Source organism: Sphingomonas sp. Leaf343 (assembly GCF_001423765.1).
GTDB lineage: Bacteria > Pseudomonadota > Alphaproteobacteria > Sphingomonadales > Sphingomonadaceae > Sphingomonas.
In genome coordinates this window covers 282,114-339,784 of record NZ_LMPG01000012.1, presented here as the reverse complement: position 1 = coordinate 339,784, position 57,671 = coordinate 282,114, and the positions used below count along the sequence as shown (strand labels likewise).

The 57,671-nt window shown below is 66.9% G+C and carries 44 protein-coding genes, 2 tRNA genes, 2 pseudogenes and 1 other annotated feature (2 of these 49 cut by a window edge); of the genes and pseudogenes, 26 read left to right on the top strand and 22 right to left on the bottom strand.

Going from position 1 to position 57,671, the window contains the following annotated elements; translation table 11 throughout:
* From ASG07_RS11085 to ASG07_RS17250, 5 genes are all read right to left on the bottom strand, one after another.
* Positions 1 to 613, bottom strand: partial view of an HpcH/HpaI aldolase family protein gene (locus tag ASG07_RS11085; protein ID WP_055846002.1) — the 5' portion only. Its footprint begins 161 nt before the window's first position; 613 of the gene's 774 nt are visible here — the first part of the coding sequence; the start codon lies at positions 611 to 613; its stop codon lies beyond the left edge, outside the window.
* The gene (locus tag ASG07_RS11080; protein WP_055845997.1) at positions 610 to 1,761 is read right to left on the bottom strand and encodes a cobalamin-independent methionine synthase II family protein; all 1,152 of its coding nucleotides are present in this window, start codon (positions 1,759 to 1,761) and stop codon (positions 610 to 612) included. Before ASG07_RS11080 ends, ASG07_RS11085 begins: the two co-directional genes overlap by 4 nt.
* A 17-nt stretch (positions 1,762 to 1,778) precedes the next feature.
* The gene (locus tag ASG07_RS11075; RefSeq protein WP_055845994.1) at positions 1,779 to 2,546 is read right to left on the bottom strand and encodes an SDR family NAD(P)-dependent oxidoreductase; all 768 of its coding nucleotides are present in this window, start codon (positions 2,544 to 2,546) and stop codon (positions 1,779 to 1,781) included.
* On the bottom strand, positions 2,543 to 3,871 hold the full coding sequence (gene hisD / locus ASG07_RS11070; protein ID WP_055845989.1) for a histidinol dehydrogenase: 1,329 nt from the start codon (positions 3,869 to 3,871) through the stop codon (positions 2,543 to 2,545). The genes ASG07_RS11075 and hisD overlap by 4 nt, the downstream gene beginning before the upstream one ends.
* Positions 3,872 to 4,484: 613 nt before the next feature.
* On the bottom strand, positions 4,485 to 4,913 hold the full coding sequence (locus ASG07_RS17250; RefSeq protein ID WP_156361833.1) for a hypothetical protein: 429 nt from the start codon (positions 4,911 to 4,913) through the stop codon (positions 4,485 to 4,487).
* 82 nt (positions 4,914 to 4,995) lie between these two features.
* On the opposite strand from ASG07_RS17250, the gene ASG07_RS11060 reads away from it, so the two are divergent.
* The 3 genes from ASG07_RS11060 to ASG07_RS11055 all read left to right on the top strand — a co-directional run bounded on the left by ASG07_RS11060 (position 4,996) and on the right by ASG07_RS11055 (position 8,319).
* The gene (locus tag ASG07_RS11060; protein ID WP_236694641.1) at positions 4,996 to 5,166 is read left to right on the top strand and encodes a S26 family signal peptidase; all 171 of its coding nucleotides are present in this window, start codon (positions 4,996 to 4,998) and stop codon (positions 5,164 to 5,166) included.
* 32 nt (positions 5,167 to 5,198) lie between these two features.
* Positions 5,199 to 5,852 carry a S26 family signal peptidase gene (locus ASG07_RS17245; RefSeq protein WP_156361832.1) on the top strand — a complete coding sequence of 218 codons (654 nt, stop codon included), beginning with the start codon at positions 5,199 to 5,201 and terminating at the stop codon, positions 5,850 to 5,852.
* A gap of 151 nt (positions 5,853 to 6,003) precedes the next feature.
* Complete coding sequence (locus tag ASG07_RS11055; RefSeq protein ID WP_055845979.1) at positions 6,004 to 8,319, top strand: S9 family peptidase; 2,316 nt, start codon at positions 6,004 to 6,006, stop codon at positions 8,317 to 8,319.
* Between the two features lie 776 nt (positions 8,320 to 9,095).
* On the opposite strand, the gene ASG07_RS11050 is transcribed toward ASG07_RS11055, so the two are convergent.
* The 4 genes and pseudogenes from ASG07_RS11050 to ASG07_RS11035 form a co-directional block, all read right to left on the bottom strand.
* Complete coding sequence (locus ASG07_RS11050) at positions 9,096 to 12,206, bottom strand: TonB-dependent receptor (protein WP_168377341.1); 3,111 nt, start codon at positions 12,204 to 12,206, stop codon at positions 9,096 to 9,098.
* 449 nt (positions 12,207 to 12,655) lie between these two features.
* Positions 12,656 to 13,880 (bottom strand): annotated as a pseudogene (locus tag ASG07_RS11045) (IS3 family transposase).
* Positions 13,487 to 13,603 (bottom strand) — a sequence feature (AL1L pseudoknot). Its footprint overlaps the pseudogene before it by 117 nt.
* 109 nt (positions 13,881 to 13,989) lie before the next feature.
* Entirely contained in the window at positions 13,990 to 14,565 is a 576-nt protein-coding gene (locus tag ASG07_RS17240; protein ID WP_156361831.1) for a hypothetical protein, read from the bottom strand.
* Positions 14,566 to 14,714: 149 nt separating this feature from the next.
* Positions 14,715 to 14,790 (bottom strand) — tRNA-Thr (locus tag ASG07_RS11035).
* A 159-nt stretch (positions 14,791 to 14,949) separates the two neighbouring features.
* On the opposite strand from ASG07_RS11035, the gene ASG07_RS11030 reads away from it, so the two are divergent.
* Both ASG07_RS11030 and ASG07_RS11025 read left to right on the top strand, forming a co-directional pair.
* Entirely contained in the window at positions 14,950 to 16,314 is a 1,365-nt protein-coding gene (locus ASG07_RS11030) for a hypothetical protein (RefSeq protein ID WP_443024607.1), read from the top strand.
* Positions 16,315 to 16,370: 56 nt separating this feature from the next.
* Positions 16,371 to 20,954: an NAD-glutamate dehydrogenase gene (locus tag ASG07_RS11025; RefSeq protein WP_055846179.1), complete on the top strand. Its 4,584-nt coding sequence runs from the start codon at positions 16,371 to 16,373 to the stop codon at positions 20,952 to 20,954.
* A 22-nt stretch (positions 20,955 to 20,976) separates the two neighbouring features.
* Here ASG07_RS11025 and ASG07_RS11020 read toward each other — a convergent pair whose 3' ends face one another.
* The 4 genes from ASG07_RS11020 to ASG07_RS11005 form a co-directional block, all read right to left on the bottom strand.
* On the bottom strand, positions 20,977 to 21,537 hold the full coding sequence (locus tag ASG07_RS11020) for a hypothetical protein (protein ID WP_055845968.1): 561 nt from the start codon (positions 21,535 to 21,537) through the stop codon (positions 20,977 to 20,979).
* 37 nt (positions 21,538 to 21,574) lie between these two features.
* Positions 21,575 to 22,258 (bottom strand): Fe2+-dependent dioxygenase, encoded by a 684-nt coding sequence (locus ASG07_RS11015; RefSeq protein ID WP_055845966.1) that lies wholly within the window; start codon positions 22,256 to 22,258, stop codon positions 21,575 to 21,577.
* Positions 22,259 to 22,313: 55 nt separating this feature from the next.
* Complete coding sequence (locus tag ASG07_RS11010) at positions 22,314 to 24,761, bottom strand: TonB-dependent receptor (RefSeq protein WP_055845962.1); 2,448 nt, start codon at positions 24,759 to 24,761, stop codon at positions 22,314 to 22,316.
* Between the two features lie 87 nt (positions 24,762 to 24,848).
* Positions 24,849 to 25,115, bottom strand: coding sequence for a ribbon-helix-helix domain-containing protein (locus ASG07_RS11005; RefSeq protein WP_055845959.1), 267 nt, complete (start codon positions 25,113 to 25,115; stop codon positions 24,849 to 24,851).
* A 126-nt stretch (positions 25,116 to 25,241) separates the two neighbouring features.
* Between ASG07_RS11005 and ASG07_RS11000 the strand changes: the two genes are divergently transcribed.
* Complete coding sequence (locus tag ASG07_RS11000; protein WP_082474728.1) at positions 25,242 to 25,778, top strand: CinA family protein; 537 nt, start codon at positions 25,242 to 25,244, stop codon at positions 25,776 to 25,778.
* Positions 25,779 to 25,843: 65 nt separating this feature from the next.
* On the opposite strand, the gene ASG07_RS10995 is transcribed toward ASG07_RS11000, so the two are convergent.
* Complete coding sequence (locus ASG07_RS10995; protein WP_055845952.1) at positions 25,844 to 26,407, bottom strand: hypothetical protein; 564 nt, start codon at positions 26,405 to 26,407, stop codon at positions 25,844 to 25,846.
* Between the two features lie 80 nt (positions 26,408 to 26,487).
* Positions 26,488 to 28,314, bottom strand: a complete 1,827-nt coding sequence (gene cobT / locus ASG07_RS10990) for a cobaltochelatase subunit CobT (RefSeq protein ID WP_055845949.1) — start codon at positions 28,312 to 28,314, stop codon at positions 26,488 to 26,490.
* 1,226 nt (positions 28,315 to 29,540) lie between these two features.
* Between cobT and ASG07_RS18140 the strand changes: the two are divergent.
* Positions 29,541 to 29,648: pseudogene (locus ASG07_RS18140) on the top strand (PEPxxWA-CTERM sorting domain-containing protein); the annotation flags it as partial.
* Positions 29,649 to 29,705: 57 nt separating this feature from the next.
* On the opposite strand, the gene cobS reads toward ASG07_RS18140, so the two are convergent.
* Both cobS and ASG07_RS10975 read right to left on the bottom strand, forming a co-directional pair.
* The gene (cobS, locus tag ASG07_RS10980; RefSeq protein ID WP_055845941.1) at positions 29,706 to 30,710 is read right to left on the bottom strand and encodes a cobaltochelatase subunit CobS; all 1,005 of its coding nucleotides are present in this window, start codon (positions 30,708 to 30,710) and stop codon (positions 29,706 to 29,708) included.
* 43 nt (positions 30,711 to 30,753) lie between these two features.
* Positions 30,754 to 31,425 carry a winged helix-turn-helix transcriptional regulator gene (locus ASG07_RS10975; RefSeq protein ID WP_055845938.1) on the bottom strand — a complete coding sequence of 224 codons (672 nt, stop codon included), beginning with the start codon at positions 31,423 to 31,425 and terminating at the stop codon, positions 30,754 to 30,756.
* Positions 31,426 to 31,490: 65 nt separating this feature from the next.
* On the opposite strand from ASG07_RS10975, the gene ASG07_RS10970 reads away from it, so the two are divergent.
* Positions 31,491 to 31,928, top strand: coding sequence for a VOC family protein (locus ASG07_RS10970; protein WP_055845935.1), 438 nt, complete (start codon positions 31,491 to 31,493; stop codon positions 31,926 to 31,928).
* A 116-nt stretch (positions 31,929 to 32,044) separates the two neighbouring features.
* Positions 32,045 to 32,761, top strand: coding sequence for a DUF1428 domain-containing protein (locus ASG07_RS18135; RefSeq protein ID WP_055845931.1), 717 nt, complete (start codon positions 32,045 to 32,047; stop codon positions 32,759 to 32,761).
* Between the two features lie 36 nt (positions 32,762 to 32,797).
* Here ASG07_RS18135 and ASG07_RS10960 read toward each other — a convergent pair whose 3' ends face one another.
* The gene (locus ASG07_RS10960) at positions 32,798 to 33,754 is read right to left on the bottom strand and encodes a DUF808 domain-containing protein (protein ID WP_055845927.1); all 957 of its coding nucleotides are present in this window, start codon (positions 33,752 to 33,754) and stop codon (positions 32,798 to 32,800) included.
* Positions 33,755 to 33,924: 170 nt separating this feature from the next.
* Here ASG07_RS10960 and ASG07_RS10955 point away from each other — a divergent pair, with 170 nt between their 5' ends.
* The 9 genes from ASG07_RS10955 (at position 33,925) to ASG07_RS10915 (ending at position 45,302) form a co-directional block, all read left to right on the top strand.
* Complete coding sequence (locus ASG07_RS10955; RefSeq protein ID WP_201781002.1) at positions 33,925 to 35,808, top strand: CocE/NonD family hydrolase; 1,884 nt, start codon at positions 33,925 to 33,927, stop codon at positions 35,806 to 35,808.
* Between the two features lie 99 nt (positions 35,809 to 35,907).
* A complete protein-coding gene (locus ASG07_RS10950; RefSeq protein ID WP_055845920.1) occupies positions 35,908 to 36,825 on the top strand; it encodes an ATP-grasp domain-containing protein in 918 nt (305 codons plus the stop codon).
* Positions 36,822 to 37,835, top strand: a complete 1,014-nt coding sequence (locus ASG07_RS10945) for an LLM class flavin-dependent oxidoreductase (RefSeq protein WP_055845917.1) — start codon at positions 36,822 to 36,824, stop codon at positions 37,833 to 37,835. The genes ASG07_RS10950 and ASG07_RS10945 overlap by 4 nt, the downstream gene beginning before the upstream one ends.
* Positions 37,832 to 38,800: a methionine ABC transporter ATP-binding protein gene (locus tag ASG07_RS10940; protein ID WP_055845912.1), complete on the top strand. Its 969-nt coding sequence runs from the start codon at positions 37,832 to 37,834 to the stop codon at positions 38,798 to 38,800. Before ASG07_RS10945 ends, ASG07_RS10940 begins: the two co-directional genes overlap by 4 nt.
* Complete coding sequence (locus ASG07_RS10935) at positions 38,797 to 39,462, top strand: methionine ABC transporter permease (protein WP_055845909.1); 666 nt, start codon at positions 38,797 to 38,799, stop codon at positions 39,460 to 39,462. The genes ASG07_RS10940 and ASG07_RS10935 overlap by 4 nt, the downstream gene beginning before the upstream one ends.
* A 37-nt stretch (positions 39,463 to 39,499) precedes the next feature.
* On the top strand, positions 39,500 to 40,297 hold the full coding sequence (locus ASG07_RS10930; RefSeq protein ID WP_055845908.1) for a MetQ/NlpA family ABC transporter substrate-binding protein: 798 nt from the start codon (positions 39,500 to 39,502) through the stop codon (positions 40,295 to 40,297).
* 110 nt (positions 40,298 to 40,407) lie between these two features.
* Entirely contained in the window at positions 40,408 to 42,822 is a 2,415-nt protein-coding gene (locus ASG07_RS10925; protein ID WP_236694640.1) for a TonB-dependent receptor, read from the top strand.
* Between the two features lie 2 nt (positions 42,823 to 42,824).
* Entirely contained in the window at positions 42,825 to 43,919 is a 1,095-nt protein-coding gene (locus ASG07_RS10920; RefSeq protein ID WP_055845904.1) for a glycerophosphodiester phosphodiesterase, read from the top strand.
* 63 nt (positions 43,920 to 43,982) lie between these two features.
* Positions 43,983 to 45,302, top strand: a complete 1,320-nt coding sequence (locus tag ASG07_RS10915) for an ABC1 kinase family protein (protein WP_055845900.1) — start codon at positions 43,983 to 43,985, stop codon at positions 45,300 to 45,302.
* A 33-nt stretch (positions 45,303 to 45,335) separates the two neighbouring features.
* On the opposite strand, the gene ASG07_RS10910 is transcribed toward ASG07_RS10915, so the two are convergent.
* Positions 45,336 to 46,193 carry a methyltransferase domain-containing protein gene (locus tag ASG07_RS10910; protein ID WP_055845896.1) on the bottom strand — a complete coding sequence of 286 codons (858 nt, stop codon included), beginning with the start codon at positions 46,191 to 46,193 and terminating at the stop codon, positions 45,336 to 45,338.
* A 44-nt stretch (positions 46,194 to 46,237) separates the two neighbouring features.
* Between ASG07_RS10910 and ASG07_RS10905 the strand changes: the two genes are divergently transcribed.
* From ASG07_RS10905 to ASG07_RS10885, 5 genes are all read left to right on the top strand, one after another.
* Positions 46,238 to 46,969 carry a ComF family protein gene (locus ASG07_RS10905; RefSeq protein ID WP_055845892.1) on the top strand — a complete coding sequence of 244 codons (732 nt, stop codon included), beginning with the start codon at positions 46,238 to 46,240 and terminating at the stop codon, positions 46,967 to 46,969.
* 45 nt (positions 46,970 to 47,014) lie between these two features.
* Positions 47,015 to 47,272, top strand: a complete 258-nt coding sequence (grxC, locus tag ASG07_RS10900; protein ID WP_055845889.1) for a glutaredoxin 3 — start codon at positions 47,015 to 47,017, stop codon at positions 47,270 to 47,272.
* Positions 47,269 to 48,093: a carbon-nitrogen hydrolase family protein gene (locus ASG07_RS10895; RefSeq protein ID WP_055845884.1), complete on the top strand. Its 825-nt coding sequence runs from the start codon at positions 47,269 to 47,271 to the stop codon at positions 48,091 to 48,093. Before grxC ends, ASG07_RS10895 begins: the two co-directional genes overlap by 4 nt.
* A complete protein-coding gene (locus tag ASG07_RS10890; RefSeq protein WP_055845880.1) occupies positions 48,090 to 48,518 on the top strand; it encodes a DUF1178 family protein in 429 nt (142 codons plus the stop codon). The genes ASG07_RS10895 and ASG07_RS10890 overlap by 4 nt, the downstream gene beginning before the upstream one ends.
* Before the next feature lie 44 nt (positions 48,519 to 48,562).
* Positions 48,563 to 48,639, top strand: a tRNA-Arg gene (locus tag ASG07_RS10885).
* A 13-nt stretch (positions 48,640 to 48,652) separates the two neighbouring features.
* Here ASG07_RS10885 and ASG07_RS10880 read toward each other — a convergent pair.
* Together ASG07_RS10880 and ASG07_RS10875 are read right to left on the bottom strand one after the other, a co-directional pair.
* Positions 48,653 to 49,945, bottom strand: a complete 1,293-nt coding sequence (locus ASG07_RS10880; protein ID WP_055845877.1) for a sigma-54-dependent transcriptional regulator — start codon at positions 49,943 to 49,945, stop codon at positions 48,653 to 48,655.
* Positions 49,942 to 51,624, bottom strand: a complete 1,683-nt coding sequence (locus tag ASG07_RS10875) for a sensor histidine kinase (RefSeq protein WP_055845874.1) — start codon at positions 51,622 to 51,624, stop codon at positions 49,942 to 49,944. The genes ASG07_RS10880 and ASG07_RS10875 overlap by 4 nt, the downstream gene beginning before the upstream one ends.
* Before the next feature lie 232 nt (positions 51,625 to 51,856).
* On the opposite strand from ASG07_RS10875, the gene ASG07_RS10870 reads away from it, so the two are divergent.
* The 3 genes from ASG07_RS10870 to ASG07_RS10860 all read left to right on the top strand — a co-directional run bounded on the left by ASG07_RS10870 (position 51,857) and on the right by ASG07_RS10860 (position 56,415).
* Positions 51,857 to 53,185, top strand: a complete 1,329-nt coding sequence (locus ASG07_RS10870) for a dicarboxylate/amino acid:cation symporter (RefSeq protein WP_055845870.1) — start codon at positions 51,857 to 51,859, stop codon at positions 53,183 to 53,185.
* A gap of 66 nt (positions 53,186 to 53,251) precedes the next feature.
* Complete coding sequence (locus ASG07_RS17860; protein ID WP_055845865.1) at positions 53,252 to 54,766, top strand: alginate export family protein; 1,515 nt, start codon at positions 53,252 to 53,254, stop codon at positions 54,764 to 54,766.
* Positions 54,763 to 56,415: an NAD-dependent malic enzyme gene (locus ASG07_RS10860; RefSeq protein WP_443024606.1), complete on the top strand. Its 1,653-nt coding sequence runs from the start codon at positions 54,763 to 54,765 to the stop codon at positions 56,413 to 56,415. The genes ASG07_RS17860 and ASG07_RS10860 overlap by 4 nt, the downstream gene beginning before the upstream one ends.
* Before the next feature lie 4 nt (positions 56,416 to 56,419).
* On the opposite strand, the gene ASG07_RS10855 is transcribed toward ASG07_RS10860, so the two are convergent.
* Positions 56,420 to 57,671, bottom strand: the 3' portion of a protein-coding gene (locus ASG07_RS10855; RefSeq protein WP_082474726.1) for a sensor histidine kinase. 89 nt of this gene lie beyond the right edge of the window; the window shows 1,252 of its 1,341 coding nt (coding positions 90-1,341); its start codon lies off the right edge, out of view; the stop codon is at positions 56,420 to 56,422.

Sequence of the window (57,671 nt, the reverse complement as noted above, 5' to 3'; positions counted from 1 at the left end):
CGCAGATCCGCTCCACCGCCTTCAGGACCTGCGGTTCGTCCTGCGTCGCCGCGCCGTAGGCCACGGTCAGGTCCGCGCGGCCGACGAACAGCGCGTCGATACCCTCCACTGTCGCGATGGCGTCGATGTCCTCTACGGCCTCGGGGTCCTCGATCTGCGCGATCACGACCGTGCGCGCGGCCGTGGCGGCGAGATGGTCGGGCATCGCCCGCGTCGTATAACCCGCCGCGCGCGACGACCCGGCATAGCCGCGCCCGCCGGCCCCGTACTGCGCCATCCGCACCAGCGCGCGCGCTTCGTCGGCGGAGCGGACATGCGGTGCGACGATCCCGGTCGCGCCGCAGTCGAGCGCGTTCAGAACATGTTCCGGCGTCGTGCTGGCCACGCGGACCAGTACGTCCTTGCCCGCCACGCGCGCCGCCATCACGCAGCCGTCGATCGCCAGCCGGTCGAACGGCGCATGCTCCGCGTCAAGACACAGGCAGTCGAGCGGGCTCAGCGACAGCACCTCTACCACGATCGGCGACGGCGTCTTCACGAACGTGCCGACGATCCGCTCGCCCGCCGCAAGCCGCGCCTTCAGCGTGGTGCCTGCCTGTGTCGCCGCCGTCATGCCGCGCGTGCCCAGAGACGCTCGCTGGCACGGGCAGCCCCCTCGGCCAGTGCCGCAAGCTTGGCGTAGACGATGTCGGGATCGACCGCGCCGAAGCCGGCGAAAGTCGAGAAGCCGCAGTCGGTGCCGGCGATCACCCGCTCGCGCCCGACAATCTGCGCGAACTGGTCAATGCGCTGGGCGACGACCTCGGGATGTTCGACGAAGTTGGTCGTCGAATCGATCACGCCCGGGATCAGCACGCGGTCGTCCGGCACCAGCGCGGCGAGGTCGCGGAACGCCTGCCAGTCGTGCTGGTGGCGCGGATTGGCGGTTTCAAACAACAGCCCTTGCGGCCTGGCCTGCATCAGCACGGGCAGAATGGTCCGCATTTCCACGTCGTGCGTGTGCGGCCCCTCGTAATTGCCCCAACAGACATGCATGCGCACGCGTTCGGCGGGGACTTTGCGCAGGGCGTGGTTCAGGACCTCGACATGCTGCGCGATCAGGACGAGGTAGTCGGCTTCGCTGCGATCCTTGTACATCATGTGCCGGCCAAGCCCCAGATCAGGACTGTCGAGTTGCAGCACGAAGCCAGCCGCGACGATCGCCTCGTATTCCGGGCGCATCGCCTCCGCCAGCGCCTCCAGATACGCGTCCTGCGTCGCATAATGGCGGTTGGGCTGAAACAGGGCGATGACGCCGGGGGAAGCTGCGTTCATGAATGCGCCCGTCGGACGGTGCGCGCTGGTCGCGGCGGTCAGGTGAGCGAGGTCCGCCTCCAGCGGAGTCAGCGTCCGCGGCGCGACCGGCCCGATGCAGCAGGGCCGGCGATAGGTCGGGGTGCCACCGCCCGAGGCCTGTCGTTGCAGGAATGCCGGGAAGTCCTCCAGATCGGCGGGCGGCGTGCGCGGGGAGTCCCCGTCGAACCCGGTGATGCGATCCTTGATATAGGTCGCGTAGCTGATCTTGGACATCTCGCCGTCCGACACGAGGTCGACCCCGCTCGCGACCTGCCGCGCGACGCAGGCGTCGACCGCCTCGCCGATCACCGCGTCGAACTCCGCCTGATCGACCGTTTCTCCGCGTTCCTGCGCGAAGACGAGGTCGGTGACGGCGCCGCTGCGGGGCAGGGAGCCGACATGGGTGGTGAGGATGCGGTTCGTCATGACACTCCGGAGCGGTTTCAGTCGGCGGTCCAGCCGCCGTCGACGACGAGGCTGGTACCCGTGACCAGGGCGGATGCGGGGGATGCGAGGTAGACGATCGCCCCCATCAGGTCCTCGACCGTGCCGAGCCGCCCGAGCTTGATCTTGGCGAGGACGGAGGCGCGAAATGTCGTGTCCTCGAAGAACGGGCGGGTCATCGGCGTGTCGATAAAGGTCGGCGCGATCGTGTTGGATCGAATACCATGGGCGGCCAGATCCAGCGCCATCGCCTTCGACAGGCCCTCCAGCGCCCATTTGGAGGCGCAATACAGGCTGCGGCGTTCACCGCCGACATGGCCCATCTGCGAACCCATGTGGATGATCGATCCACCGCTCGCGGCCGCGATCATGCCCTGCGCCACGGCCTGTGCCACGAAGAACGCCGCTTTCAGGTTCAGGTCCAGCACCGCGTCATAATCCTCGTCCGTCACCTCCGTGAACGGTTTCGGGCGATTGGTGCCCGCATTGTTGACGAGGATCGCGAACGGCCCCGCCGCGACGATCGCGGCACGGGCGGCGGCGATATCCTGCACGTCCAGTACGAGCGGCGCGGCGGTTCCACCCGCCGCGACGATCGCCGCGGCGGCGGTCTCCACTTCCGATGCGGTTCGAGCGGCCAGCGTGACGTGCGCGCCCGCCTCCGCCAGTGCCGCTGCGGCCGCCAGCCCGATGCCGCGCCCCGCGCCGGTGACGAGCGCGCTGCGTCCGTCGAGGCGAAATCCGGGCGAGCGCGGCAGGGCGATCATTCGGCGGGGACCAGCGCTTCCGCGACGCCGGCATAGGGGATGTTGCGACCGCCATAGCGCCGGACGCGCACGTTCGCCTGCTCGCCGTGGCCCGCAAAGCCTTCCAGCGCGCAGAGCCGGCTGCAATATTCCCCGATCATCGCCGATGCCGCATCGCTGGTGACGCGCTGATAGGTGCAGGTTTTCAGGAACTTGCCCACCCAAAGGCCCCCCGTATAGCGCGCCGCCCCACGCGTCGGCAGCGTATGGTTGGTGCCGATCACCTTATCCCCATACGCGACATTGGTCCGCGCCCCCAGGAACAGCGCGCCATAGTTGGTCATGTGGTCGAGGAAGTAGTCGGGGTCGCGCGTCATCACCTGCACATGCTCGGACGCGATGTCGTCGGCGATACGGACCATCTCGGCGTCGTCCCCGGCGACGATCACTTCGCCGAAGCTCTCCCAGGCGCGGCGGGCATAATCGGCGGTCGGCAGCACGGTCAGCAGCCGCTCCACCTCCGCCATCGTGGCACGGGCCAACGCCTCCGACGTGGTCAGCAGGATCGCCGGGCTGTCCGGACCGTGCTCCGCCTGACCGAGCAGATCGGTCGCGCACAGTTCGGCGTCCGCGCCGATCTCGTCGGCGATCACCAGCGTCTCGGTAGGGCCGGCGAACAGGTCGATGCCGACGCGGCCGAACAACTGGCGCTTGGCCTCCGCGACGAAGGCGTTGCCGGGGCCGACGAGCATGTCGACCGGCGCGATCGACTGGGTCCCGAGGCCCATCGCCGCGACCGCCTGAATACCGCCGAGGCAGTAGATTTCGTCTGCGCCCGCCATCGCCTGCGCCGCGACGATCGCGGGAGCCGGCTTGCCCTTGAAAGGCGGCGCGCAGGTGACCACGCGGGGCACGCCCGCAACCTTGGCGGTGATGACGCTCATGTGGGCCGATGCCAGCAGCGGGTATTTGCCGCCTGGCACGTAGCAGCCTGCCGCGTTCATCGGCACGTTACGGTGACCCAGCACGACGCCCGGCAGCGTCTCGACCTCCACGTCGGTCATCGAAGCGCGCTGGATCTGTGCGAAATTACGCACCTGCGTCTGCGCGAACTCGATATCCTTCAGGTCCTGCGCCGACATCTGGTCGAGGCAGTCCTGAATCTCGCGATCGTCGAGACGATAAGAATCGCGGTCCCAACCGTCGAAACGGTTCGAGAGTTCGCGAACCGCCGCGTCTCCACGAGCGGCTACGTCGGCGAGGATCGCTTCCACAGTGTCACGCACCTGCCGGTCGTTTGCCGCCGTCGTCTCAGCGTTACGACCACGCTTCAGCCAAACCGCCACATGCCTCTCCTTGCATTCGAATGCAAGTTTAGTAGCGCCGCAGTTGGAGTTCTGCAAGCTGCTGCCAACTCGATGGCGGCGCGGATCAGGGCTTACACTCGGTCAGCGGGTTGGGGTGTATCTGCCGCGGAATTCACCGGGCGCGCGGCGCAGGAAGGGATGCAAGCCCGCCACAGGCCATCGGGCGCCCGCGCAGGGGGCGTCCAGTGGCATGACATCGCACCGGGAAGGCCGACGCAGAACAGGTTCGTCGAGAGCTTGAGGCGCTGTTCTTCACGGTCCGTCAGGCGCGCTCGATCCTCGCGCGCTGGATCGCTGATTATAATACCGGGCCGCCGCCCTCGTCGCTGGGCTAAGTTCCCTGGCCGCTTCCGCTGCCGGTGCGCCACCCGCACTCCTGCCCGACAACACCGGTCGGTCCCTGGTTGCCGCTGGATGAAGGACTGGGTCACGTCAATCCGCGCAATGTGGCGGACCGGATGCTGCGCACCTTGCCGGACCGGAACAGCGAAAGCTGTGTCTCGTTGAGGTCCGGGACTGCGTCCGCTGCTTTCCCGTCAACCAGGACAGTGTCCGGCGTGACCCGGATCGGCATTAGAGAATCCCGTCCAGTTCACGCCGAATCTCCACCGTCCGGGAAAACAGGCGCGACAGGATCACCGGAAAAAGGCCAGAAATCGATGGTGATCGCCGAGGGGGCGAAAGCGGCATAGGCGCCGTGACGATACCGTGACCGCAAATTGAGGATGGCGCGATGAAACCGGCGAAGAAGAACGTGTCGATCGAAGTCCGGCTGTCGGATGAGATCAAGTCGGCCTTCATGGATCGTTGTCGGGATCAGGTACGGTCCGCGAGCGAAGCAATCCGCCAGTTCATCGACGAACAGGTTGAGGCACGTTCGCCGCCGTCCCATTCGTGGGGTCGCTATGGTCGCATTGGCGTTGCCGGACTGCTCGGGATGGTCGCCGGTTTCGGTGTAGCGGCACCGTCGATCGCTCGTTCGACCCCGACGCTGGCTTTCGAGCAGGTCGACCGAAATCATGACGGCGTCATCGACCGTCGCGAGTTCGACGCACGGTAATCCGATAGCCTTGTCTTGCAACGACTGGTCCTACGTGTCGCCGATGTTCCACCTGCTGCCATTCGTGGCGGGCAGGCTTTTCGGTCGTTACCCGGCACGCGGAGACGTGGTCATCCTGACCCCGCCCGACGCCGCACGGCGAGGCGAAGATCTGATCAAGCGTGTCGTCGGCCTGCCCGGCGACACGGTTCAGATGGTCCACGACCGGATGTGACTGTCGCGGCGCAGGACAGGGGATACCGGCTGATGCCGGTGGACGGCAACTTCCGCTGCGACCCGAACGACCCGGACGATGAACGGCGACTTGCAGGCTATGTCCGCGTGACGGTGGCTGGCCGACTATTCTGTCGCCTACATGTTATCCACGAAACGCTGCCGGGCGGTGCGTCCTACGACACGCTCGACTTTGGCCCGGGGCCGGAGGATGACATGCCGCCGTACCGCGTCGCTCCGGGGCATGTCTTCGTGCTGGGCGACAATCGGGACAACAGCGCGGACAGCCGCGTCCCGACAGCCTTCGGAGGACTGGGTGGGGCGATCCCGATCGAGAACATCGGCGGCAGGGCGGAATTCATTACCTTCTCGCTGACCGGCAATGCCAGCTGGAACCCGATGACCTGGGGCGCCGTGTTCCGCAAGGATCGCGCCTTCGATCTGCTGCGTCGTGATGCGCTCCTCCGGCTTACTGCCGGGCGAAGATCGACGGTAGCGTTGAATAGTCGGAAGACAGCGGCAGGAGTGATCGTCTCCCCGCCAACCCGGTCCGTTCGATGCGGACTGGTCACCGCGCTTGCCTCTCGGTACCCCGGAGATCGACGAGCGTCCGATGCCGGGAAACAGCCAGCACGCGCTGAATGTCGGACCGTAGACCTTAACGTCAGGCCGGTCCCAGCGTGGTAGACCCAAAGCCATTGTGATCGCCACAGCACATCTGCATAGCGGCGTCCGGCAGCCCGAGCTGGTACAGGTCGCGTTTAAGGAGGAGGCGGGAGTGATGGGCCTTTGTTCTTCCTTTCTGCAGCTCGGCAAATCTCCGTCAGAAGGCTCTTCAATGCGCGCAATCGCCTGCTTCCTCTGGATCTCCATGATCGCCGGCCCGACTGCCGCGCAAGAGCGGCAAGAGTTGACGGCCGCAGATTATACTCGCGCCGTGCACCAGCTGGGTCCCTGGACGGCTCCGCTGGTCGATCATGCCGTGCGAAGTGCGCATTGGATAGATGCTCGACGCTTCTGGTATCAAGACACCAGCCACGGCGTCCCCACGATCATGCTGGGCGACGCGGGCACCGGCACGAAGGCGCCAGCGTTCGAGACAGTGGCTTTCCTTGCATCGTTGAATGCGGCCGGGCTGAAAGAACGGGACGCTACGAGGCTCGCCGTCGAAACCTTGGAGCCGGACGCCGCGACGGACAGGGCGATCGTCGGTATTGGTGGCGAACGGTATGACTGCGCACTGGGTCAGCCTTATGCCTGTAAGAAGCTTCCGGCGCTGAACGCTGGTCGGGCAGAAGCGGTGCTTTCCCCGGATGGCAAGCAAGCGGTCTTCCTGCGCGACTGGAACCTGTGGGTCCGGGACGTCAACAGCGGCGCTGAGCGGCAGCTGACACGGGATGGCGTGAAGGACTTCGGCTACGCGACGGACAATGCGGGCTGGAAGCATTCGGATCAGGCAATCGTGATCTGGTCACCTGACTCGAGGAAGGTGGCGACGTTCCAGCAGGATCAGCGCGCCGTAGCCGACTTCACCACGACAACGACGCAGGTTGGCCACTCCGCCACGGAAACATGGAAGTACCCGTTCGTGGGCGACAAGGAGATCGTTCACATCCAGCGCGTCATCGTCGACGTCGACGATGGCCACGTGGTGCGTTTGAATATGCCGCCCGACCTGCACCGGTCGTCGTTGTGCGACGACGTGGTGTGCGGCGAGGGTCCGCAGGACATACAGTGGGCAAAGGACGGCCGGACGCTCGCATTCGTGTCGACGTCGCGCGACCACAAGGTTGAGACGATGCGCATCGCCGATGCGACGACCGGTGCGGTGCGCGACGTGTTCGCCGAGACCGTGCCGACCTGGTTCGACAGCGGGTACAATGACGAGGGGATCAACTGGCGCTATTTGTCAGAACGCGGCGAGATCCTGTGGTGGTCCCAGCGTGACGACTGGGGTCATTACTATCTTTACAGCGCCACAACCGGCAAGCTCCTGCGACAGGTGACGCGTGGGCGGTGGAACGTCGACCACCCGATCCATATCGACGAGCGCAGCGGAAAGATGCTCATCGCCGGGGTCGGGCGGGAGCCGGGCGTCGATCCCTACTACCGGAGCATCTACGCAATCGATCTGAAGGGCGGCACGCCCATGCTGCTCACGCCCGAGCGGCAGGACCATATCGCGCTGCCGTCGAGCGACGGGCGCTACTTCGTCGACATCTACTCAACACCGCAGGAGGCGCAGACCGCGGTGCTGCGGCGCGCGGACGGCTCGCTTATCCAGAAGCTTGCGAGGGGCGACGTGACGCGCTTACGGGCGGCGGGCTGGCAGGCACCGGAGAGCATCGCCGTCCGATGCAGCGATGGCAAGACGCTGTGTCATGGGCTGCTCTTCAAGCCGGCGGGGCTTGATCCGACGCGAAAATATCCGGTCGTCGACTACATATATCCGGGTCCGTTCACGGGCACGATCCCGTCACGGCAGTTCTCCCCGGCGGCCGGCGATGCGGGCGCGTTGGCACAGCTGGGCTTTGCCGTCGTCGAAATCGACGGGATGGGAACGCCGCGGCGTTCGAAGGCCTTCCAGGACTATTATTATCGCGACATGGGCAAGCAGGCGGTCCCCGACCAGGTCACCGGTATCCAGGATCTAGCCACGCGCTATGCGTGGTTGGACACCGATCGGGTGGGCATCTGGGGACATTCGGGCGGCGGCAATGCGACCGCAGCCGCGCTGTTCCGCTATCCCGACTTCTTTAAGGTAGGCATCGCTGAAAGCGGAAACCACGATAACCGGAACTACGAGGACGATTACTACGAGAAGTACCTCGGCTTGCTGGAGAATGACGGCAAGACGACCAATTACGACCTGCAGGCCAATCAGGATCTTGCCAAAAACCTGAAGGGCAAGCTGATGCTCGCGCACGGGCTGCTCGATGATAACGTGCCGGTTTCATCGACGCTGCTGGTGGTCGACGCGCTGGAGAGGGCGAACAAGGATTTCGATCTCGTCCTGTTTCCCCGGGCGCATCACGGCTATGGTGATGTGTCCAACTACATGATGCGGCGTCGATGGGACTATTTCATCAAGAACCTGATGGGCGCGTCCCCACCCAAGGAATTCACGATCTCGAGGCCGGCCGTTCGGAAGTGAAGTTGCCGGCGTTGCGGGTCTGTCGTAGTTAAGATTGCTTTAAGCACCATCATTGGCCGCTAGCTCGGTCTGGAATGATATCTTGGCGCAGACCCAATAAGATGCTCTGTCGAGAATACTATATGTGTACCTGCGGTAGACGAAAGCATCCAGAATTCCTTCATGATCGTTTCTCCAGAACCCATGAGGTGCAGTCTGGAGATACTCTACGATGTAACACTCGCTTAGGCTAACCGAGCACTCGATAAGCTGGGTAGTACTTGACCTCTTTGGGATGAGCAAAAGATCGAAGTATCGAACTGACATCTGGGAATGCACGCGGAGACGTTTATAGAACTGTGCCAGACAATTTGGAGGCTGTGCAACAGCCGTCCTGTCGTTATCCGGGATCCACATCGTGGCCTGGTATGCCGCCTCCGGCCCTATCATTGAGCAACGCCGCTAGATGTGTTTGGCTTGTTGCCGTGACATTGTCTCTACGCAGTAGTGTCGATGAGCCGAGATTCTGGGAAAGCCCTCCAACTCGAGACGCGTCAATACCTGGCCCAGGGGAATCCTGTTGATGCCGAATCTCCCCGCGGGTGCGGTTCGGCGGATCGCGCTATTCCCCACAATCTCGCTGATGATGATCCCATGACGCAGAATATCTGATAATCGATCCGACAGGGACGTTACAATGATCGCCGTGGTATTCATCACCATAGACAAAAGGGGACGGTGCGTCCTTGTACTCCAGCACCAAGTTTGTGCCGAGTACAAGGATCGTCTTGCGAGACTCAGAAGTTGAAGCCGATCTGAACTCGCGCGCTGCGACCAGCCTGGTACTGAGTGACCGTGCGATAATATGGCGATGCGACGCCTTGACCATCGGTGCCATTCTCATTGAAGTTAAGCTTCGACTTGAGGTTCAGCAGGTTGAAGACGGACAGCCGTGCTACCATCGATGCGTCGCCAATGTTGAAGGTGTAGCTGATGTCAGCGTCGTTGATCACCTGCCAGTCGCTTTTGAAAACGGAGCCGCGGCGGACGAGTTGCAATGGCTGCGTCACCGCAGGATCGGTATTGATGGTCCCATCTCCACCGACCTGGCAGAAAAGCCCGCCAGCTCCAGAGAACGGATCGACCGACAACGGCGTATAGCCGATGCAACCATAGCGGCGTGGCGAATAAGCCTGAACATTGAGGCCGATGTTGATGGCGTCGAACAGCTGATAGCTACCGGCGATCTTGAAGACGTGACGCTTGTCATTGGGTGTGTAACCGTACGTGCCGATTGTATTACCCGGCGAGTCGAAGTCCGTGGTTAGTCCGGTGTCGCTCTGGCCGTTATCCGTTTTGACGCCGCCCTCGTAGTTACCGATCGTCTTCGAGTATGTGTAGGATGCGTCTAGGCTCCAGTGCCCGTCAAAGTCGCGATGCGCTTCGAAGGTCATGCCTTTGTAAGTCCGGCGTGCTTCAGGATAGCCCAGCTGTTTCGCAGTGAAGGATACCGTTCGCGGAGTATCCTCGCCGTTGATCGGTGCATACAGGGTGATCGTTGCGGCGCGGCCGGGATTGACGAGCACGTACTGGCTGTAGCCCTGAAAAACATCTCCACAGCCGGCGATACCCTCCCGCTGGCAGTAGCCTCTGACGGCTTGATCGATTGACACATCTTCCAGCACCGCGTTGAGCTTGGTGTAGGTAAAGAAGGCGCCGACGCGCCAGCGTGACCCGAGACGCTTTTCGTAGCCCAGAATGTACTCGTCAGCCGACTGCGGCTTCAGCCCTTGTGAAACCGACGCTTCGGCCGATCTCGGTTCGCCGGTTCCGGTCACCGAGCAATTGCGGAGCGCATCGTCGGGGCAGGCCGCTGCCGTTGGATAGAGCACCGGTGATCCCAGGATCGGAATGCCGTCTGCTCCGAAGCCGGCAAGGAGGTTGGTGCGAGTGTAGAACAGCTCGCCGCCCGTCTGACGAATATTCGTATTCGAGGGCACGGGTACGAACATCCGGCTGAAGCTGCCATAGACCTTGTCGGTGCGCTGGCCGAGCGGATCCAGCGTGAACCCCAGGCGGGGTCCCCATTGGTTGCCGGATTTGTAGAACGTCTCGTCTCGCGAGTTGTTGTTGCTGAACCTGTCGTTGCGCAGGCCGATGTTGAGGTTCAGGCGATCACCCGCCAACGACCAGCTGTCCTGAAGATAATAAGCTTCGTTTCTCGACGTGAAGGATCCTTCCTGCCGATACGTGCCCTGTTGCACATAGGTGGTGCCAGGGGCCAAATTGTAGATGTTGCCAGCGCGCGCCGTCAGCAACGTGTAACCGATGCCATTGCCAGACGGAATGTAGCGGGACTCCGAGAGCAGGTCTTCGTTATCATAACCGAACTTGATATGATGGCTGCCAAGTAGCGAAAAGCGCAGATCGACGTCGCCCCGATAGAACTTGCGGATATCGCGGCTGCTATCGGTGAACCCGCCACCGACGACCAGCGTGCGGATATTGAGTGGATCGCGCTGATCTTCCACATTAGAGATGTTAAGGCCGGAGGCGTTGAAGTACTGGTTCTGTGAGATGCTTTCGTTTCGACCATAGGCGGCTGACAGCGTAAGCCACTCCGTCCAGACGCCTGTGTATCGGCCCACATAGTTATTGCCGCCAAAACGTGCCGTCGAACGGCTGCTGAATGGGCCGTCGACGTTGTTGATGTAGTCGTACCGGCGATCGTCGCTTGTGGCATCGCCGAACGTGTTGGTAAAGGATGTGCCCTTGGTGCTAAAATATGTGAGTTCCAGCCGCTGGCCATCGGTGATGACAGCGTCGATCTTGCCCGCGTAAAAAGGCGAGCGCGTGGTATAGTAACTGCGCGAAGTTCCCAGATACTGCGCCGGATCATCAACGTCGGATTGATCGCGGGGATCGCCGAGGAATTGCCTCCCGGCGCTGCGGCTGGTGTTGTCGCGTGCCTGATAAAGCCCGTAGAAGAAAAGGTGATCCTTGATGATCGGGCCGGACAGTTGGAAGATCGTCTGGCGGCTCTCGCTTTTGGTGCCGTTATTATCTGATCCAAATGTGTCGGGCGCATTGCTGCGCAGTTCGTCCAGGTTCCACGTGAACAGCACGCCCCCGTGAAAGTCGTTGGATCCCGATTTGGTGGTGGCACTGACGAATCCACCGGTCGCACGGCCGAATTCAGCGGCGAACCCGCCGGTCTTCACCTCCAGCGTCTGGTAAAAATCGTATGGTACCTCGACCGGTGCGAGACCCTTGCGGAAATCGGTGATGTTCAGGCCGTTCACGAAAAACGCGTTTTCCGAAACAGCCGCACCGTTGACGGAGGAGAGATTCCCGAACGCGCCCGATCCGGCTTGGGTGCCGGGTGCGAGCTGGATCAACGCCTGGACGTTGCGGGCGACCGGCACCCGCGCGCTGAGGTCGGCGACGTTGATAACGGCACCGGTCGTGGTGACGTCGAAATCGGACGACCGGGTGCGCTGCGCCATCACCACGATGTCGCCACCGTCTGCGCCAGGGACTGCATCCGCGGCCCCGAGCGGCTTCAGCCGGAACTGATTGGCTGCATTGCCTAGCGTGAGGCGGACGCCGGTCTCGCTATAGGCATCGAAGCCCTTTGCGGTGACCGTGAAGGCGTAATTACCTTCTCTCAACTCCGGAACGGAAAACGAACCACTGCCATTCGTCCGAGTGGTGCGGGTGAAGCCCTGGTCTTCTGAACGAATGGTGACCGTTGCGCCCGTGATCGGCCTTCCCTGAAGGTCGATCACAGTGCCGGTAGCGTTCACGCTGGAGAAGCTCTGCGCTGCGGCTGGCGCGACCCATGAGGCCGCTCCCATCGCAATGCCGCAAGTCGCCACCGATGCCAGAAGTCCGTGGCGAAACGCCATTGCAAGCGATCGAACCATAAGTGCCCTCTTAATTCCGTACACCTTATACGATAGGGTGAGGCTACCTGCATCGGGTTGGAACGCAACCCTTTTTTATGCTGAATACGTTGATGAACGTGGCTCGAAGCGCATCATTGCGGTGCTCGGCAGCCCCTAGGCCCCGCTCTCATCCCATAGCTCCAGCTCGTCGGCTTCGAGCATCCCGACCCTGAAGGTCTCGGCGAGCCACGCGCGTGCCTAGATTGTAGTAAGCCCCGCCATGCCGCCGCTGAGCAGCCGCCACGGCCTTTTCGTACTCGGCGGCGGCATCGTACCGCCCGTGGAAGCCGGCCGACGTCTGAAGCCCGCGGAAAACCTTGTGCTCCCGTCGCGGCTTCCCGTCCTGTCCGGACACGAACGGCCGAAGGGGCTGAACCGCCCCGGGTCTGCCGGAGGCCTTGGATTGTGTGTCACGCCGCCATATCGATGTTGTTCGGGGCAGCATAATATTGATCTTCGGCTTCGGCCGGCGGGATGTTGCCGATGGGCTCCAGCAGCCGGCGATGGTTGAACCAGCCGACCCATTCGAGGGTCGCGTATTCCACCGCTTCGGAAGATCGCCAGCGCCCACGGCGATGGATGACCTCGGCCTTGTAGAGGCCGTTGATCGTCTCGGCCAAAGCGTTGTCATAGCTGTCGCCGACGCTGCCAACCGAGGGCTCGATCCCGGCCTCGGCTAGGCGCTCGGTGTACTTGATGGACACATATTGCGACCCCCGGTCGCTATGATGGATGAGGCCGCGCCGATGGGCCGGCCGACGATCGTGAAGCGCCTGTTCCAAGGCATCGAGGACGAAGCTGGCATGCGCCGTCCTGCTGGCCCGCCAGCCGACGATCCGCCGAGCATAGGTATCGATGACGAAGGCGACGTAGACGAACCCCGCCCAGGTCGCGACGTAGGTGAAGTCTGGGACCCACAGCATGTTCGGCGCTGGTGCGTAGAACTGGCGGTTGACGTGATCGAGCGGGCACGGCGCCGCCTTGTCGCTGATTGTGGTGCGCACCGGCTTGCCCCGGATCACGCCTGCCAGGCCCATCTCGCGCATCAGTCGCGCGACCGTACAGCGGGCGACGGGCACTCCCTCCCGTATCATTTGCCGCCAGACCTTGCGCACGCCGTAGACCGCGAAGTTCTCGGCGAACACGCGCGCGATCTCGGGCTTGAGAGCAACATCGTGCCGTGCCCGCGCCGACAGGCGTGTCGGATCCTGTCGCTGCGCGATACGCTCGTGGTAGGTGGATGGGGCGATCGGCAGGACACGGCAGATCGGCTCGACCCCATAGGCATCGCGGTGATCGTCAATGAACGCGATCATCGCCGGAACGGGCGGTCGAGCTCCGCCTGCGCAAAATATGCGGACGCCTTGCGCAGAATCTCGTTGGCCTGCCGCAGCTCACGGACCTCGCGCTTTAGCGCCTTCATCTTGTCGGCAACCTCGGTCGGGACACCGGCACGCTTGCCGCTGTTGACCTCAGCCTTCTTCACTCATGCAGCGTCTGCGGAACGCAGCCGATCTTCTCCGCGATCGACACCACGGCTGCCCATCGAGAAGAATGATCCCGCTCGTGGTCAAAAACCATCCGTACCGCGCGTTCCCGAACTTCCGGCGCAAACTTGTTCGTCGTCTTACTCATACAGGCTCCACCTTCTCAGGAGTTGGAGTCTCCGGCAAACCCGGGGCGGTTCAGACCCATTGCTTGATACTTATCGCTGAGACAAATCTAAAAGGGTCGCGAACGCCCTTCAGGCTAGGGCCACATCAACAGCATCTATTAGTTTCTGGCCAAACCTAGCTTTGACCTCGTTGATGTGGCCTACTATAAATTCCGCGCCGTGACGTGGCAGTGCCCCCAGAAGAGCTTTATCGGCAGCCTCAAGAGCCCCCTTTATCTCGTGGGTAATTACATCAACTTTAAACGAAGATGACGCTGCGTCTTCAGGCGGGGTGTGGGCACGAGCAAAATCGTAGCGCTCCGCAGCTTTGAATAACCGAACAGCATTAGCAATAGCTTGGTCTTCTAACGACGTAACTGGCGTTTGCTCCGCGTCGATGGCAGCGGCTTGCTGGGCTGCTATACGAAGATCGCGCAGAGCGCTGTTTACCTCGTCTCGCCCTCCACGAGTCGACGCTTTAGGGGCGGCTAGGTAGGCTGCTGCTCCCCCGAGAACAGCACCCAAGACGGTGTTTGGGATGCTAAGCCAATCGCCTGCATCTATTCCCTCAACCGTGTGGCCGTACGCCAGCGCAATCGGCCCAGCTATTGCTGCACCTACGCCTCCAGCACTTAAATGTGATGCGATGCGTCTTGCAGTCTTCACTGAGGCATCGTGCAGGAGATAGCCACGCGCCCGCAATAGCCAAGCGTTACCTCGCGCGCCATGCTTCCGCCTTGCTTCCTCGCTATCGCCCTCTCCTGAAGGAGGCAACGCACGCTGTCGCGTTTGACAGTGGAATCAATAGCTTAAGGTGGTGCCGCTTACAGGACTCGAACCTGTGACCCCCGCATTACGAATGCGATGCTCTACCAGCTGAGCTAAAGCGGCCCGGAGCCGGGCGTGCCCGGTCGAGGGGGCGGCGCTTACCAGCAGGTATTGGGACTGGCAAGGGGTAGTTGCAGGATCGTTCTTCACCAGCGGTTTACGTCGCGTTTACCAAATCGGGCGCACAAGCGTCCTCAGGTCAGGGAAAGCGCGACGATGGACATGGGATTCGGCCAGGACGGCTTCGGTCGGGATGATTTCAGCGGACGTGACGAACTCACGCGCCGGGGCAGCGATCTGGATCATGACGTCTTCGCGCATGACGATTTCCCGCAGGACGATTTCGGCCTGGAAGAGCACGCATCCGCGGACGCGGGCGATCCGAACGCGGAGGGCAATGTGGACGACCGCATGTTTGATCTGGGCGGAGACGAGCGCCGGATGCACGTCCGCGCCTACAACCACTGGGTGTCGCTGCTGAAGGGGCGTGCCTATCCGTCGATCGAGGACCTGGAGCCGGAGAACATCGTCGACTTCGGACCGCATAGCGTTCTGCTCGATTTCGGCGGCGATGTCGCCGATCCGGCGATCGCGTACCTCGGCGGTGCGCTGCGAGAGGAGTGCGGGCTCGATACGCCGCCGTCGCACATCGCCGACGTGCCCAGTCGGTCGCTGCTGTCGCGCCTGACCGACCATTATCTGCAGATCATCGCCAATCGCGCGCCGATCGGTTTCGAGGCGGAATTCGTCAGCACGCGGGGTCGCACGACGGCCTATCGTGGCATCCTGATGCCGTTCTCTTCGGGCGCGGGCCAGGACATCGACTTCATCTACGGCGTCATCAACTGGAAAGAAGCCGCCGATCCGATGACGCAGGCAGCGCTGGATCTGGAGCTGGAGGCGGCCGTCCGCGCCGCACCGCACGCGAGGGACGCGGCCGTATGGGCCGATGGTCCGGGAGCCGAGTCGGATCATCAGGACGGCGACCGGGAGGCCGATCCGGCCGCGACACTGGGTGACGCTTTGACGCTGGCGCGCGAAACGGCGGCGCAGGTCCATGTCGCCGACACGCGCAGCCGTGCAGCCCTTTACCGTGCGCTGGGTCGGGCGCATGATTTTGCGCTGGTCGCCGCCGACGACGCGGAAGGGTATCAGGAACTGCTGACCGATGCCGGCCTGACGGTGCAGGCGCGTGCGCCGATGACGCCGATCGTGAAGCTGGTCTTCGGGGCTGATTACGACAAGACGCGCATCACCGAATTCGCGTCCGTGCTGGGGCATGCGCAGCGATCGGGCATCGCCCGCGGCGGTCTGGCCGGCTTCCTCGAAAGCTTCGACGGCGGGATCAAGGCGGTGGTCGCGGCCGAGCGCGATGCGCGCCGCCCCGCGGCGAAGCCTGCACCTGCGGCCATCGCGCGGCCGGTTCTGGCGCGCGTCGAAATCGATACCGGCGCCAAGGTTGGCGACACCATCGTACTGGTCGCGCGCGTCGGCGAGGACGGCGTTCTCGACGTGATCGCGCACCACAATGATGCGAAGTTGGCCGCAAGGGCACTTGCGGCCAAGGCACCCCGCGGCAGGAGGTGAAGCGCCTCCGCGGGGTTGAGTAGCCCCGCTGCCCGGCGCATAGGGCGGGCATGGAGATGGAACACATCACAGCCGCGCTCGCCGCCCGGCTGACCGTCGGCGCGCTTCCGGGCGAGCTGCGTGATTTCGGCCCCGCAGAGGTGGAGACCGCCGCGCAGTTCGTGGCCGCCACCGCCGCCACGCGTCTGCCCGGACAGCCGGCGATCGCGCTGGAGCCGATCGCGGCCGACGATGTCCGCCGTCGGATGCGGGTGGCGATCGTCAATGACGATATGCCGTTCCTGGTCGATTCGGTCGCCGCCGCGATCACGTCGCAGGACATCGCGATCGACCGCATCATCCACCCGGTCGTGCCCGTCACCCGCGACGACGAGGGCCGGCTGACGACGCTGGGCGAGGGTGCTTGCGCCGAGTCGATGATCTATCTGGAGATGGAGCGTGCCGACGCCCGCGACCGGCGTGAGCTGGTCGAGGATCTCGCCGCCGCGCTGGCCGATGTGCGTGCCGCCGTCGCCGATTGGGACGCGCTCAAGAAGGTGCTGGCGCGCGATGCCGATGCGCTGTGGTCGGGCGAGGGCGCGGCGCTGCTGCGCTGGTTCCTGGACGGCAAGATGACGCTGCTGGGGCACGAGACGTGGCGGGCGGACGGCAATGTCACGCAGGCGCTGGGAATCTTCGCCAATCCGCAACCGCGCCCGATCCTGGCGGAAGGGTCGCGCAAGCTGGCGGTCGCGTGGTTCGAGGCGGGGAACCAGCCGCCGCTGCTGCTGAAATCCAACGTCGTGTCCAGCGTCCACCGTGCGGTGCCGGTCGATCTCGTCGTGATGCCTGTGATGGAGGGCGGGCGTGTGGCCGGTCTTTCGATCCATGCGGGGCTATGGACCAGTGCGGCGCTGGCGACGCCGCCACGCGACGTGCCGATGCTGCGCGCGCGGTTGAGCGCGCTGGAGGAGAAGTTCGGCTTCGATCCGCGCGGCCATACCGGCAAGGCGTTGACGCACGCGCTGGCGGCATTGCCGCACGATCTGGTGGTCGGGTTCGACGCGGCCTCGCTGGAGGAACTGGCGCTGACCGCGATGTCGCTGGCGGACCGGCCGCGACCGGCGCTGGTGCTGGTGAAGTCGCCGCTGGGCCGGCACATGTTCGGCTTCGTCTGGCTGCCGCGCGACGACGTGACCACCAGTCGCCGCGTCGCGATCGGGCACATGCTGGAGGAGGCGGGTAACGCGCGCCTGCTGAACTGGTCGATCGCGTTGGAGGACGGGCAGGTCGCGCTGATCCGCTACATGCTCGATCTGCGCGGCACCGGCGGCGCACTGCCGGAGGTTGCCCCGCTGGCGCAGCGGTTGGAGCGGATGGTGCGCGGGTGGGTGCCCGACGTGGAGGCCGCGCTGGCCGATCAGGTGCCCGCCGCCCGAGCGGCGCGGCTCGCACTGCGCTGGGCCGCGGCGTTCCCGCAGAATTACCGCAACGTGTCGTCGGCGGCGGAAGCGGCGGCGGACATCGTTCGCCTGTCCGCGCTGGAGGACGAGCATGGCCGCGCCGTCCGCATCCTGCCGTCGCAGCCGGGCGAGGACCGACAGCTCAAGATCTACAAGCTGGGCGGTGCGCTGGCGCTGTCGGACGCGGTGCCGGTGCTGGAGAATTTCGGCTTCCGCGTCATCGGCGAGTTGCCGACGCGGCTGCGCGAAGCCGTTGACGCATTCGTCCACGACTTCGTCGTCGCTGGCGGAACCGAGGGCGACAATCCGGTGCTGGAAGCGGCGATCGCCGCGGTGCTGGAGGGCAAGGCCGAGAACGACGCGTTCAACCGCCTGATCGTGGATGCGAGCCTCGCGCCCGCATCGGTCGTGCTGCTGCGCGCGTGGTTCCGCTATCTGCGGCAGGCGGGGCTGACGTACGGGCTGACCACCGTCGTCGATGCGCTACGCCGTGCGCCGGACGTGGCGCGGGCGCTGGTGGCGCGGTTCGCCGCCGCGCATGACCCGGCGGCGACCGGCAGCGTCGACGAGGCGGAGGCGGCGATCACCGACGGTCTCGACGCGGTATCCGCGATCGACGACGACCGCATCCTGCGCGCGTACCGTGCGCTGATCGCCGCGTGCCTGCGCACCAACGCCTATGCGCCGGCATCTGAGGAGGCGCTGGCGTTCAAGCTGGACAGCGCGCTGATCCCCGGTCTGCCAGCGCCCGTGCCGTGGCGCGAAGTGTGGGTGTATTCGCCGCGGGTCGAGGGCATTCACCTGCGCGCGGGCCCGGTCGCACGCGGCGGCCTGCGCTGGTCGGATCGCCGCGACGATTTCCGCGTCGAGATCCTCGGCCTGATGAAGGCGCAGCGAGTGAAGAACGCCGTCATCGTGCCGACCGGTGCGAAGGGCGGCTTCTATCCCAAGCAACTGCCGTCGCCCGCGGTCGATCGCGATGCGTGGCTGGCGGAGGGAACGGAGAGCTATCGCATCTTCATCCGTTCGCTGCTGTCGATCACCGACAACATCGTCGACGGCAAGCTCCTGCATCCGGAGGGCGTCAGGGTACTGGACGGCGAGGATCCGTATTTCGTCGTCGCCGCCGACAAGGGTACCGCGACCTTCAGCGACGTGGCCAACGCGCTGGCGCTGGAACGCGGCTTCTGGCTGGGCGATGCGTTCGCCAGCGGCGGCTCGCAGGGATACGACCACAAGGCGATGGGCATCACCGCCAAGGGCGCGTGGGTGTCGGTCCAACGCCATTTCGCGGAGCGTGGCACCGACGTCCAGGTCGATCCGATCACCGTCGTCGGCTGCGGCGACATGTCGGGCGACGTGTTCGGCAACGGCATGCTGTTGTCGAAGTCGATCCGGCTGCTGGCCGCATTCGACCATCGCCATATCTTCCTCGACCCGAACCCCGATGCGGCGGCGTCGTGGGAGGAGCGGGCGCGCCTGTTCGCGCTGCCGCGCTCGTCCTGGGCGGATTACGCCGCGCCGATCTCCGCCGGCGGCGGCATCCACCCGCGCACCGCCAAGTCGATCCCGATCACGCCGGAGGTGAAGGCGGCGCTGGGCATCACCGTCGACGCGCTGGAGCCGACCGCATTGATCTCCGCGATCCTGAAGGCGCCCGCCGACCTGCTGTGGTTCGGCGGCATCGGTACCTATGTGAAGGCGGCGGCGGAGAACAACGCCACCGTCGGCGATCCGGCCAATGACCGGCTGCGCGTCGATGCGGAGGAACTGCGCGTTACCGCGATCGGCGAGGGTGCCAATCTGGGTGTTACGCAGGCCGCGCGCATCGCCTTTTCCGCGCGTGGCGGGCGGATCAACACCGACTTCATCGACAATTCGGCGGGCGTCGATTGCTCCGATAACGAGGTCAACATCAAGATCGCGCTGAACCGCGAGATGAACGAGGGGCGGCTGGCGGAGGCGGATCGCAACGCGCTGCTCGCCGGCATGACCGACGATGTTGCGCATCTGGTGCTGGAGGATAACCGCCTCCAGACGCTGGCGCTGTCCATCGCCGAGGGCGATGGCGCGGCTGCGATGCCGTCCTATGTTCGCGTGATCGAGATTTTCGAGGCCAGCGGCCACCTCGATCGCAAGGTCGAGGGGCTGGCCCGCAACGAGGAACTGCTCCGGCGCGGGCAGGAGGGCAGGGGGCTGACCCGGCCGGAACTGGCGGTGCTGCTCGCGACCGCCAAGCTGGCGTTGCAGGATGCGATCGAACACACCGATCTGGGCATGGAGCCGGCGCTGCTGCCCGACCTGCATGCCGCCTTCCCCACGGCGATGCGCGAGCGGTTCGGGACTGCGATCGACCAGCACCGGCTGCGCGGCGAGATCGTTGCGACCAAGCTGGCGAACCGGATCGTCAACCGTCTCGGCATCCTCTACCCGTTCGAACTGGCGGAAGAGGAGGGTGCCGCGCTCGGCGACATCGCGACGCTGTTCGCGGTGGCGGAGCGGCTGTTCGGCCTGAACGACCTGTGGGCGGCGATCGAGACGGCGACGATGCCGGAAGCGGCGCGGATCGCGCTGTTCGACGAGGTTGCGCTGGCGACCCGCTCGCACATCGCCGATCTGCTGCGCGTCGCGATGCCGGGCGAGGGCGTGGGCGCACTGCTCGACCGGCTGTCGCCAGGGATCACGCAGCTCGACGCGGGCATCGAGACGCTGCTGGAGGAGGAGGCGCGAGATCAGGCGTCGCGCATCGCCGCCGGTCTCGAAGCGGCCGGTGCGCCCGCCGACCTGTCGGCGCGGACGGTGCGCCTGTTCGCGCTCGACGGGGCAGTCGGCCTCGCCGATCTCGGCGCGCGGCTGGGGCAGGAGGAGGCGGTGCTGACGCGTGCGTTCACGCATCTGGGGCAGGCGCTGGGCCTTGACTGGGCGCAGGCGAATGCGGCGCGGATTACCCCGTCCGATCCGTGGGAGCGGCTGCTGATCGCCGGACTGGCCCGCGATTTCCAGCAGTTGCGGCTCGACTGGCTGTCGCGGTGCGGCGGCTCCGATCCGCAGGGTTCGGTCGAGGCGTGGCTGGAGCGGAATGCCGCGCGCGTCGGCCAGTTCCGCGCCGTCATTGATCGGGCACGTCACGCGGCGCAACCCAATGCGGCGATGCTGGCGCAGATCGCCGGGCAAGCGCGAGTGCTGCTTGGGCGGTAGGCCCGGATGAAGGGCGGTCCTGCTACCGCGCCGGGGCTGCGATTGCGGAGCCGGTATCGTCGGCGACCTTGATAGCTACCGATCGCCCGCCGCCCGTGAAGGTCACTGTCCAGTCCGGGTTTCGTGCGGTGGGCCAGTCGATCGTCGCCAGCCGCCCGCCCGCCACCTGTGCGCGGGCGTGCGCCGCGACGATGTCGACCGGTTGCGCCGGATCGGCCATCGGCCGCGGTCCGCCGGGCGCGCGATACAGCCAGCCATCGATCCCGTCCGCGTCAGTGACCCCCAGCACCTGCGCGGTCGGTGGATCGAGGAACGCCGTCCTTGCACCCGTGACGATGATCGGGCCGCGGTCTGGCGGCAGACTCAGCCGCGCGACGCGTCCGCCCAGCACCGCCGCTCCTGCATCGGCATAACGTCCGACCGGCAGGCGCGCATCGCCGGAAATCGCGTAGCGCCCCGGATGAAGGATGCGGCCGATTAGCGCGGGCCGGATCGCGATGGCGACGATCGCGGCCACCACTACCGCGCCGATCAGTACGATCCCCAGCCTGAGATTGTCGGATGTCCGTCGCGTCCGCGCCATGCGCCGCGCCGTGGCAGCACTCGGTAGCGGGGTCAATTCAGGCGTCGGCCCAGCGCCGGAGCAGGTTGTGGTAGACGCCGGTCAACTGGACGACCGCCGCATCATCCTGACCGCGATCCGCCGCCACGGCCTGTACGGCGCGGTCCAGCTCGAACAGCGTGCGCCGCTCGCCGTCGTCGCGGATCATCGACTGAAGCCAGAAGAAGCTGGCTGTCCGCACGCCGCGCGTGACCGGCGTCACCCGGTGCAGGCTGGATGCGGGGTAGAGGATCATATGGCCGGCGGGCAGCTTCACCGTCTGCGGTCCGAACTGGTCCTCGATCACCAGCTCGCCACCCTCGTAAGCGGCAGGGTCCTCAAGGAACAGGGTCGCGGACAGGTCGGAGCGGATGCGGAAATCGGTGCCGCGCTTCATGCGGATGGCATTGTCGACGTGCAGCCCGAAATCCTGCCCGCCGGCATAGCGGTTGAACAGGGGCGGGAAGACCTTCAGCGGCAGCGCCGCCGCCACGAACAGCGGCGAGCGGCCAAGCGCGTCGAGGATCATCCCGCCCGCCTTGCGCGCCGCCGGCGTATCCTCCAGCAACTGCTGGTTGCGCTTGGCGAGCGCGGCTTGTGGCCCGGAGGTGACGTTGCCGTCCACCCACTCACCGCCATCGATCGCCGCCCGCACGCGTGCAACGCCGTCCGCATCCAGTATGTCGGGAATGGCGATCAGCATGCTGGTCCTTCCGAGTCTTCCCCCCGGCCGGGGGGCCGGGGGGAAGCTACCAAGCTCAGAAGCTGTAGAACAGGCTCAGCACTGCGGACCGGCGGTCGGCTGGGGTTGCCCAGCCGTTGTTGCGGATGCCGGTAAGGAACTTCTCGTCGGTGAAGTTCTGCACATTCACCTGCGCGGTCAGGCCGTTGGCGAAGCTATAGGCCATATAGGCGCGGTGCGTCAGGTAGTCGTCCGACCGGAATTGCGTCGGCGCAAGGAGCGTGGCGGCGTTGAGCGCGAAGCTGCCCTGATAGGTCAGGCCATAGCCCACCTCCAGCCCGAACGGCAGCTTGTAGGTCGTGAACAGGCTGCCCGAATGCTTCGGCGTCTGGACGAAGAAGGTGCCGCGCTGCGGATCGGGCAGCGCCGCCGAGTTGCCGCAGGCGGTGCTGGGCGCGGCGAGGCAAGCGTCCGACACCGACTGGAGGATCTCGCCATCGAGATAGGTGTAGTTGGCGAAGATCGTCCAGTTCTTCGCGATCGTGCCCGACGCACCCACCGCGATGCCATCGACGCGCGAGCGGCCGTCCAGCACCTGCGTCGCCGCCGGCAGCGCGGGATCGTTCGACGCGACCCGGAAGTTGGTGCGTTCGTTGCGGAACACTGCCGCGGTCAGTTCCAGCCGGCGGTCGAACAGTCCGGCCTTGACCCCGGCTTCGTAGTTCTTCGCGGTTTCCGGGGCCACTTCGCAGGGCAGGGCCAGTCCCGTCGCCGACGCCGTCGGAGTGCCGCAACCCAGCCGCACCGTGGCCGAGGACGGCGTCTTCGAATTGCCGTAGCCGCCATAGATGCTGACATTTTGCACCGGGTGGAACACGGCGCCGATACGGTAGGAGAACAGCCGTTCGTGGCTGGTCTGCGGCAATTGGGCCAGCGCGGTGAGCTGCGTCGATCCCGGCGGCACGACCCGCAGCGGCAGGCCGCGGAACGTGGCGTCCTGAACCTCCCAGCGGACGCCGCCGTTCAGTTCGAAATAGCGGCCGAGTTCCAGCGTATCGAACGCATACACCGCGAGGTTGCGCGTCTCCGATTTGGACTGGCCCGTGATCGTGAAGTTCACGGGACCGGTGTAGACGGTGTTGGGATCGCCGATGCTGATCTGCGGCTGCACCACCGCCTGGCCCAGCGAATTGCGGGGGAGCGAGGCGTTGGTGATCGTGTAGTCCTCGATCGTGCCCGATACGCCGATGTTCGCGACGTTGCGGATGCCGCCCTTCGTTCCCGTCTCCAGCCGGATATCGGTCTGGTTGTAGAGCAGGTCGTTGACCTGATCGCGGACGAGGCCGCGCGGGCCGCTCGGCTGGAAGAAGCCGGGCTGCACGGTGATCGACAGCGGATTGGCGGCAGTGCGGAACACGCCATTGCCGTCGACCACATTGGTCAGCGAAGCGGTGCACGCGGCGCCGGTCGGCGTACGCGAGGTCGCGGCGAGGCAATAGGTGCCCTGCGGCGCGCTGGTGACGCTATATTGCGCCACCCGCTGCCAGCGGGTCAGGTTGCGGACCGACAACTGGTCGCTGATCCGGTGGCGGAACGTCGCGGTGAAGCGATCGACGTTGGTATCCTGACGGTCGAGATTGCGGATGCCGAAATAGTCGCTGCGATCCACGCCCGGCAGTTCGCCGTCGTACAGCGCGTTCTTGTAATAGGGTACGCCGTAGACCGGCGTGTTCCGGTCCTCCTGATGGACGTAGGCGAGCGTCAGGCTGGTCGGCGTGTCGATGCCGATCGTGACCGACGGTGCGATGCCCCAGCGCTTGTACCGCTCGACATCGCGGCCCGGCACGTCGTTGCGATGATAGGCCCCGTTCAGCCGCACCGCGATCAGGTCCGATACGCGCTTGTTCGCGTCGACCGCACCGCGCCAGTAGTCGTCGGTGCCGACGCCGCCCTGGATGATCGTCAGATCCTCCGCGCGCGGTTCCTTCGTCACGAGGTTGATCGTCCCACCGACCGACCCCGCGCCGTTGAAGACGGAGTTCGCGCCGTTGTAGACCTCGATCTGCTGAAGGTTGAACGGATCGGTGCGGCTGTACTGCGCACTGTCGCGGACGCCGTCGACGGTGATGTCGTTGTTCGCCGAATAGCCGCGCAGGTTGATGCTGTCGCCGTAACCGCCGCCGCCTTCGCCCGCGCCGAAGGTGATGCCGGGAATCGTCTGGAGCGCGTCGCGCAATGTCTGGAGGTTCTGCTTGCGCAGCGTCTGGTCGGAGATGACCGTGATCGTCTGCGGCGTGTCGATGATCGCCGACGTCGCCTTCGGGCTCTCCACCTCCGCCGGTGCGGCCTCGACCTTGCCGTTGACGATGATGTCGTCGCGTTCGGCGCGGGCCTTGCCGTCCTGATCGTTGGCGCTGACCGCCGCGCCGGGCGATTTGGCCACGTCCTCGGCGGCGAATGCGGGAGCGGAGGCGATGAAGCCCACGCATGACAGGGCGAGGAACGACACGGACGATTTGGACACTGGAGACCCCTTTATTTCGTTGGGGCCCCGCTATTGAGAGTCGTTCGCACTGTCAACGCTATTGCGAGTGATTTTCAGTGATGGGCATCATGGAGCATGATCCTGCGTTGCATCCGCGAGGAGCCATGACCGGATGGCGCTGGCCAGATTGGGCGGGTCGGCCGCCGTGATCCGCACCGCGTCGATGGCCGCGACCAGCGCGGACAGCGGCAGCGCGCGGCGGGTCGCCGCCTCCTCCAGCGCCGTCCAGAAGCCCGGTTCCAGACTGATGGAAGTCTGATGGCCGGCGATCGTCACCGACCGCTTGACCGGGCCGACAAAGCCTCCCTCCGGCGACTGGATTACGATGGCCATGCCCGGTCATCTACCCGCCGATGCGCGCGATGTCGAAAGCGCAGGTTTGATCGCGATCAATGATCTGACCGGAAACCCGTCGAACCGTGGTCGGTTGATCCGGCACGGAGAGAGGATCGCGAGAGCATGGAGTCGGAGACAGGTAAGTCGGAGGCAGGCGGGTCGGAGGCAGGCGGGTCGGAGGCAGGCGGGTCGGCAGGCAGGGCGAGGCGGGTGCTGGAGCGCGCGACGGAGCGCGGATGGTCGATCGTGACGGCGGAAAGCTGCACGGGCGGGCAACTGGCATCGCTGCTGACCGATATCGAAGGCGCGTCAGGTGCCTTCGAGCGTGGCTTCGTCGTCTACAGCGAAGTGGCGAAATGCGAGTTGCTGGGGCTGGAGCAGCGGCGGATCACACAATGCGGCGTCGTCAGCCGGGAGACGGCGATCGCGATGGCGGAGGGCGCACTGACCCATTCCCACGGCGATGTCGCGATCGGCATCACCGGGTTCGCGGGGCCGGCCGGGCCGGACGACGAACCGGGCCTGGTCCACATCGCCTGCGCCACCCGCTCGGGCGAGACGCGCCACCGGGAATGCCATTTCGGCGACATCGGTCGCGACCCGGTGCGGGACCGCAGCGTGCTGATCGCGCTGGAGATGCTGGATGCGGCGATGGAATGACGGTGAACGGGGGCGTGCCACCCGACGCGGGAGGACAGGCTGCGTTACAGCCGCGGCTTTTTCCCCTAATAGGGGACCGAGCGCATCAAACTGTTCTGAAGCTGCCTCAGCGCCTCCGCACCGAAGATGGCGAAATCGACCTTCATGTCGGAATAGCCTCTGATCGCGAGCGGACCGCATTGCTGCTGAACCTTGATCGCGGCATTGGTCAGGTCGGCGGTCTGCTTCGCGAGCAGCGCCGCCTGCATCGCGATGACCGGCGTCGCCATCCCGCCTGTAACGACCTCCGCCCCCGCGATCGAGCTAATCAGGGTGGCCGATCCGGTGCCCTCTGCGGCGAAATCGAACAGGGCGCTGTAGCACGCCATCTTCTGCCCTTCGCTCAGCCCCGCGATCGATGCGGAGTTTTTCGCCACGACGCTGACTATCGTCGATATATCAACGTCACCCTTCTTGCGGATGCTTTCGATCGCGGCGTCCAGAACGCTACCGACCAGTGTTGCGCCCGCTTCGACGACTTTGTCATCGTGCGAATATCGTCGCAGGCTTTGTTTCGCTGTCGCCTTCACCCTGTCCTGCAGGACCGACGTGAAGACATCCGCGGTCGTATCGATTGCGACTCCGGCCATGACCCCAACCCCCATTGGAACGTCACGACGGTATATTCAGGTGCGCAGCAGCGACAACGGATATTATCGCTGCGGAGCGTTCAATCCGTGTCGAACAGCGCGGCCAGTTGTTCGATGATCGTGCCGCCGAGCTGTTCCGCGTCCATGATCGTTACCGCCCGGCTGTAATAGCGCGTCACATCGTGGCCGATGCCGATCGCGATCAGTTCGACCGGCGACTTGCCCTCGATCCAGCCGATCACCTGCCGCAGATGCCGTTCCAGATAGGAGCCGGAGTTCACCGACAGCGTGGAATCGTCGACCGGTGCGCCATCGCTGATGACCATCAGGATGCGGCGTTCCTCCGGCCGGGCGATCAGCCGGGCGTGCGCCCACAGCAGCGCCTCGCCATCGATATTCTCCTTCAGCAGCCCTTCGCGCATCATCAGGCCAAGACTGGTGCGCGCCCGCCGCCAGGGCTCGTCCGCCTTTTTATAGACGATGTGGCGGACGTCGTTGAGTCGTCCCGGCTGGGGCGGGCGGCCGGCGGCGAGCCACGTCTCGCGGCTTTGTCCGCCCTTCCACGCGCGCGTCGTGAAGCCGAGGATCTCGGTCTTGACGCCACACCGCTCCAGCGTGCGGGCGAGGATGTCCGCGGAGATCGCGGCGATCGAGATCGGTCGGCCACGCATCGATCCGCTGTTGTCGATCAGCAACGTCACCACCGTGTCGCGGAAATCGGTATCCCGCTCGACCTTGTAGCTGAGCGACTGGCCGGGGCTGGTCACGACGCGCGCCAGCCGGGCGGCGTCGAGCAGCCCTTCCTCCTGATCGAAGTCCCAGGACCGGTTCTGCTGCGCCATCAGCCGGCGCTGGAGCCGGTTGGCCAGCTTCGATACCGCCGATTGCAGATGCGCCAGCTGCTGGTCGAGATAACCGCGCAGGCGCGTCAGCTCGTCGGCGTCGCACAGGTCGGCGGCGGTCACGACCTCGTCGAACTGGGTCGTCCACGGCTTGTAGTCGAACTGGCCGCTCGGGTCCGCCATCGGCCGGTTGGGGCGGACCGGCTGCATCCCGTCCTCGCCCTCGTCGCCGGGTTCGCCGTCCATGTCGTCCGGCGCGTCCTCGCCCTGATCCTGCGCGTCGCCCTCGTCGCCGTCGGCCTCCTGCTGCTCGCCGCGCGCCTCGACCTCGCCTTCGCTCTGGCCGCCGTCCTCGGCGTCGTCGCTGTCGTCGTCGCCGGAGGCGTCGTCCTGACCCTCGTCCTCCTCGCCGCCCTCGTCCGCGTCCTCGGGCTGCTGCTCGGCCTCGATCAGCTCCAGATCGGCGAGCAGGCGCGTCGCCAGCGACTGGAACGCGCGCTGGTCGTCCAGCGCCAGCGCCAGCGCCGACAGGTCCGCCTTCGCATCGACCCAGTCGCGGACCAGCGCCAGACCGGGCAGCGCCGCCGCCGGCGTGTCGCGCCCGGTCAGCGCCTCGCGCACCATCAGGCCCAGCGCGGTCGACAGCGGCACCTCCGCCCGCGTCCGCGCCCGCCCGATCGGGTCCGACCGCATCCGCATCTCCAGCGCCTGCGCCAGATTGTCGCCGATGCCCTGATAGCCGCGGCTGCCCAGTGCCTCGACCCGCGCCGTCTCGACCGCGTCGAACACCGCGCGCGCCACCGGTTCCGCCGGCGCTCCGCGCGCATGCAGCGCCGCATCGTGCAGCCGCAGCCTGAGCGCGAACCCGTCCGCGAAGCCGCGCGCCTCCGCCACCTGTTCGGGCGGCAGCGCCCGGGGGGGCATCGGCACCTTGATATGCTTGCCCGACTGCACCGGCACGTCGGCGGTGAAGGCCAGCTCCACCTCGGCCTCGTCCGCGAGCGCGCGGGCGGTGCCGCCGAGAACGGCCTTGAACCGGTCGAGGGGGGTCTCGTTACTCGCCATGCCGATCCCTCTGCCACGCAGCGGGCGCGATGGGAACGGCTGATGGGCGCTTATAGATAATGTAGTGTTTACAATGTCTTGTAAGGACGATTGTGGTCCGGAGCCGCGTCAAAACGAGACAGAACGCTATGATTAACGCGTGAAATCAACGGCTTATTGGATTTTCCAGCGTTCAGAGAATCATTTACGGCGGGTGAACGGGGCCATAGCTCGGGATCAACGACGCGAAGACCTTTGACAGCATGAACGGACATCACATGGCGGGCGCGAGGGCGTCGGTCGTGAGGGGTATCGCTCATCCGGAAAGACCTCGTCCCGTCGGATTCCACAATGGCCCGATCAGGGGGCCACGACACAGGGGTTCCACGATGCTCAAGACGATCCTCGCCGCCAGCGCCGCCTTCCTCGCGCTTCCCTCGATCGCCGGCGCGCAGGCGGTGATCGACAATGGCACGATCCAGCTCGGCGTGCGCAGCCTGGGCGACCTCAATACGGCGGGCGTCGGGATGAAGGATCTGCGGACCGGGTTCGAGGCGACGTATCCGGGTTGCACGTGCGAGGGCTGGGGCGTCGCCGTCGCGGGCACCGGGATCACCGGCTACGCCAATTCGGCGATCGGCACGTCGGGCCTGAACCTCGTATCGTTCGCCAGCACGGCGAGCACGGCGACCTCCACCGTCGCGCTGAGCGCCGCGCCGTTGCAGGTGACGCATGCCTACACCCCCAGCAAGGTCGCCGACCTGTACCGCGTCGACGTGACGATCACCAACACCGGCACCGCCGCGACGAGCGGCAACGTCCTCTACCGGCGCGTGATGGACTGGGACATCGAGCCGACGGCGTTCTACGAATATTCGACGATCCAGGGCACGACCGGCGCGAAGAACGTCCTCTATACGAGCGACAACGGCTTCGCGTCGTCCAACCCGTTCGGCGATCGCGGCGCGCTGGTCGGCGGGGCCGAGGGCGATTTCGTCGACGCGGGGCCGTACGATCACGGCGCGCTGTTCGACTTCTCCTTCTCGCCGCTCGCGGCGGGGGCGTCGCAGAGCTTCTCGATCTACTTCGGTGCGACGAAAGACGAACCGTCGGCGCTTGCCGCACTCGGCGCGGTCGGGGCGGAGATGTACTCGTTCGGCCAGTCGGGGCTGGACAAGGACGGCGGCACGGCCGGCTATGCGACCTTCATCATGGGCTTCAAGGGCGTCGGCGGGATGAGCATGGCCGGAGCGGTGCCGGAGCCGGCGACGTGGGCGATGATGATCCTGGGCATGGGCGGAATCGGTGGCGGCCTGCGCCGTCGCCGCGCGGTCGCGACGCTCGCCACCGCCTGAACGCACGGAGAAGGGGGGGGAGGCGGCCGGACGGTCGCCTCCCCCTTTTTTGGCGTCTCAGCCCTTGCCGACGACGCTTTCGGGCAGGTCCTTGCCGAAGACGCGCTGGTAATATTCCGCAACGAGCGACCGCTCCGCCTCGTCGCACTTGTTCAGGAACGACAGGCGGAACGCGAAGCCGACGTCGCCGAAGATCAGCGCGTTCTGCGCCCAGGTGATGACGGTGCGCGGGCTCATGACGGTCGAGATGTCGCCGTTGACGAAGCCCTTGCGCGTCAGGTCGGCGACGCGGACCATGTTCTCCACGACCTTCTTGCCGTCCGGCTTGTCGTATTCGCCGGACTTGGCGAGCACGATCTGCGCCTCGGTGGCGGCGGGCAGGTAGTTGAGCGTGACGACGATGTTCCAGCGGTCCATCTGACCCTGGTTGATCTGCTGCGTGCCGTGGTACAGCCCGCTGGTATCGCCGAGGCCGACCGTATTGGCGGTCGCGAACAGGCGGAACCACGGGCTGGGGCGGATGACGCGGTTCTGGTCGAGCAGCGTCAGCTTTCCCTCCGTCTCCAGCACGCGCTGGATCACGAACATCACGTCCGGGCGACCGGCGTCGTATTCGTCGAACACCAAGGCGGTCGGCGTCTGGAGCGCCCAGGGCAAGAGCCCTTCCCGGAACTCGGTGACCTGCTGACCATCGCGCAGCACGATCGCGTCGCGACCGACGAGGTCGATACGGCTGATATGCGCGTCGAGGTTGATGCGGATGCACGGCCAGTTGAGCCGCGCCGCGACCTGTTCGATGTGCGTCGACTTGCCGGTGCCGTGATAGCCCTGCACCATCACGCGCCGGTTGTGCGCGAAGCCCGCCAGCACGGCGAGCGTCGTGTCGTGATCGAACACATAGGCCGGATCGAGATCGGGCACGCGCTCGTCGGCCTCCGAGAAGGCGGGCACCTCCATATCGAGATCGATCCCGAACAGGTCGCGCACACCGACCATCCGGTCGGGCGCGTCGAGGATCGTGGTCTCCCGGCTGTCGGGCTGCGTATTGGAAATTTCGGTCATTCGGGCCTCTTCTGTCCGAACGCCTTAGGGCAGGCGACGCTCCCTACTCAACCGACACCTTCGACGGCAGCGCGAAAAGCGTCACGAAACGATCCCATGTCACCCGATTGCCCGTCACGCGGACGGCTTCGGCGGCCTCCGCCTCCGCCAGCGGCCATTTGCCGTAGACGAGTGCGGCCATCGTGACCGGATCGGTTTCGAGCGTCACGTCGGCGGGTCCGTCGCCGCGCGCGATCGTCAGTTCGCGGTTCTTCAGCCGTGCGAGGAACGAGTCGTTGCCGAAGCGGAAGCCGATCGTCGCGTCCATGCTGCGGGCCTTGTCGACATCGATCATCGTCCGCAGGGACATCATCGCCGAGGCGGCGGAGAACGGCAGGGTGGGGTCGTGATCCGGCGACCGGGTCGCCCAGCGGCCCAGCGCCTGCATGATCGGCTCGCTCTCATACCCCCAGGGCGTCAGCTCGTAGACCTGCGCGCTGGCGGGCGGCGGCAGGTGGCGGCGACGGAGCACGCCCGCCGCCTCCAGTCCGGCCAGCCGCTGCGTCAGGATGTTCGCGCTGATGCCCGGCAAGCCGCCGCGCAATTCCCCGAAGCGGCGCGGACCGAACATCAGTTCCCGCACGACGAGCATCGCCCAGCGCTCCCCCAGCAATTCCAGCGCATGCGCCGTGCCGCAGGCATCGTCATACCACCTGGTTAGCTTTTCTGACTTCATAGTTGTATTTGATAACTAGATATAGCATCCAAGGCAAACAGCGATTCGCAGAGGGGAGAGACGACATGGCCAAAATGATCTTCGTGAACCTGCCGGTGAAGGACGTGGAGGCGTCCATCGCCTTCTATCAGGCGATCGGCGCGACGAAGGACGAGCGGTTCAGCCAGCCCGGCAAGGCGGCGTCGATGCAGTTCTCGGACACGATCGTGTTCATGCTGCTGAGCCACGATTTCTTCGCCGGGTTTTCGCCGAAGCCGATCGCCGACGCGCACCAGAGCACGGAAGTGCTGCTGTGCCTGTCGCAGGACAGCCGGGAGGCGGTGGATGCGATCACCGAAGCGGCGGCGACGGCTGGCGGCAAGGCGGACATCCGGCCGCCACAGGATCACGGCTTCATGTACGGGCGCAGCTTCGAGGATCCGGACGGCCATATCTTCGAGCCGATGTACATGGACCTCGACGCCGCACTCGCCGCGATGGGCAGCCAGATTCAGGCCGCATGACGTGTGCCGGCGCGTCGGACCCGATCTGAAGACCGGCGCGCTGGCATTCGTGGCGACGGTCTTGGCGATCCTTAGTCACGCAGTCATGATCGGCGGATAACAGGGAGGAGAGAATCATGTCGTACGTTCAAGGGTTCGTCATTCCCGTCGCGACCGGGAAGCGCGACGCGTATCTGGCGATGGCCCGGATGGCCGCGCCGCTGTTCCTCGAATATGGCGCATCGCGGGTGGTGGAATGCTGGGGCGACGACGTACCGCACGGTACACTCACGGACTTCTACCGCGCCGTCGCGGCGGAGGAGGGCGAGACGATCGTGTTCTCGTGGATCGTCTGGCCCGACCATGCCACCGCCAAGGCGGCCGAGACGACGATGATGGAAGACGAGCGGATGAAGCCGCCGGAGGATATGCCCTTCGACGGCAAGCGCCTGATCTACGCCGGGTTCGACGAGATCTACGACGGCGGACAGGGTGGTCCGTTCGGCTATATCGATGGTTTCCTCGCCGCCGTGCCGATCGCGTCGAAGGAGGCGTATCTGGACCATGCGCGCACGATGACGGCGATCATCGCGGAGAATGGCTGCACGCGCGGGACGGAGAACTGGGCGGGGGATATCGCGGAGGGCAAGGTGACCGATTTCCGCCGCGCCGTGCAACTGGAGCCGGGCGAGGCGGTCGTGTTCAGTTGGCTAGAATGGCCGGATAAGGCGACGCGCAACGCGGGCATGGGCAAGATGATGGAGGACCCGCGGGTGCATGCGCTCGACATGCCGTTCGACGGCAAGCGCATGATCTATGGCGGGTTCGTGCCGATCCTCGACACGGCGAACTGAGCGAGGTCGCGTCCGCGCCCGTTCGTCCGCCCGTGTTCAGTGGGCGGGCGCGGTCTTGCCGAACAGCGCCATGACGCGTGGCACGATCAGCGCGACGATCGTGCCGACGATCAGGCCGACCAGCGCCGACGCGACGGCGAAGCCCAGCCACGACCCGATGCCGGGTGCGAACGGCGTCAGGCGGGCGACGGCATCGGAGACGACGTGCGCGGCATGGGGCAACGCTTCCAGATGGAACTCCTCCAGCCCGTGGACGAGGATGCCGCCGCCGACCCACAGCATCGCGATCGTCCCGACCTTTGCCAGGATCGCCAGCACGACCGGCATCGCCGTCACCAGACCGCGCCCCAGTGCCTGCACGGCACCGTTGCGCCGCGCCGCCAGATTCAGGCCGATATCGTCCATCTTAACGATCAGCGCGACGACGCCGTAGACGCCGCCGGTAATCAGCAGCGACACCGCCACCAGCGCCGCCGCCTGCGTCGCAAAGCTCTGGTCCGACACTTCCGACAAAGCGATCGCCATGATCTCCGCCGACAGGATCAGGTCGGTGCGGACGGCGCCGCCGACCTTCTGGTTCTCGATCTCCTCCGGCGTCTGATCGGCCAGCGCCGCGTCGTCGGCGGCGTGACCGTGGCCGGTGACCATCTCGATGATCTTTTCCGCGCCTTCGTAGGACAGGTACAGGCCGCCGAGCATCAGGATCGGGGTGATGATCCACGGCACCAGCGCGCTGAGCAGCAATGCGCCGGGCAGCAGGAACAGCAGCTTGTTGCGCAGCGATCCCTTGGCGATCCGCCAGATGATCGGCAGTTCGCGCGCGGGCGTCAGGCCGGATACGTATTTCGGCGTCACCGCCGCGTCGTCGACCACCACGCCCATCGCCTTGGACGACGCCTTCATCGAGGCGGCGGCGATATCGTCGGCGGACGCCGCGGCCAGACGCGCGATCGCGGCGACATCGTCGAGAAGGGCTACGAGACCAGAGGCCATGAACGGTTTCCGCGTGGTGGAGGGACTGCGCGAAGCTGAACAGCAATGACGGCGAAGAGGCTAGTGGGAAATGTGCCGATGCCGGGAGTGGTGGGCGACGCCGGTGGATTTCCGCTTTCAACCCTGTAGGTTGCGCGCCGACGAACGATCAAGGGGCGACAGGGATGCGAATGGGCGGGATGCTGGCGGCGACGGCCGCGCTGGCGATGGCGACAGGGGCACCGGCGCAGGATTATGCCCGCTACAGCGACGACGCGATCGCGCGCGAGATGGCGGCGAAGGTCGATGCGGAGATGATCGCGCTGGTGCCGATGCGCGACGGCGTCGGGCTGGCGACGAACATCTACCGGCCCAAAGACGCGAAGGGGCCGCTGCCGACGCTGTTGTGGAAGACGCCCTATAACGAGCTGTCGTACAAGACCGCGACCAGCCGTCGCGCGCTGGAGGCGGTGAAGCGCGGCTACGCTTTCGTCGTGCAGAACGAGCGCGGGCGCTATTACTCGGAAGGGAAGTACGAGATTCTCGGTCTGCCGCAGACCGATGGCTACGACACGCTGACGTGGATCGCGAAGCAGCCCTGGTCGAATGGCAAGGTCGGCACCGTCGGCTGTTCGTCGTCGGCGGAATGGCAGTTGGCGCTCGCGGCGCAGAACCATCCCGCGCATGCGGCGATGGTGCCGATGGCGTCGGGGGCCGGCATCGGCAAGGTCGGTCCGTTCGAGGAACAGGGCAACTGGTATACAGGCGGCGTTCCGCGCACGCTGTTCCATATCTGGCTGTACGGCGTCGACAACCCGCTGCGCGCGGAGCTGCCCAGGGGGCTCGATCAGCCGACGCGGGCGCGGATCGCGCGGTACAATGATCTCGACGCGAAGAAGCCGGAGGTGAACTGGTTCACGCAGATCCGGCACCTGCCCTATGCCGACATGCTGAAGGATCTGGGCGAGCCGCCCGCGACGTTCGAACAGTTTACCGCGCGCGCCGGACCGGCCGATCCGGCGTGGCGGACGGGTGGGCTGTATCACGACGACATGGGCTGGGGTGTCCCCGCCCTGTGGTTCAATTCGTGGTACGACGTGTCGATCGGACCCAATCTGGCGCTGTTCAATCACGCCCGTGCGGTGAAGTCCGACAAGGAGGCGAGCGCCAACCAGTTCGCCGTGGTCGCACCGAATACCCATTGCGCCTTCGCGCGGCTGGGGCCGGACTTCCAGTCGGGCGACCGCGATCTGGGCGATGCCAGCTTCGACACGGACGGCCAGATCTACGCGTTCTTCGACCGTTGGCTGAAGGGCGACGCGAAGGCGTTCCCCGCCCGCACCGCGCCGATCCGCTATTACACGATGGGCACGAACCGCTGGCAGCAGGCGACGCAGTGGCCGCCGGCGGAGGCGAAGACGGTGCGGATGTACCTGCGCTCCGGCGGGCGCGCCAACGGGGTGGGTGGCGACGGCCGGCTCGACGCGACGGCCCCACCGGCGGGCGAGGCGGCGGATCGCTACACCTATGACCCGATGAACCCGGTGCAGACGATCGGCGGCGCGGATTGCTGCAACGGCGGCCTCATCACCGCGGGCGCGTTCGACCAGCGGGTGATCGAGGCGCGCGGCGACGTGCTGGTCTACAGCAGCGAGCCGCTGACGAAGCCAATCGAGGTGACGGGCTTCGTCAACGCGGTGCTGAAGATATCGTCGGACGCGAAGGACACCGACTTCGCGGTGAAGCTGGTCGATGTCGCGCCGGACGGGACCGCCTATATATTGGGCGATACGATCCTGCGCGCCCGCTACCGCGACGGCTTCGCGACGCCGGCGATGATGACGCCGAATACGGTCTACACGCTGAAGCCGACGCCGATCTCGACCAGCAACACGTTCCTGCCCGGGCATCGTATCCGGGTGGAGGTGACGTCGTCCAACTTCCCGAAGTTCGTCCGCAACCTGAACACCGGCGGCGATAACGAGCGCGAGGCGAAGGGCGTCGTGGCGCGGAACGCGGTGCATCATGCGGGGGGCGATGCGTCCTACATCGAACTGCCCGTCATCGGCGGGTAAGCAGGACGGCTTTCGCGGCGTAAAGCTAAACTCCTGAAAACGGCCGGCGTCCCCTGGGCTAGGGACGCCGGCTCTCTACGTGCGCGACCGAAGGACGATATGGCCGATCTGGCGATCCTGTACGAACATCCTGCCTGGTTCACGCCGCTGTTCGCGGCGATGGACCGGCGCGGGATCGATTATGTGGCGATGGCGGCGGACGGGCATGGCTTCGACCCAGCCGATCCCGTGCCGCCCGCGCCGGTGGTGTTCAACCGCATCGCCATGTCGAGTTTCCTGCGCCAGCCGGAGCATCCGATCTTCTACGCGCAGGCGCTGATGGCGCATTGGGCGGCGCAGGGCGCGCGGATCGTGAACGGCCCCGCCGCGCTGGCGGTGGATGCGTCGAAGGCGCGGCAATTGTCGGTGATCGCGGGGCTGGGCCTCGGCATCCCCGCGACGCGGATCGTGCACCGCGCCGCCGACCTGGTTGCGGCGAGCGAGGGGCTGCGCTTCCCGATCGTGGTCAAGGCGAACATCGGCGGCTCCGGCGCGGGGATCGTCCGTTACGACGACGTCGCGGCGCTGGCGGCGTCGGTGGCGGACGGGACGACGCCCGACAGCATCGACCGTGTGCTGATGGTGCAGGAATATACGCCGGTGCGGGGCGGGGCGATCACCCGGATCGAGACGCTGGGGGGCAAATACCTGTACGCGCTGGGCGTGGACGGCGGCGGCAGTTTCGACCTGTGCCCGGCCGATGTCTGTCTCGTCGCGCCGGGCAAGGCGTCGATCGCGATCGCGCGGGTCGAGCCGGATGCGGCGCTGATCGATGCGGCCGAGCGGATCGTGCAGGCGGCGGGGATCGATGTCGGCGGTGTCGAGGTGATGATCGACGACCGCGACGGCACCGCGCGCTTCTACGACATCAACGCGTTGTCCAATTTCGTCGCCGATCCGTTGAGCGTGCTGGGCTGGGACCCGCATGAGCGGCTGGTAGACTGGCTGGAAACGACGATAGCGGAGGCGAAGGCGTGAGGTACGGTTACTGGATGCCGGTGTTCGGCGGGTGGCTGCGCAATGTCGCCGACGAGGGGATGCGGGCGGAGTGGGACTATGTGCGCGATCTGGCGATCCGGGCGGAGCAGATCGGGTTCGACCTGACGCTGATCGCCGAGCTGAACCTGAACGACATCAAGGGCACGGACCAGCCCGCACTCGACGCCTGGTCTACCGCCGCGGCGATTGCCGCCGTCACGAAGACGCAGGAACTGATGGTCGCGGTGCGGCCGAACTTCCACCAGCCGGCGCTGTTCGCGAAGGCGGCGGCGAACATCGATCGCATCTCCGGCGGGCGGCTGTCGCTGAACGTCGTCTCGTCGTGGTGGGCGGACGAGGCGAAGCAGTACGGCCTCCAGTTCGACCAGCATGATGACCGCTATGCCCGCACGTCCGAATGGCTGGACGTGGTCAAGGGCCTGTGGCGCGAGGAGCGGTTCAGCTTCGAAGGGCAGTTCTATCGCACGGAGGACGCGATCTGCGCGCCCAAGCCGCTGCACGCGCCGATCCTGTACGCAGGCGGCGAGAGCGAAACCGCCAAGACGCTGATCGCGGGCAAATGCGATGCGTACGTCATGCACGGCGACCCCGTATCGGCGATCGCGCCGAAGATCGCCGACATGCAGGCCCGCCGCGCCGCCGCGGGCGGCGCACCGATGACGTTCGGGATGGCGGCTTACGCAATCGTGCGCGACAGCGAGGCGGAGGCGAAGCGGGAACTGGCGCGGATCACGGAGGTCCGCGACCTGCCCGCCGGCTACGCCAATTTCGATCAATGGCTGTCGGGGACGCAGCTTGAGCGCGAGCTGAAGATCCAGGAATACAGCGTCTCCAACCGCGGCCTCCGCCCCAATCTGGTCGGGACGCCCGAGCAGGTGAAGGAGCGGATCGCCGAGTACGAAGATGCCGGGCTCGACCTGTTGCTGCTGCAATTCAGTCCGCAGGCGGAGGAGATGGAGCGGTTCGCGGCGCAGGTGATCGCCGCGTGATACGACTGGAGGGCGTCCACAAGGTTTTCGGCGACGGCCATGCCGCGCTCGCGGGCGTCGACCTGTCGGTGGCGCGTGGCGAAGTGTTCGGGATCATCGGGCGATCCGGCGCGGGCAAGTCGACGCTGGTGCGGCTGCTGAACGGGCTGGAGCGGCCGACGTCGGGACGGGTCGAGGTCGACGGGATCGATGTCGCTGCGCTCGGCGGCGCAGACTTGCGGACGTTGCGGCGGCGGATCGGGATGATCTTCCAGAATTTCGGGCTGCTGTCGTCGCGAACGGTGGCGGAGAACGTCGCGCTGCCTCTGAAGATCGGCGGCGAGGCGGCGTCGGCGACCTCCGCCCGCGTGGGCGACCTGCTGGCGCGGGTCGGGTTACAGGATCAGGGCGCGAAATATCCGGCGCAGTTGTCGGGTGGCCAAAAGCAGCGCGTCGGCATCGCACGCGCGCTGGCGACCGGGCCTGACATCCTGCTGTGCGACGAGGCGACGAGCGCGCTCGACCCGGAGACGACGCACAGCATCCTGGCGCTGATCGCCGAACTGAACCGCGAACTCGGGCTGACGATCGTGCTCATCACGCACGAGATGGAGGTGGTGCGGCAGGTCTGCGACCGCGTCGCCGTGCTGCATGCCGGCCGCGTGGTCGAGAGCGGAACCGTCGCCGACGTGTTCCTGCGCCCGCAGGCGGCGGAGACGCGGGCGATGATCGCAGTCGCCGGCGAGGATGCGCCGGCGATCGATTTCGACGGGCGGGTCGTGAGGCTGATGCTGCGCGGCGACGCGGTGTGGCAGCCGGTGCTGACGCGGATCGCGCGCGAGACTGGTACGGACTTCGCGATCCTCGACGGCCGGATCGGCCGGTTGAAGGATGATAGTTTCGGGCAACTGACGCTAGGTTTGAGCGGCGGCGATGTCGCGGCGGCGGTCGCGGCGCTGGGCCGCGCCGGTGAGGTGAGCGCATGAGCGGCTGGTTCGCCAACATCGACTGGGCGGAGATCGGCCGCGCCACCCTGGAGACGCTGGCGATGCTCGGCGGATCGATGGTGCTGACGATCCTGATCGGGTTGCCGCTGGGCGTGGTGCTGTTCCTGACCGGGCCGGGGCAGGTCTGGGCAAGCCGGATCGGCAACGGCCTCGTCGCGCTGGTCGTCAATCTGCTGCGGTCGGTGCCGTTCATCATCCTGCTGATCGTGATGATTCCGATCACGGTGCTGATGGTCGGAACGTCGCTGGGCGTGGTCGGTGCGATCCCGCCCTTGGTGGTGGGCGCAGCCCCGTTCTTCGCGCGACTGGTCGAGACGTCGCTGCGCGAGGTCGACCGCAACACGGTGGAGGCGGTGCAGGCGATGGGCGCGACGACGCGCGATCTGGTGCTGCGCGCGCTGTTGCCGGAGGCGGTTCCGGGGATCGTCGCGGGCGCGACGGTGACAGCAGTGGCCTTGGTGTCGTTCACCGCGATGGCCGGTGTCGTCGGGGCCGGCGGGCTGGGCGATCTGGCGATCCGGTTCGGGTATCAGCGGTTCCAGACCGACGTGATGCTGGTGACGGTCGCGCTCTTGCTGGTGCTGGTGCAGGGTATCCAGATGCTGGGCGATGCGCTGGTGCGGCGGTTCACGCGCCGATGATGCGTCGTTCTTTTTGCTCCATTCAGGAACTCAGGTCATGATCCGTCGCAGCCTTCTTGCCGCTATCGCCTTGCTTCCGCTCGCCGCGTGCGGGGGTAGCAAGACCGCGAACGATCCGAACATGCTCACCGTCGCGGCGACGGCGGTGCCGCATGCGGAGATCCTGGCGCAGGTGAAGCCGGCGCTCGCGAAGCAGGGCGTCAACCTCGACGTGAAGGTGTTCAACGATTACGTCCAGCCCAACACGCAGGTCGCGGAGGGGCGTATCACCGTCAATTATTTCCAGACCGAGCCGTACCTCGCCTCGTTCAACGCCGCGCGCGGCACGAAGCTGGTGACGATCGCGGGCATCCATGTCGAGCCGTTCGGGGCGTATTCGCGCAAGTGGAAGCGGATCGGCGATCTGCCAGCGGGCGCGACCGTCGCGATCCCGAACGAGCCGAGCAACAGCGGCCGGGCGCTGCGCCTGCTGGCGACCGCCGGGATCATCACGCTGAAGAACCCCGACGATCCGTCCGCGACGCCGCGCGATATCGTCGCGAACCCCAAGAAGCTGCGGTTCCGCGAGCTGGAGGCGGCGACGTTGCCGCGGGTGCTGGGCGAGGTCGATCTGGCGCTCATCAACACCAACTACGCGCTCGACGCGAAGCTGGAACCGACCCGCGACGCGCTGCTGATCGAGGGGAAGGACAGCCCCTATGTCAATTATGTCGTCGGGCTGGAGGCGGCGAAGACCGATCCGCGCGTCCAAAAGCTGGTGGCGGCGCTGCGTAGCTCGGAAACCAGGGCGTTCATCGCGCACAAATATGGTGGAGCAGTCCTGCCGGCGTTCTGACGCCAAACCGTCGCATAACCGTCAACACGCTGTCTTACGGCGCGATTAGCGCCGGCTCCGACGATCCGACCCTTCGATGACGAGGGCGGACGATTGGGGAAGACGAAGCGATGACGACGATCCGCCGTGCGGCACTGATGACCGGTGCCGCCCTTGCCGTGACCATGCCCGCGTTCGCCGGGGCGCAGACGACCGCCGCGCTGGCGACGGCCGCCGTCGACGGGCAGGGTCCTGTCGCGCCAGCCGCGGAGGAGCCGCAGGCCCAGACCGGGGGACAGACCGAGGGGCAGGACATCGTCGTCACCGGCGCGAACACGCGGTCGGTTACGCAGATCACCGGTGTGGAGATGCAGCGCGTACTGCCCGGCGTCAGTCCGCTTCAGGCGCTTCAGACGCTGCCCGGCGTGACGTACCTGACCGCCGATCCGTGGGGCAATAACGAGCAGAACATCTCGCTCTTCATCCACGGCTTCAATGCGCAGCAGCTCGGCTATACGCTGGACGGCGTGCCGCTGGGCGACCAGACCTATGGCAATTTCAACGGCCTGTCGCCGCAGCGCGCGATCATCTCCGAAAACGTCGCGCGGGTGACGCTGGCATCGGGCGCAGGCGATCTGGGCACCGCGTCGACCAGCAATCTGGGCGGCACGATCGATACCTTCTCCAGCGATCCCCAGGCCGCGTTCGGCGTGCAGCTGAACCAGACGCTGGGCAGCTACGACGCCAGCCGCCTGTACGTGCGCGTCGATACGGGAAGCTTCGGCAACGGCAACTCCGCCTATATCGCGGGCGTGCGCCAGAAGGCGCGGGCGTGGGATTTCGATGGTATCCAGGGCGGGTATCAGGCCAACGCCAAGTTCGTCCACGACGATCAGAACGGCAAGCTGACGCTGTATGGCGCGTTTTCCGACAAGATCGAGCCGAACGAGGACGCGACCGTCATCACCCCGGCGAACCGCGCCACCGCCCCCTATGAGCGGCCGTTCCTCTATCCGAACTTCGGCGCCGCGTTGCAGTATCTATCGTCGGGCGCGTACCGCGCGGCGGGATCGAACTATCGCAACTACTACAGCGATGCGCAGCGCACCGATTACCTCGGCTATGCCCGGTACGACTGGAAAGTCGACGACCGCGTGACGTGGTCGAACACCGGATATTACCACCATAACGACGGCGTCGGCGTGGTGGCCGGGCCGATCGACGTGGCCGGGCTGCCGCGGCTGTTCTCCTTCTATTATCCGGGGCAGAACCTGACGACGGTGTTCGGCGGATCGGGCTTCGCGACGCGGACGACCGAATACCGGATCGACCGTGGCGGCCTTATCTCGACGATCCAGCTTGCGCTCGGCGATCACCGGATTGAATTCGGCGCGTGGTACGAGCATCAGAGCAGCAGCGCGTTCCGCCGCTGGTATCCGCTGCTCGTGGGCGACCCCTCGACTCCGTACGAGCGGCCGCGCGACGACCTGACCCCGCTCATCACCCAGTATCACAGCGAAATCCGCGTCGACGAATACCAGACGCATATTCAGGACAGCTGGCGCGTGCTGCCGACGCTGACGGTGCAGGCGGGATTCAAGAGCACGTTCCAGAACGCGACGCAGCGCGTGCCGGTGCAGCCGATTCCGGGCTCGTTCACCGGATCGGTGGCGCTGCCGGTCGGCAAGCTCAACACGCATCGCGGCTTCCTGCCGCAGGTGGGTGCGTTGTGGGAGGTGACCGGCGACGAGCAGGTCTTCGTCAACGCGCAGAAGAACATCCGCCAGTTCCAGACCAGCGCCGCCGCCGGCCTGTCGCCGTTCGCGCTGGGCAGCCAGGGCGCGTTCGAGATCTTCCGTGACGAGGTGAAGCCGGAGACGAGCTGGACCTACGAAGCCGGCCTGCGCACGCGGCGGTTGGTGTCGCTGGGTCCGATCACCGGTTTCGACGGGCAGATAAGCTATTATCATGTCGACTTCTCCGACCGGTTGCTCGGGATCAGCCCCAATCCGGTCATCACCTCGATCGTGTCGGGCGCGGCGATCCTGCAGAATGTCGGCGACGTGAAGACCGACGGCGTCGACGTGGCGGGCACGCTGCGGTTCGGGTCGCACTTCTCGTTCTACGACGCGCTGTCGTACAATGTGTCGAAGTTTCAGGACGATTACACCAACGGCACCGCGCTGGTCGCGACATCGGGAAAGACGGTGCCGGGGACGCCGAAATGGCTCAACAAGTTCGTCGCGGCGGCGAATTACGACGTGTTCGACGCGCAGCTGATCGGCGACTATATCGGCAAGCGGTATGCGACCTTCACCAACGACCTGTCGGTGCCGGGCTATTTCACGCTGGCGGGGCGGATCGCGGTGCGCGTGCCGCTCGACGCGGGTAGCGGTGTCCGGACGGCGACCTTGAGCCTGAACGTCACCAACATCACCGACAAGAAGGCGGCGTCAACCCTGTCGATCGGCGCGGCATCGGGGACGTTCAACCAGTTCCCGCTGGCTCCGCGCCAGTTCTTCGGCACGATCGCGGTGGGGTTCTGAGGATGCGGGTGATCGTGGCGGCGCTGGCGGCGGTCCTGATGGCGGGGGCGCAGACGGGGGCGGCGCAGGTCGCGCCGCTACCGCTGGTATTCGCGCATCGCGGTGCGTCGGCGCTGCGGCCGGAACATACGCTGGCAGCCTATGCCAAGGCGATCGAGGACGGGGCGGATTTCGTCGAACCCGATCTGGTCGCGACCAGGGACGGCGTGCTTGTCGCCCGGCACGAGAACAACATCGTCGGCACCACCGACGTGGCGTCGCACCCGGAGTTCGCGGCACGCAAGACGGTGAAGACGATCGACGGCGAGCGGCAGGAAGGCTGGTTCACCGAGGATTTCACGCTCGCCGAGCTGAAGACGCTGCGCGCGGTCGAGCGGCTGGGGACGATCCGCACCGAAAGCCGCCGCTATGACGGACAGTTCCAGGTCGTCACGCTGGACGAGGTGATCGACTTCGTCGCGGCGGAGGCGGCGGCGCGGGGGCGGGTGATCGGGCTGGTCCCTGAACTGAAGCACTCGACCTATTTCGCCGGCATCGGGTTGCCGCTGGAAGATCGCTTTCTCGCCGTGCTGGCGGCGCATGCGTACACGCGCACCGCCCCGATCGAGATCCAGTCGTTCGAGGTCGCGAACCTGAAATACCTGCGCGGCAAGATCGGCCGGCCGGCGAACGTCAAGTTGATGCAGCTGGTCGGTGATCCGGGCATGATCCCCGCCGACATCGCCGCCGCGAAGGGCAAAACCACGTTCGGCGAGCTGACGACGCGCACCAGGCTGAAGGACATGGCGCGCTATGCCGATGTCGTCGCGCCGGCGACGCGGGGCGTGATCCCGCTTGGGCCGGACGGGCGGCTGGGTGCGGTATCGCCGATCGTCGCGGACGCGCATGCGGCGGGGCTGCTGGTGCAGGTGTGGACCTTCCGGCCGGAGAACCGCTTCCTCGCCGCCGACTTCCGCAACGATGCGGGCGACGATGCGCGCAATCCGCAAGGGTCGGTCGCGGAGATACGGCGGTATCTGGCGGCGGGGATCGACGGGTTCTTCACCGACGATCCCGCGCTGGGGCGGCAGGCGGTGGACGCCGGCAACCCACGATAACCGCAGTCACGATAATCACCGTCCGCCGGATGCACCGGCGGGCGGCGTCCCCATATCGCGGGCATGACAGACGATCGCAGCAGGGGCCGTGCCGTGCCCAGTGGACGCCTCTCCCGCCTGGGCGTGTTCGGGCGACTGGCGGGGGGCGTGGCGGGCGGCGTCGCCGCGGAGGGGGCACGAAGGCTGGCGCGTGGCGAGCGGCCCAGCATGGGCGACTTGCTGCTGACGCCGGCCAACGCCACGCGGGTGGCCGAGCAATTGTCACACCTGCGCGGCGCGGCGATGAAGCTGGGGCAGATGGTGTCGATGGATGCGGGCGACATGCTGCCCGCCGAGCTGGCGACGATCCTCGCGCGGCTTCGCGACAACGCGCATCACATGCCGCCTGCGCAGCTCGACAAGGTGCTGGCGGCGGAATGGGGCCGCGACTGGCGGCGGAAGTTCGCGCATTTCCAGGCGCATCCGGTCGCTGCCGCGTCGATCGGTCAGGTCCACCGCGCGCGCCTGCCGAACGGGCGCGAATTGGCGATCAAGGTGCAGTATCCGGGCGTCGCGGGCAGCATCGACGCCGATGTCGACAATGTCGCGACGCTGCTGCGCGTGTCCGGGCTGTTGCCGAAGGAACTCGATATCGCGCCTCTGCTGGGGGAGGCGAAGCGGCAGTTGAACGAGGAGGCGGATTACGAGCGCGAGGCAGGGATGCTGGCGCGATATCGCGACCTGATCGGCCACTCGCTCGATTTCGTGGTGCCCGCGCCGGAGCCGTCGCTGACCACGTCGCGCGTGCTGGCGATGGATTTCGTCGAGGGCGTGCCGGTCGAGACGCTGGAGACCGCGCCGCAGGACGTGCGCGACCGGGTGATGCACAACCTGATCTCGCTGGTGCTGCGCGAACTGCTCGACTGGGGGTTGATGCAGACCGATCCCAATTTCGCGAACTATCGCTGGCAGCCGGATACCGGCCGGCTGGTGCTGCTCGATTTCGGGGCGGCCCGGCCGGTCGCGGCGGAGACGGCGGCGGGGTACCGCGCGCTGCTGATGGCGGGGCTGGCGGGTGACCGCGATGCGGTGCGGGAGGCGGCGCTGGCGGTCGGGTTCCTCGGCGCGGCGGCGGTCGAGCGGCACGGGCCGCTGATCGATCGGATGATCGACGTGATCCTCGGCGAACTGAACCAGCCGGGGCCGTTCGACTTCGGCGATCGTGCCTTCGTCGGCGTGCTGCGTGAACAGGGGATGGAGGTCGCGCGCGATCGCGCGACCTGGCATCTGCCGCCCGCCGACACGCTGTTCACGCAGCGCAAGATCAGCGGGACGGCTTTGCTGGCGGCCCGGCTGAAGGCGCGGGTCGACGTGCGGACGATGGTGGCGGGCTATCAGGGCTGAGCTGATCCTTTCCCCATGAAGGTAGGGCGGGTTTCAGGTCTGCGGTTTGTCCTTCAACGCCGCCGCGAGCGAGGCGGTGGCGCTGCCGCGGCGGGCGGGTTTGGGCTGGCTGGCATCTGGCGACCAGCCGGTGAGGAAAACGATGTCGATCCTCTCCCGCGTCCGGCCGTCCGGCCCCGCCGCCGCCGCGAACGCATCCGCCGCGCGGGCCAGCGCGGTGCGGGATAGCGGATGGCGTTCGGCCAGCGCGTTGCTGGCCGCCATGCCGCGCAGGTCGTCCAGCAGGCGGAACAGGTTCGGATAGCCGACGTCCAGCGTCTCGACATCCGCCACCGGCAGCGCGAAGCCGGCCCTGACGAGCAGGTCGCCCGCCGATCGCACGTCGATCTGCGGATGTACGCGCGCGACCGGCCGGTCCGGCTCCGCCGCGCGGAACGCGGCCTTGAGCGCGGGGAACGATCCCGCGCCGACGAACGCCGCCAGAAACAGGCCGTCCGGCCGCAGCACCCGCCGCGCGAGCGTCAGCGCACCGGGCAGATCGTCGACCTGATCGAGTATGCCCGCACTGACGACGCCGTCGAACGCCGCGTCGGCGAAGGGCAGGCGATCCTCGTCCACCTGCACGCCACCGCTGGCCCGGGCGAAGCCGAAGCCCGGATCGGCGCGGGCGATCCGCGCCCCCGGCGGTGGCACGAAGCCGCCGTTCCAGCTGCCGAGATCGAGCATGTCGGTGAAATCGCGCTTCACCGCCGACAATCGCTCGGCCAGTCCGTCGAGCATCGCGGCGTGCACGAAATCATGATCGGCGAACTGCGCGACGGAGCGGTCGCGGTGGCGGCGACGGGCGTTCCGATCGAAGATCGCCGGCCGGTCAGAAACGGGTCCGTTCATAGCCGCGGCTTGTGCGCCGGGCGGCAACGGGGGACAAGACCCGGATGCAGGCGATCGAGCTTCTGACACGACCGCTGCGCACCGCCGCGGCGCTGGCCCTGCCGCCGCGCTGCCCCGGCTGTGGTGTGCCGGTGGGGGAGGATCATCGTTTCTGCACGGCCTGCTGGACCGGCCTACGGTTCATCGCGCCGCCGTGGTGCGCCGGGTGCCACCGCCCGTTCGCCTATGATCGCGGGCCGGACGCGCTGTGCGCCGATTGCCTGACGGAGCGGCCGCGCCATGCCGGCATCCGTGCCGCGGTCGCTTACGGTCCGGTGGCGGGGCGGATCGCGGTGCGGCTGAAGCATGGCGGGCGGATCGCGCTGGCGGAGACGATGGCGCGGCGGATGATGCGGCTGATGCCGGGCGGGGCCGATATGATGATCCCGGTGCCGCTCCATCGCTGGCGTTTGTGGCGGCGCGGCTTCAATCAGGCGGCATTGATCGCCGACGCACTGACGCGGCACACGGGCGTGGCGCACGATCACCACGCGCTGCAACGTCGTCGCGCGACGACCTTGCTGAGGGGACTCGGGCGGCGGGATCGCGCGAAGCAGGTCCGCGGAGCCTTCATCGTCGCCCGTCCAGAGGTGGTAAAGGGCGCGGCCGTCGTGCTGGTGGACGATGTCTACACCACCGGCGCGACGGCCGGCGCGTGCACCGCCGCGTTGCTGAAGGCGGGTGCCGCGTCCGTCACGATCCTGTGCTGGGCGCGCGTGCTGGACGGCGACGATTGACAGCGCCGATTGACAGGGCGGGGCGCACACCACACCTATTGATCCATGGCAAAGGTCGAAATCTACACCAAGGCGTACTGCCCCTATTGCACGCGCGCGATGAGCCTGCTGGCGAAGAAGGGCGTCAAGCCGGAGGAGCATGACATCACGATGGGCGGCCCGCGCCGACCGGAGATGATCCAGCGCGCCAATGGCCGCACGACCGTGCCGCAGATCTTCATCGACGGGAAGCATATCGGCGGGTCCGACGAGCTGTCGGCGCTCGACCGGGCAGGGGGGCTGGACCCGCTGCTCGCGGCGTGAAGGTTGCGCTGCTCCAGATGACGGCGGGAATTGATCCCGCCGCCAACGCCGGAACGCTGGTGAAGGCGGTCGCGGATACGGCCACGGCGGGTGCGGCGATGCTGTTCACGCCGGAGATGTCGGGCCTGATCGACCGGGACCGGGCGCGTGCGGCGGCGTCGATCGTCGCGGAGGCGGACGATCCGGTGCTGACGGCGGTGCGCGTCGCCGCGCGAGATCACGGGGTGTGGGTCCATCTCGGCTCGCTTGCGGTGCGGCGGGAGGATGGGCATTTCGCCAATCGCAGCTTCGTGATCGACCCGGAGGGCACGATCCGCGCCCGTTACGACAAGCTGCACCTGTTCGACGTCGAACTGCCCGGTGGCGAGGTCTGGCGCGAGTCGGCCGCCTATGCGCCGGGCGACACGGCCAGCGTCGTTGACACGCCGGCGGGAATGCTGGGCCTGTCGATCTGTTACGACCTGCGCTTTCCCGACCTGTACCGCGCACTGAGCGATGCGGGTGCGACGGTGCTGGCGGTGCCAGCGGCGTTCACGCGGCCGACCGGCGCGGCCCACTGGCATACGTTGCTGGGTGCGCGGGCGATCGAGGCGGGGGCGTGGGTGGTCGCCGCCGCGCAGACGGGCGAGCATGCGGATGGCCGAACGACCTATGGCCATTCGCTGGTCATCGATCCCTGGGGCGAGGTGCTGCTGGATATGGGCGAGGCGGCGGGGCTGGGCTTCGCCACGCTCGACCCGGAACGGCTGGCGGCGGCGCGATCGCGCGTGCCGGTGCTGACGCATCGCCGTCCGATCCCGCCGGTCGCGGTGGTGCGATGATCGTCTACGACCTGCGCTGCGACGCCGGCCATGTCTTTGAGGCGTGGTTCGGATCGAGCGGCGCCTATGACGATCAGGCAAGATCGGGCCAGTTGCTCTGCCCGCTGTGCGGATCGACGGAGGTCGGCAAGGCGGTGATGGCCCCCGCCGTCTCCGCCAAGAGCAATCGCGCTGCGCCGGTGCCTCCCGCCGCGATGCGCGAGGCGTTGCGGCACCTGGCGGCGGTGCAGGCGAAGGCGCTGGAATCCTCCGAATGGGTCGGCGGCGCGTTCGCCAACCGTGCCCGCGCGATGCACGCGGGCGAGGAGCCGCACGCGACGATTCATGGTCAGGCGACCGCGGCGGAGGCGAAGGCACTGGTCGAGGACGGCGTTCCCGTCGCGCCGCTGCCTTTGCCCGTGGTTCCGCCGGAACAGCTCAACTGACGCTGGATTTCATGAGCGACGACGCGTATCTGCTGCGCCGACGTGGTTCCGTAGCTCAGCTGGACAGAGCGCCACTTTCCTAAAGTGGGCGTCGGGGGTTCGAGTCCCTCCGGGACCACCATTTTCCTTAATTGTCAGCGCTCTACCCGCCGCCGCAGCGCGTTCAGGTCGATGCCGTGGCGCTGCACCTTGTAATAGAAGGTCTTGCGCGGCAGCCCCAGGCGCTCGATCGCCGCCCCGGCATCGCCCCCCGCCGCCAGCACCGCCTCGACGATTGCCTCGCGCTCGAAGGCGGCGACGCGGTCGGGCAGCGGCGCGGTGGATGCCGGCAGCGTCGCACCCGCCGCCGCCGTGTCGAGGCCCAGCACGAACCGGTCGGCGAAATGCGCGAGTTCGCGGACGTTGCCCGGCCAGTCGTGCTGCAACAGATGGTCGCGCGTCCCCTGCGTCAGGGCCGGCACCGCGCGCCGCAGCCGTGCCGCCGAGATGTCGACCAGATGCGCGAACAAGAGCGGCACGTCCTCGCGCCGTTCGCGCAGGGGCGGCATCCGCAGGCGCACCGCCGCGAGGCGATAGAGCAGGGCGGGGGCGATCGCGTCCGGTGCGCGCTGCGTCTCGTCGGCGGCGGTGGCGACGACGCGGATGTCGACCGGCGACCCGCGGACCGACCGCTCCTCGACCAGTTGTACCAGCCGCGCCTGCAGACCGGGCCGGGCATGGTCGACATCGTCGAGGAACAGCGTCCCCCGGCTCGCGGCGACGATGCTGCCGTCGCCGACGCCCGCGAACAATTCGCTTTCCAGCAGGGCGTCGGGCAGCGCGGCGCAGGCGACCGCGAGGAACCGGTGTCGCATCCGCTTGCCGGCACGGTGGATCAGGCGCGCGAGCAGTTCCTTGCCGGTGCCCGTCTCGCCCTCGATCAGCAGGTCGATATCGGCATTGGCGAGGACCGGAATCATCTCCCGCAGATGGACGATCGCGGGGGATCGGCCGACCAGCCCGGACGTATCCGCCTCGCTCGCCAGTGCACGGAGGCGGCGGTTGTCGAGCGCCAGCGCGCGGGCGGTGCCGGCGCGCGACACGGCGGCAACCAGTGCGGCGGGATCGAACGGCTTGGCGAGGAAGTCCCACGCGCCCGCATGGAGCGCGTCGACCGCCATTGGCACGTCGGCATGACCGGTGACGAGGATCACCGGCAACTCGGGATCGCGCGCGCGCAACGTCTGGAACAGCTCGATCCCCGACATCATCGGCATGCGGACGTCGGTGACGACGACGCCGGGATATTCGGCATCGATCCCCGCCAGCGCGGCGGCGGCGGCGGGGAAGGCGTCGACTTGAAATCCCCCCAGCGACAGCAGTTGCGCGGTCGAGGCGCGCAGGTCCTCGTCGTCCTCGACCAGCGCAACGCGTTTCGTGTCGCTCATGCCGCGCGCCTGAGTGCGATCTCGAACGTCGCGCCCGAGGCGGACGGGATCAGGCGCAACGCCCCGTCGAGATCGGTCATGATGTCCTGCGAAATGACGAGGCCGAGACCGAGGCCGCTCGGCCGGCTGGTCACGAACGGCGTGAAGATGCGATCCGCCACCTCCGGCGCGATGCCGGGACCGTTGTCGGCGACGTGAAGCCGCACCGTGTCGGCCTCGACCGTCAGCGTCAGGTCGATCCGCGGCGCGGGACTGTCGGCCAGTGCCTCGGTGGCGTTCTGGAGCAGGTTGACCAGCACCTGTTCCAGCCGGACGCGTCCGGCGATCACCAACAGGTCGGGCGGGATCACCGGCAGCGACAGCGCGACGCGCGCCAGCCGCTCCTTCAGGATCAGGCGCGCGCCCTCCACCACTTCCGATAGGGGCACCGGCCCGATCGCGCCCGTGCGCTTCCGCGCGAAGCCGCGCAACTCGCTCGTCACGCTGCCGATCCGCTCGGTCAGGCGGCCGATCGCGTGGAGATTGCCGCGCACCGCCTCCACGTCGCCGCGGTCCAGCAACAGTTCGCCACTGGCGGCGTAGTTGCGGATCGCCGCGACAGGTTGGGCGGTCTCATGCGCCACGCTGGCGGTGATCTGCCCCAGCGCGGCGAGGCGGTTCGCCTGTCGAAGCCCCTCCCGCAGGTCGTCGGCGCGCGCTTCGGCAGCAGCGCGTTCCTCGATCTCGCGGCTGAGATCGGCGGTGCGGGCGGCGACCGCGCTCTCCAGCGCCAGCGTCCGCTCGGTGCGGCGACGCCCGCGCTCGCGCAACGTCCAGCCGATCGCCGCGAGGATCAACGTGCCGAGCAGCGCCGCGACCTGCGCGGTCCGGACGACGCCGGCGATCGGCCGCATCGACTGGATCAGCGTCACGCGCCAGCCGGTGGCGTTCGGCTCCGTCGTCACCGCGATCGTCTGCGGCGGCGGCACCGGCGCGGGCAGCAACGCCGTTACGAACAGATCCGCGCGTTCGGCAGCGGCGGCAGCGGGCGCGATCGGGCGCGTCGCGGCGAACCGCCAGTCGGGGCGGCTGGATACCAGCACGACGCCGCGTCGATCGGTGACGTAGGTGGTGCCCCCGGCCGCGCGCCACTGCCGTTCGATGGCGTCGAATTCCAGCTTCACCACGACGACGCCCCCGGCGGCGCTGCGCCGGCTGAGATACAGGCCGGGGCGGTGGCTTACCGTTCCCAGCGCGAATTGCTCGCCCGCGCCGGTCCGCAGCGCGTCGCGATAATAGCGGCGGAAGCGGTAATCATTGCCGACGAAGCTGCGTGGCTCGCGCCAGTTGCTCGCGGCGATCGCCAGCCCTTCGCGCCCCACGAAATAGATCACGGCCGCGCCGGTATCCCGCCTCAGCGCCTCCAGCTTCCGATCGAGCGTCCGACGCGCCGCGAACGACCCGGTCAGCGCCGCGATCACGTCACGGTCGTCGGCCAGCGCCAGCGGGAGCAGCCGGAACCGGGCGACCTCGCTCGCCAGCAACGCCTGCCGCAGTCGGGCATCGCCGGTGGTCGCGGCGGTCAGCGTCGCGTGCTCCCTCCGCCCTACCGCCGAACCGACGGCCCACGCCACCAGCAGCCCGGCGGCGATCGCGACGAGCAGCCAGCCGAAGCGGCGGCCGGGGCGGGGGATCCTCACGGCCGCGGTGTACGGTGCGGCGCAGGCGTGTGCAACTTTTTGCACACGTGGCGATTCGCTGGGCGACAATCGACACAATGTTTTTCGGCGCGCTTCGACAAACGGCTAAAAACCAACGAAAATGAAATGTGCCCAAGGCGTTTGGTCGCCCTGTCCATTCCGGTCAGTATCGGCCGGCATCGATCCGCCGCCAGAAGCCGGGGATGCCTTGCGAGAGGATGAAAGGCTGACCATGAACATCTCCGACCTGCCACCGCCGCCGGCTCCCAAGCCCTGGTATGCGCAACTGTACATCCAGGTGCTGATCGCGATCGCGGCCGGCGTGACGCTGGGCCATTTCGCACCGGCGACGGGCGAGGCGCTGAAGCCGATCGGCGATGCCTTCATCAAGCTGGTGAAGATGGTCATCGCCCCCGTGATCTTCCTGACGATCGTCACCGGCATCGCCGGCATGCGCGATCTGGCCGCGGTCGGCCGCGTCGCCGGCAAGGCTTTCATCTACTTCCTGTTCTTCTCCACGCTGGCGTTGATCGTCGGCCTGATCGTCGCCAACGTCGTCCGGCCGGGCGCGGGGCTGAACATCGACCCGACGACGCTCGACACCAGCAAGGTCAGCGAGTTCGCCGCGAAGGCGCACGACACGACGATCACCGGCTTCCTGACCGGCATCATCCCCGACACCTTCCTGTCGTCGATGACGGAGGGCAACATCCTTCAGGTGCTGTTCGTCTCGATCCTGTTCGGCGTCAGCCTGGCGCTGATCGGTGACCGCGGCAACCGGGTGCTCGACGTGCTGAACGACGTATCGATCGCCTTCTTCAAGCTGGTCGGCATCGTCATGAAGGCGGCACCGATCGGCGCGTTCGGCGCGATGGCGTTCACGATCGGCAAGTACGGCGTCGGCGCGCTCGCCAATCTGGCAATGCTGGTCGGTACCTTCTACCTAACGTCGCTGCTGTTCGTGATCGTCGTGCTCGGCGTCGTGGCGCGGATGTGCGGCTTCTCGATCTTTCGCCTGATCGCGTATCTGAAGGCCGAACTGCTGCTGGTGCTCGGCACCTCGTCGTCGGAAAGCGCGCTGCCGTCGCTGATCGAGAAGATGGAGCGGGCGGGCTGCCCCAAGTCGATCGTCGGCCTCGTCGTGCCGACCGGTTACAGCTTCAATCTGGACGGCACCAACATCTACATGACGCTGGCGGCGCTGTTCATCGCGCAGGCGTGCAACGTCGACCTGACGCTCGGTCAGCAGCTGTTGCTGCTCGGCGTGGCGATGCTGTCGTCGAAGGGTGCGGCGGGCGTCACCGGCGCGGGCTTCATCACGCTGGCCGCGACGCTGTCGATCGTGCCCAGCGTCCCCGTCGCGGGCATGGCGCTGATCCTGGGCGTCGACCGGTTCATGAGCGAATGCCGCAGCCTGACCAACTTCATCGGCAACGCGGTGGCGACGGTGGTGGTGTCGCGCTGGGAGGGTCAGCTCGACAGGCCGCAGTTCGACGCGGCGTTGCGTGGCGACATGCCGCCGGTAGAGGATCTGCCATCGGGCGTCGTCGCCGCGGAGTAAGCGATGCCTTAACCGCCGCGGGGCCACGCCCGCGGCCGACAGCGACTTCCACCAGAAAGACATGCGATGATCCGCCTGCACCGCGCCGCCATAGGCGCCACCCCGCTCCTCGCCCTGCTCGCTGCCCCTGCGATAGCCCAGACGGCACCCGCCGCGCCGGGCCAGCCGATCGCACCGAAGGAGCGTACTGACCCCACTGCCGCCGCACCATTGTCGGAATCCTATCCCGGCGAGGGTGCCGGCGACGGCGTCACCGCCGGCGGCTACAACCAGTCGCGCTGGGTGGAGAACTGGACGCGGTTCCGCGATCCCAAAAAGCGTGACGATATCCTCGACCGGCTGAAATACATCCCGATCGACAGCGACGGCGACGTGTACCTGACGCTGTCCGGCGAGTTCCGCCTGCGCGTCAACGCCACCACCAACCCCAATCTGCGCGAGGCGGAGGCGCAGCGGCAGGACATCAACCGCATCGTCGGCGGCGCAGACCTGCATGTCGGTCCGCATTTCCGCGCGTATGGCGAGATCGCGCATGGCGGCCTGGCCGGACAGAATCTGGGGACTGTCGCCGGCACGCTCCGCAACGATCTGGTCGTGCAGCAATCCTTCGTCGACGCCACCGCGCAGGTCGACGGCATCGATGTCGGCATCCGCTACGGTCGCCAGACCTTTGCCGACGGTCCCAACCTGATGGTCGTGCCGCGCGACAACAACACGATCTTCTTCGTCTACAACGGCGTCCGGGCGTGGACCCGCGGCAAGACGCTACGCGCCGACTTTTTCGACTATTATACGACGGCGCTGGGCCTGGGTGGCACCAGCGACGACAATGTCGACAAGGCGCGGCGCTTTTCCGGCGTGTCGACGGGCATCGTCCTGCCGAAGACGCTGTTCGGAGGGTCGAAGCTGTACCTCGATCCGTTCGTCTGGCGGTTGCGCAACCGCAACGCCGTCTGGGGACGCACGACCGCGCGCGAGGAGCGGAGCTATTACGGCCTGCATCTGTACGGCGATGCCGGTCCGGTGAACATCGACTGGACGGTCAATCATCAGGGCGGCAGCTATAACGGCCGCAACGTGTCGGCATGGCAGGTCTTCGCGGCGCAGACCTATCGGCTCGGCAAGGACAAGACCGCGCCCCGCATCGGCATTCACGCCGATTACGGCAGCGGCGGCGGTGCCTATGGCACCGGGACATTGCGCACCGCGCTCGCGCCGTTCGGCAACAACATCTACTACAGCTATCAGTTGTTCGCGACGCCGACCAACTTCATCGGCTTCGCACCGAACTTCACCTTCACGCCGGTGAAGGGCGTGCGCGCGACCGTGGAATATCAGTGGTCGTGGCGCGACGATGTGCGCGATGCGGTGTACCGGGCGAACGGGACCGCCTTCGCCGGCACGCAGAACGTGACCGACAGCAAGATTGCCGATACCACGCGCGCGCAGATCGTCTGGACGATCACGCCCCGCGTGTCGTTCACCGGCCGCTACGAGCATCTGGCCGCCGGACCTTCGCTGACCCGAGCCGGCTACGCCAGTTCGGATTTCTTCGCCGGCTGGCTCAGCCTGCGCTTCTGATCGTTCTAGGGAGACCTGTCATCGCTCCGCATGCCCATGCCGCCGCGCGCGCCCTGCTCGGCGACCCGCTGACCAACAAGGGAACCGCCTTTTCCGAAGCCGAGCGCGACGTGCTCGGACTTCATGGCCTGTTGCCGCCGCATGTCGGCACGCTCGACAGCCAGATCGCCCGGCGGCGGCGGGCGCTGGACGGGATGGCGGACGATTTCCACCGTTATGCCTTCCTGCGCGAGTTGCAGGATTCGAACGAGGTGCTGTTCCACGCGCTGGTGCAGCACGACCTGCCGCGGATGCTGCCGTTGGTCTACACGCCGACCGTGGGCGAGGGGTGCGAGCGGTTCAGCGAGATCTGGCGGCGGCCGCGCGGGCTGTTCCTGAGTTATCCCAACCGGGACAAGATCGCCGACATTCTCGCCGATCCCGCGCTGGACCGGGTGAAGGTGATCGTCGTCAGCGATGGCGAGCGGATCCTGGGGCTGGGCGATCAGGGGGCCGGCGGCATGGGCATCCCGATCGGCAAGCTGGCGCTCTACACCGCCTGCGCGGGCATCCATCCGGCGGAGGTGCTGCCGATCCTGCTGGACCTCGGTACGGACAATGCGGAACGGCGCAACGATCCGCTGTACGTGGGCTGGCGCAATCCCCGCATCCGCGGTGACGAGTATGACGCCTTCGTCGAAACCTTCGTGGAGGCTGTGGTCGAGCGATTCCCCAGCGTGCTGCTGCAATGGGAGGACTTCGCGGGCAAGAACGCCTACGACCTGCTGGAGCGGTATCGGGGCACGTTGCTCAGCTTCAACGATGATATCCAGGGCACGGCGGCGACCGCGACGGGGACGCTGCTGGCGGCGATCCGCCATACCGGCATCCCGCTGACGGAACAGCGCATCGTATTGTTCGGTGCGGGGGCTGCGGGCAGCGGCGTCGCCGAAATGCTGGTCCGTGCGATGATGGACGAGGGACTGGACGAGGCGGCGGCGCGGGCGCGGCTATGGGCGGTCGATCGCGAGGGACTGATCCTGTCCGATATCCCCCGCCTGCCCGACCAGCAGGTGAAACTGGCGCGCGACGCGGCGGAGGTCGTCGGATGGACCCGGAGCGGATCGCAGCAGATCGGGTTGTTCGACACGGTGGTGAACGTCCGCCCGACGGTATTGATCGGGGCATCGGGCCAGATGGGCGCGTTCGGCGAGCCGGTGGTGCGGGCGATGGCCGCCGGCTGCGACCGGCCGGTGATCTTTCCGCTGTCCAACCCGATTTCCCGCGCCGAAGCGCATCCGGCGGACCTGCTGGCGTGGACCGACGGCCGCGCGCTTGTCGGCACGGGAAGTCCGTTCGGAGTCGAAGGCGTGACGCAGGTCAACAACGTCTACATCTTCCCCGGCGTCGGACTGGGCGCGATCGCGGCGGGGGCGCTGGCGGTGACGGACGGAATGTTCATGGCCGCCGCCCGCGCGCTGGGCGAACTGGGCGGGATGGGCAATGCCGCAGGGCTGCTGCCGCCGATCGACCGGCTGCGCGACGTCGCGCAGCGCATCGCGCTAGTGGTGGCGCATCAGGCGGTGGCGGACGGTGTGGCGACGGTGGTGAAGTCGGTGCTGACGCCGGAGCATATCGCCGGGATGATGTGGAGCGCGACCTACGACTGAGGCGTCAGGCGCGGGGGTGCGCCAGGGGCAGCTCGACCACGACGTCCAGGCCGACCGCACCGTTGCGAAGGGTCAGCGACCCGCCCGCGAGTTCCACCAGCTCGCGGGCGATCGGGATGCCGAAGCCGTGGCCGTCGTCGCGTTCGTCCAGTCGCTGGCCGGGTCGGGCGACCTCCGCCAGCCGGTCTTCGGGAATGCCGGGGCCGTCGTCGGCGATGACGATGCGGACCATGCCGCCATCCGCGTCGGCCGCCACGGACACCTGCGTTCGGGCATGGCGCCACGCATTGTCGATGAGATTACCGAGCGCTTCCTCCACGTCCTGACGATCCGCGCGGACGAGCAGGTCGTCGGCGACGGACAGCTTCGCCGTAACGCTGCGATCGGCGTGAATGCGGGCGAGCGCTCCGCAGAGATCGGTCAGGAGCGGCGCGAGCGGGACGCTGGCGCTGCTGGCGGCGGCGAGGCTCGCGGCGCGGGCGCGGCCGAGATGGTGGCGGACCTGTCCCTCGATCCGGGCGGCGTGCGCGGCGATGGGCGTGTCCTCCAGCCCCGCGGCGGCGATGTCCAGCCGGAGCGCGGCGAGCGGCGTCTTCAGTCCGTGCGCGAGATTGGCGGTGTGGCCACGCGCGCGCTCCAACGCCAGCCGGTTCGCGTCGATCAGCGCGTTGAGTTCGGCCAACATGGGACGCAGTTCGGTGGGCCCGTCGACATCGATGCGGTCGCGCCGTCCGTTGCGGACCTCGGCGAGCATCCCGACGACCTTGTCCAGCGGCTTCAGTCCGAGCCGCAGCTGGATCAGGATCGCCAGCGCCAGCCCAGCCCCCAGCAGCAGCAGTGAGGTCGCGAGCGGGACGATCGCCTCGTGCAGCGGCCGTTCGACCAGATCGCGGGGGCCAGTCGCGGAGACGGTGGCGTTGCCCAGCGCGGTAGGCACGACCAGCGCGCGGCCGTGGATCCGTTCCCCGTCACGGGCGAGTGCCTCGAACGGCTGCGGACCGTCCGGGCCGGCATGCCGGTCGCGTCGACGCAGCCTGTGCGGCGGGGTGGCGGTGGAACGGGAGGCCAGCGTTCCGCCGGGTCCCTCGATCTGCCACGTCCAGCCGCTGCCGGGGCGGTCAAACGGGGGCAGGTCGACTGCCATCACAGGATCGAGGCGACCGTCGGGGCGGATCGCGCGGGCGACGACGGCGATCTGGGCGTCCAGTCGCGCATCGAGGTTCTGTGTGACGAAGCGTTCCAGCACGTGCCCGATC

Excerpts from the sequence above, each read along its gene's own strand:
- ASG07_RS11080 (WP_055845997.1), bottom strand. The coding sequence starts at position 1,761 with ATGACGAACCGCATCCTCACCACCCATGTCGGCTCCCTGCCCCGCAGC.
- ASG07_RS11075 (WP_055845994.1), bottom strand. The coding sequence starts at position 2,546 with ATGATCGCCCTGCCGCGCTCGCCCGGATTTCGCCTCGACGGACGCAGC.
- ASG07_RS17250 (WP_156361833.1), bottom strand. The coding sequence starts at position 4,913 with ATGATTTCGGTCGACCTGCTCGAAAGCCAGCGTCGGGGTCGAACGAGC.
- ASG07_RS11060 (WP_236694641.1), top strand. The coding sequence starts at position 4,996 with ATGTTCCACCTGCTGCCATTCGTGGCGGGCAGGCTTTTCGGTCGTTAC.
- ASG07_RS17245 (WP_156361832.1), top strand. The coding sequence starts at position 5,199 with ATGCCGGTGGACGGCAACTTCCGCTGCGACCCGAACGACCCGGACGAT.
- ASG07_RS11055 (WP_055845979.1), top strand. The coding sequence starts at position 6,004 with ATGCGCGCAATCGCCTGCTTCCTCTGGATCTCCATGATCGCCGGCCCG.
- ASG07_RS11050 (WP_168377341.1), bottom strand. The coding sequence starts at position 12,206 with ATGGCGTTTCGCCACGGACTTCTGGCATCGGTGGCGACTTGCGGCATT.
- ASG07_RS11030 (WP_443024607.1), top strand. The coding sequence starts at position 14,950 with ATGGGATTCGGCCAGGACGGCTTCGGTCGGGATGATTTCAGCGGACGT.
- ASG07_RS11025 (WP_055846179.1), top strand. The coding sequence starts at position 16,371 with ATGGAACACATCACAGCCGCGCTCGCCGCCCGGCTGACCGTCGGCGCG.
- ASG07_RS11020 (WP_055845968.1), bottom strand. The coding sequence starts at position 21,537 with ATGGCGCGGACGCGACGGACATCCGACAATCTCAGGCTGGGGATCGTA.
- ASG07_RS11015 (WP_055845966.1), bottom strand. The coding sequence starts at position 22,258 with ATGCTGATCGCCATTCCCGACATACTGGATGCGGACGGCGTTGCACGC.
- ASG07_RS11005 (WP_055845959.1), bottom strand. The coding sequence starts at position 25,115 with ATGGCCATCGTAATCCAGTCGCCGGAGGGAGGCTTTGTCGGCCCGGTC.
- ASG07_RS11000 (WP_082474728.1), top strand. The coding sequence starts at position 25,242 with ATGGAGTCGGAGACAGGTAAGTCGGAGGCAGGCGGGTCGGAGGCAGGC.
- ASG07_RS10995 (WP_055845952.1), bottom strand. The coding sequence starts at position 26,407 with ATGGCCGGAGTCGCAATCGATACGACCGCGGATGTCTTCACGTCGGTC.
- cobT (WP_055845949.1), bottom strand. The coding sequence starts at position 28,314 with ATGGCGAGTAACGAGACCCCCCTCGACCGGTTCAAGGCCGTTCTCGGC.
- cobS (WP_055845941.1), bottom strand. The coding sequence starts at position 30,710 with ATGACCGAAATTTCCAATACGCAGCCCGACAGCCGGGAGACCACGATC.
- ASG07_RS10975 (WP_055845938.1), bottom strand. The coding sequence starts at position 31,425 with ATGAAGTCAGAAAAGCTAACCAGGTGGTATGACGATGCCTGCGGCACG.
- ASG07_RS10970 (WP_055845935.1), top strand. The coding sequence starts at position 31,491 with ATGGCCAAAATGATCTTCGTGAACCTGCCGGTGAAGGACGTGGAGGCG.
- ASG07_RS18135 (WP_055845931.1), top strand. The coding sequence starts at position 32,045 with ATGTCGTACGTTCAAGGGTTCGTCATTCCCGTCGCGACCGGGAAGCGC.
- ASG07_RS10960 (WP_055845927.1), bottom strand. The coding sequence starts at position 33,754 with ATGGCCTCTGGTCTCGTAGCCCTTCTCGACGATGTCGCCGCGATCGCG.
- ASG07_RS10955 (WP_201781002.1), top strand. The coding sequence starts at position 33,925 with ATGGGCGGGATGCTGGCGGCGACGGCCGCGCTGGCGATGGCGACAGGG.
- ASG07_RS10950 (WP_055845920.1), top strand. The coding sequence starts at position 35,908 with ATGGCCGATCTGGCGATCCTGTACGAACATCCTGCCTGGTTCACGCCG.
- ASG07_RS10935 (WP_055845909.1), top strand. The coding sequence starts at position 38,797 with ATGAGCGGCTGGTTCGCCAACATCGACTGGGCGGAGATCGGCCGCGCC.
- ASG07_RS10930 (WP_055845908.1), top strand. The coding sequence starts at position 39,500 with ATGATCCGTCGCAGCCTTCTTGCCGCTATCGCCTTGCTTCCGCTCGCC.
- ASG07_RS10925 (WP_236694640.1), top strand. The coding sequence starts at position 40,408 with ATGACGACGATCCGCCGTGCGGCACTGATGACCGGTGCCGCCCTTGCC.
- ASG07_RS10920 (WP_055845904.1), top strand. The coding sequence starts at position 42,825 with ATGCGGGTGATCGTGGCGGCGCTGGCGGCGGTCCTGATGGCGGGGGCG.
- ASG07_RS10915 (WP_055845900.1), top strand. The coding sequence starts at position 43,983 with ATGACAGACGATCGCAGCAGGGGCCGTGCCGTGCCCAGTGGACGCCTC.
- ASG07_RS10910 (WP_055845896.1), bottom strand. The coding sequence starts at position 46,193 with ATGAACGGACCCGTTTCTGACCGGCCGGCGATCTTCGATCGGAACGCC.
- ASG07_RS10905 (WP_055845892.1), top strand. The coding sequence starts at position 46,238 with ATGCAGGCGATCGAGCTTCTGACACGACCGCTGCGCACCGCCGCGGCG.
- grxC (WP_055845889.1), top strand. The coding sequence starts at position 47,015 with ATGGCAAAGGTCGAAATCTACACCAAGGCGTACTGCCCCTATTGCACG.
- ASG07_RS10890 (WP_055845880.1), top strand. The coding sequence starts at position 48,090 with ATGATCGTCTACGACCTGCGCTGCGACGCCGGCCATGTCTTTGAGGCG.
- ASG07_RS10880 (WP_055845877.1), bottom strand. The coding sequence starts at position 49,945 with ATGAGCGACACGAAACGCGTTGCGCTGGTCGAGGACGACGAGGACCTG.
- ASG07_RS10870 (WP_055845870.1), top strand. The coding sequence starts at position 51,857 with ATGAACATCTCCGACCTGCCACCGCCGCCGGCTCCCAAGCCCTGGTAT.
- ASG07_RS17860 (WP_055845865.1), top strand. The coding sequence starts at position 53,252 with ATGATCCGCCTGCACCGCGCCGCCATAGGCGCCACCCCGCTCCTCGCC.